Origin of the sequence: Sphingobium sp. UBA5915, from assembly GCF_002431195.1 — a bacterium.
Taxonomy (GTDB): Bacteria; Pseudomonadota; Alphaproteobacteria; order Sphingomonadales; family Sphingomonadaceae; genus Sphingobium; species Sphingobium soli.
Genome location: NZ_DJDV01000005.1, coordinates 1 through 56,681, shown reverse-complemented (window position 1 = coordinate 56,681; position 56,681 = coordinate 1). Strand labels below are relative to the sequence as shown.

Below are 56,681 nucleotides of genomic sequence, written 5' to 3'. Positions count from 1 at the left end.
CAGGCCGCTCGGAATGACATAATCCTCGGTCGTGGCAGCCAGATCCGCGCAGCCGGCGGGATCGGCGATGACTGCAAGATAGGGCGAGAAGCCGAGCGATTCCTCAGCGAGCGAGCGCTCGAGCTCACCCTTGATCGCGCCCTTGCCGGTCCATCCGTCGAGGAAGATCGAGGTTTCCGTACCGTGACGAGCCTTGATGTAGCGAAGGGCATTGAGGTCGATGCCGCGACCGCGAATGATGCTGATCGAATAATGATGGGCATCAATGCCGATACGGACCAGAGCGCGCTTCAAAAGGACGCCGATGGGCGTCCCTGCCCGCGCCAGAGAAATGACGACACATTCCTTGGCGGTTTCCGGGCGCGCCGCGATCTTGCGCGCGAGGAACTCGATATGTGCCCGCAGCGACCCGCCATTACGGCGAAGCGCGTCGGCATAGAGCGTCATATAGCGCTCGTCCGGCACCTTTTCGGGTGACAGCATTTCAGAATAGTGGCGCGTGCCCGACTGGATCAGGCGCTCCTTCTCCTCGACATCGACATGCTGGATTGCGGCCGGCTTAAGCAGGATCTGGACGTCAGACGGATCGTAAGAGCCGGAGAACAGGGCGGGTTTTTCAGCGAGGATCGTGCTCATTAGCGGGTCCAATCATTGCCGCTGCGCACAGCGTTCCAGAACTGAGAATTGGTGGGGGCCATGGCAAAGTCACACAGGTCCATGAAGCCGACGTCCGAGGTGCTGTCGCCGACGCCGATGATCGGGGCGTCGGGCGCGATGGAGCGGACTTTCTCGATGAGGTAGGTGACCGCGTGCCGCTTGTTCAGCCACGAGGGCATGTAGGCGAGATTGTTGCCGTTCTTGTGGCGACGCCAGCCGAGCGGCGTAATCTCGGCATGAACCTCAGTCAGCTCATCCAGGACTTCGCCATCATCGATGTTGCTCTTGATGACGATGTAGAGTGGCAGGCCGTGCTCGGAGACGACCCAGTGACGGAACTGCTCTGCTTCAAGCGGTCGGGTCATCTCCCCGTATATCTCATGGATGCTGGGCTCTTTGGCGGCCGAGGCGATGAGGTGGCTGTGCCACTCTTCGTCGACCGACCCCCCTTCAAGGGTGATGCAGCCACCGTTGGAGCAGATCGCTGGCGCCTGCTCAATATCGACCCGGGCCATCACTTCGGTGCTGCGGGCGGTCACGGGGATGACCTTGCCGGCGCGAAACCAGCCGAGCAGGTTTTCCTGGCGCTTAGTGGCATAGCCCGACGGCGAACCATCGACGAGCGTGCTCATCAGGCGGAGGCCATCCGCCTTCTTGTCAGGGCACTTCCGGGCAGTTTGGAACAGGGTGTCATCCAGATCGGTGAACACAACAGGCGCGGTCATTCTTATTTTTCCTCCGCAGAGTGATATGCGCAAAGGACCATCTCAATCGGTATGTCCTTGCCAAGAGCGGCGACGGCCGCCTTCGCCTGGCGGATCTGTTCACCCGCAATCTCCGCAGTGATGATGATGCGGTCGGGCTGATGGCCCAGGATGTTATAAAGGTGGCAGGGGGCGCCGCTGCCGTAAGCATCGTCGAAATGCGATACGGTTTCCATGGCATGGCCCAGCAGCGCGGGCGTCCGGGTGATGCATTGGACGGCGGCGATCCCGCCCTTGGCTTCGATTTCCTCGGCGATGAGCAAGGCTTCATAGCTGTGTTCGCCGTCGCCAAGCACAAGGATGCGCTCTCCGGCCTTGGGTTCCACCGGCGCTCGGAAGGCGCACTCCGGGTCGAGAAGACCCGAACGGCTGCCCATGCCAGTGGCCGGCGCCGTGCCCACACCATTGCTTGTGCTGGCCAACTGGGGCGGCACCTGGTCCGGGTTCTTCTCCCAGTTCATCGCGCCCCGCAGGATCGCGTGCCCGGTGGTGGGAAGCGGCATGGCCGTGCAATAGGCCTGGCCGCTCCAGTCGGTGAGACAGCAGGTTTCGATGCGCTCAAGGTTCGGCAAGGCCGCCATCATTGCTTCCGCGCCGCCGATGAAGGTGTGGCCCGTGCTGCATTCGTCATCGATGATGACGAGGGTTCGGGCGGAACGCGCGAGCGCGATCAGCTGCTCATCCGCGATCTGGACGAGATGCGAGGTTGCATGGCTGTGCCCCTCTTCAAAGGTTGCGATGATCGTTGATCCGTCGACGCGCTGGCGGGAGGTCTGCAGGTAGAGAGCAGAGACATCAGGATTGTTGCGCCGATAGGCGGCAAACACGCCTTGCCCAAGAGCTGTCGCCGTCTCTGCCATGCCGAGGAAGGCGACCGGCTGGGGTAAGTCGGCGGGCAGCATAGCCCCCAGCTGATCCATGGAACCGCGCATGGCGGCCGGAGCCGCCGGCAGGTGGCGTCCGAGAACCTTCGAGACGATCAGGAACCCACGCTTAGGATTGGCGCGAGCTGCAAAGCCGCACAATTCGTCGATCGAAGCGTCGTTCTGAATTTTGAGAGTGAGAGTGCCGCTTTCAAGCGTCACGACGCGCGTGTCGTCGACCATGATCGTCATGGATCAGAAATTTCCTCTTTATCTGTGAACCCGATAGCCGGGTATGCCCTGCATATATTTGATCATGTCAGAGGCGTCTGGACCAGCAGTATTCCTCTGCTGTTGGTTTCTATTTTTGCCCCGAGATGCCGGAGCAGATTTTGAGGCTCAATCTCCGCTAGGGAGGCAAGATTGACCTCGCCCCATGCAGGCCGATCGACCGACAAGGTGGCCACATATTCGTCTCGTTCCTGCCCAATTGCCCCGCTTCTCTGCGTGTAGGCGGACAGGGCGACGGTATGGATAGGTTCAGCGACCGCCATAGAATGCCCTACGAGCCGCACCAGCAGCGAACAGACATGGTCGAGGTAAAGAGCTGCGCGCTCCTTCTGGGTCAGCTCTTTCGGGCGGAATGCCAGCTGTGTGAAGTCAGCCGACCATTTGACCGAGGGCATGTCCTCGATTTCCGGGAGGTCCACGTCGAGTAGTAGCCTGCCGCCGCTGAAGGAAATCGCGATATTGGTTTCGCGGGGCCATTCCAGCCAGCCGAGACGTTGCAGCAAAGCGTCTTCGATCGCAGCGAGATCGGGCCCCGCGTTCGCTTGAGCGGCCCGCCAAGCCATGAGCGCCGCCATGTGTTCCTCGCCAGAAGCAAATTGCTCGCGGCTTGGCTTTCCCGCGCTGGAGCCGGAGATCTGGCCCACGGTTTGGGGAATGTCGAGATGGATGGTCGTTAGAGAGGTGGCAGCGCCATTACGCGCATCGACATTTTCCTGAAGGAATTCGCGCAATTCGTCCTTCATGGTTCGCTTGATGAGCGGGATCAGTGCGGGGTCAATGGACTGGCCTTCCCCATCGAGAAACACCAGCTGATCCTCGACAATCCGAGCTACGAGGCCGTTGGGGATCTGAGGCTCCGGGGGCGTTGGCACGGCTGGTGGCCGACTTGGAATGGAGCTGCGGCTGGGCTTGTCGAGCCGCTCGCGATAGCTCAGCCCGGTTCCAGGGATGCCGACATTGCCATAAACACCGCGCTTACCCATCGTAATCGAGGCGCCGCGCGGCCCGATCGATAGCGAAGCACCAGAGCCGCTGAGGTTGAGCCGGACGCCCGGCAAGATTGAAATACGTTTGCTGAATCGAAAACCCACGAGACCCCCTCAGGCGCTGACGATGATGCTGACGACGCTGGCGCGCAGCCGGTTGACGACCTCCCGGCGATTATTCTCCGAATGGTGGCCAAGGGTTGGCGCGGTGAAGCCGGCGGCCGCGATCATTTCGAAAACAAAGCTGCTGCGGATGCCAAAGTTCACATTCTCTGAGATCGAACCGCGCTCGCGCATATTTCCATGGGCAAGGGACGCCGAGGTGACGCCGACCAGGTTCCCATATTCATCGACGATGGCGCCGCCAGAGGAGCCTGACCCGATGGGGGCGGTGAACTGGAAGCGGGAGATGTCGCCGTGGTTTCCGGTGAGGCCTGAGATGTTGCCGGTAGTCACCTTCAGATCAGCGCCCAGCACATCCATCAGGGGAAAGCCGGCAGCCATCACGCTTTCGCCGAGCCAGATAGGCGCACCGATACGCATGGGCAGAGGCTGGCCATTGGTTGAGCCTTCGAGCAGCGCCAAATCATGCTTGGGATCTACTGCGACCGGTCGGAGGAGATTTTGCGTCCGTCCCTGACGAAAGCTCTCTCCATCCTCGATGACATGGGCATTGGTGATCACGAGATCAGGCGCAACGATGATACCGCTGCCGGTGCCGATGACCTGTCCTGGGGCTGCGGACGGGCGATGCCGGTCGGGTTCAAACGGCGAAGTTTGGTCTGGCTCTTCCGTCCGCGCCCGCTTTTGCTGCCGGAAGGGCATGGTCACAGAGGCGAGATTGCGGGCGCGGAGATAGGCGTCGATGCCGAAGGTATAGCCTTCGTTCGAGACCTTCATCCGCCGAGTGCCGGCCTTCACGTAGATTTCAGAGAGGATGATGGCGGCGAGTTGGCCGTCTGGAGCCGGCAGCGCATATTGCTCGCCTGAAATCTCCATCTGGATGGGATAGCTCTGATTGACGAAGCCTCCTGACCGATCATCAACGATGTAGGCGATGATCTCGAACTGATCACCCAACGGAGCGAAGGAGGAGAGATACCAGCTCCCCTCCTGACCTTCCTCGAACGGCAGAACTGCGCCCTGCGAGTTGATCGCTGCGACGCCCAATCGCTCAGCATCGCGCCCCAGAATCCGGATGTGGCATTCTGGATTATTGTTAAGCTGGATGCGTTGACCAGGTTGCGGAGTGATCACCAGAGGCCCTCGTGCTTAGCTGACTTCAAGAACGGTGTTTGAGATGGCGATCTCAGTGTCGATCGAGCGACGGTCGATGCTGTCCGGGGTGAGACGGCTGGTCAGCAGTCCCGCCCAATCCGCAATGATGCGCGCGCCGACTTTCTCGCCATAGACAACGCCGCCGGCGGGACGGCTGTTGATCTCAAGCGCCTTCCAGCTACCGTCCTTGGCCTTGCGGAACTGGACATTCACAACGCCATGCAGGTTGAACAGCTCGATCAGCCGGGCGGCCGCGTCCTTCAGCGGATGCTCGGACTGGATACGCTGGCGGCCGTTCTCCTGTTTCGTGCGCGCGACTGCCTTCAGCAGCCGGCCGTGGTGCGCGAGAATGTCGAACGAGATCTCTGGGCCCGGCAGGAATTCCATCAGCACGAGTTCATCGATCGGGCCGTCCACCTCCTGCGCGCGCATGGCATCGAGGTAGAGGTCCACTCGGATCTTCCGCTCGTCTGGGTTGAGGAGATGGCTGGTCGGATTGACCTTGGTCAGATGCCAGAACCCGAGGCCATTGACGCCCTTGCGCGGCTTTACGCAGGGTTCGGCGTCCTCGCCATGGACTTCTGGAAAGGTGAAGATGCTGCTCTCCAACTGCCACGTGGTTTCGACGGGCGTGGTCAGCAGGTGGAAGGGTTCGTCGCGGATCGCCTCCGCGAAATCATATTTGTCCTCGAGAAGAGCGAGCGTCTCGATCGAACCTGGCAATTCCACCCGGCAGGGCAGGTCTGCTTGCGAGAGGGCTTTGCGGTACCGTGTCGGGATGAGGATATCGATGCCCCGGGCGATCACTATCTCCCGCGCCCATTCGACATATTGAGCCACCGGCAAATTGGGTTCGACCCAGGTCTCCGTCGGCCCCTCATAGGCCGGCATGCCTTCGCCCACGCTCGCGTAGACCTCCAGCGTCGGATCGACTGCGATCATGGCAGCCGAGATAGGAGCAAGGGAGAAGCCGCGATTGAACCAGATACGCATGGGAAAGTCCTAGAGGAGAGATGGTGCTTTTGTGGTTAAGACAGGCGGTCAGGGCATGATCCGTGCGGCACGCGCAGCCTTCAGCCAAGCTGGGAATTCGGATAGAATGCGGTCGTAAAGCTGATCGTCGCTGATGCGCGAGAGATCATCGACGCTGAAGAAGCCCGCATTGTCGACAACCCGGCCGTCGATGGTATCGAGCTTTCGCAAAACCCCGTAGTTCGCGTTGCCGACGCCCACGAACTGCCAGAAAATCGGGCGGTTCGAGATCCGCTGGAGTATCGCGATGATCTCTTTCGAGGTCGAACCGTCGATTCCGCCGTCGGTCAGGAAAATGATCACCAGCGGCTTGGTGCGGTGGCTCGGCTCGGCGTCCAGAATGGCATTCATAACCACTGGCTCATTATTGCCGTAGCCGATGGAGTCCCCGCCTTCCTTGACCGCGCCGCCGAAGAAGCCCTTCTTGCCGGTCTCGCGGGCGCCGATTTTCGCGCCGGGAGAAGGAAGTGTACGTGCGACGAAGCCTTCGAGGTTTTTTGCGGTCAGATCCTCGACCTGCTTGCAACGCGAGGCATAAAACCAGGTCGACATGGTGCCATCATCGTCTAGCCGCAGGGCTACTGGCGCGATGCGTTCCACCGTCTCCTGGACAGTGCCATTGCTGTAGAGTTTGGCCATGGAGCCGCTGCCATCGATGACGAACAGGACTTCGGCCTTCTCATGCTCGATCCCCAGCTTCTTGAGCGAGACGCCGACTTGCTGCTTGCGCAGATCGACCTTGCTCAGCGAGACAGGCGCGGATGGCGCGGCGGACGGAATGGGCGCCGGCGCAGGGGTGCTCGGTGCGGGGGATGAAGCAGATCCGTCATCGACCTCTCCGCCGAAGTGTGTGACCAAGGCCGCAAGACCACCGGCAAAGCCCTGCACGACAGCGCCGAGGCGCCAGGCACCATTATGGCGGTAGAGATCCAGCAGCATAACTGCTTTTTCGTCGCCGAGATGCGGCTTGGCGTCGACGGTCACAGCGTTGTTGATGGTCGCCTTCAACACGGTGGCTCGTTGCAGCGGGAGCGTGTCATGGGTCGCGGTGATCGTGATGCGGTCGATATGCCCCGGGACCTTCTCAGGATAGATCGAGAAGAGCGTCCCGCTGTCCAACCGGGACATAGTGATGGATTTGTCCGGGCTAGCGTTGTTGCTGAAGAGGACCGTATAGCGGTCGTCGGCAATCTTTTTCGCCGCGTCGAGTCCGAAGGCGGCAATGTCGATGTCGGCCGGATCATGGGCAACGATCACGTTGATGACATTGCTGTCAGTGAAATCCGCGATGGCACGCTTTTCGCCGGGGTTCATCAGGTTCAAGGCTCGATATCCTATGGACAAAAAAGACAGTTGAACCGCCGAAGGCAAGCCCCGGCGGTTCGAGAGGTAGCGGCTAGATGACCGGCCGCTTCATGGATATCAGCCGAGGTTAACGCCCATACCGCCGGCCAGGCCCGCCAGGCCCGATTCCCAGCCTTCGCCGATCGCCTTCACCTTGATCTCGCCCTGGGCGCTGCGATACAGCTCGACGAAGATCATGGCGGCGTTGGTGCTGCTGTCTTCCGACAGGTCGAAACGCGCGAGCTCCTTGCCATCGGCATCGTTGATGACGCGTGCGTAGGCGTTCGAGACCGAACCGAAATTCTGCTTGCGCTCGGCGCCTTCGTGGATGGTGACCGCGATCACGACCTTCTTCACGTCGGCCGGCAGTTTGGCGAAATCGATCTTGATGGTTTCGTCGTCGCCTTCGCCGTCACCGGTGCGGTTGTCGCCGCCATAGACGACCGAGCCGTCGGGCGAGGTTTTGTTGTTGTAGAACACGAAGTGCGCGTCCGAGATGACCTTGTCGGTTTCCCCGATGATGAAAGCCGAGGCGTCGAGGTCGAAGGCCTGGCCATCGGTCTTGCGCACGTCCCAGCCGAGGCCGACCGTGACGGAGGTGAGCCCCGGAGCCTCCTTGGAGAGCGAAACGTTGCCGCCTTTGACGAGAGAAACAGCCATTGAACACTCCTACTGGTGCTGTGTTTTTGAAAGGTGTGAAGTCAGGCCGGGGGCGCGGCTGCGCCCCCGGAACAGATCAGCCAACGTTGACGCCGTAATTGGTGGCAAGCGGACCCAGGCCGCCCTTGAAGCCCTGGCCGACGGCGCGGAATTTCCAGTCGGTGCCGTGACGATAGACTTCGCCGAGGATCATCGCGGTTTCGACCGAGGCGTCTTCCGACAGGTCGTAGCGGACAACTTCGTTGTTCGACTGCTGGTTGACCAGGCGGATGAACGCGTTCGAGACCTGGCCGAAGCTCTGCCCCTTGGCCTCGCCTTCGTGGATGGTGACGACGATCGCGACCTTGTCGACGTCGGCCGGCAGCTTCGACAGCGTGACCTTGATCTGCTCGTCGTCACCTTCGCCGGCACCGGTGCGGTTGTCGCCCTGATGCTCAACGCCGGCCACGACCTTGTTGTTGTAGAAGACGAAGTCGCTGTCGCTGCGGACCTTGCCGCTGGCGGCCAGCAGGAAGGCCGAGGCGTCGAGGTCGAAGTCCGAGCCGTCGGTGGCGCGCGCGTCCCAGCCCAGGCCGATCATGATTTCGTCGAGAGTTGGATCTTCCTTCGACAGGCTGACATTGCCACCCTTGGAAAGCGAAATTGCCATGTTTCAAACGTCCTTTCATTTTGGCGTTGGTGGTTCCGCGCGGCGCCCGCCCAGCAGCACGCGAGAGATGATCAAGCTACTTGCGCTTGAATTCGATTGCCCCCTTGCTGATGTCCCAGGTGCCATCCGCATGAAGGCGGGGCGCCCGTTCAGCAGCAACAAAGGCGCGGCCGCTCTTCCCATATGTCTCGACATGCTGGATCACGATCTCGCGATCGATATCGAGATGGGTGATGGCGACCCAGTAGGAGGTCCGGTTCGGATTGAGCAGTGGCACGGTGACCTCGCTGCCATCCTGGCCGTAGAAGATGAGCTTGGGACGATAGCTCTCGAAAGAGCCGGCGCCGTTGCTGACGGCGCTGTAAGCACCAAACAGGGCGTAGCGAAGCTCGTCCGGGCGATGCAGGACTATTTCTTCTTCACCAGCTACCTGAGAATCTCCCGACAGGCTGATGTAGGGCAGCGCGTGAGAGCGCCCCATGTCCTTCCAATACACCTTGCCGCAGGTCCCGTCCTTGAGGACGTAGAAGCAATAGAGGTCGAGGTCGCCCTCTCCCTTTCCACGTCCTTCCCATTTGAGCTTGGCGCGAATGCTGCCCGTGGCTTTCGACAGACTCACACGCTCATTTTTGGCGAGCGTGACCTTCTTGAGGGAGACAGCGCTCACTGGTGTTGACGGGGCGGAGACTGGCGTTGGCGCTTGTTCATTGGCGCCTTCGACGTCGACGCCGAAATTGATAGCAAGCGGGGCCAAACCGCCGTTGAAGCCCTGACCGACGGCCCGCACCTTGAGGGTGCCGTTGCGCTTATAGACTTCACAGATGATGAGAGCCTGCTCGGACATGCCGGCTAGTGGGATCTCGAAGCTGTTCGATCCCATCTGCATTTTGAGAGCACCAACGTCGGCGAGGCGGCGCGACTGATCGTGGCTTGTGTCCAGTGCCACGCAGAAAGCGATGGTCTCGATGGTCGCAGGCAGTGTGGCTGGGTTGATCTCGAAAACCGCTGCGCGCTGTTCCTGATAGATCGTGAGGTTTGCACCCGGGACGCTGCGCTGGCCATAGAAAACCATGCCAGCATCACCTTCGACCTTGCGCTCGCCGGTCAAAAGATAGGCTGAGACGTCCACCTCGGCTTTGCCGGGCGTGGCGTGCCAGCTGATTTCCACGATATTGCTATCGATCTCGGCGTTTGCGCCTTTTTGAAGCTGCATGGCTCTTGCGTTTGTCTGATGGTGATATGAAGGGGCGCCGTCGGGCGCCCCGTTGCTCGATCAGGCCGTCTGCGGACCAGGATTGCCGGTCGGCGAAGCAGCCGGGCTGGTCGGTTCGACCGTGTCGGCGCCTGCCGTATGCGCACCGACGATGACCTGGCCGGTGGGCAGGATCGCTTCGGCTTCACCACCCTCTTCATATTCATGTGGAAAGCGCTTGCGGTGGCGGACCGATGCCCAGAGCGAGAGCGCTAGAATGGCCGCGCCCAGCAGGCCGGTGACGACTTCCGGGGTTTCGATCCGGATGCTCAGAAGCATGATCATGCCCAAGGCGATGATCGCATAGAAGGCACCAGGCTCGAGGAAGCGGAATTCCGCCAGGTGGCCACCCTTCACCAGCGCGATGGTCATCGAGCGGACGAAGAAGGCGCCGATGCCGAGGCCCAGAGCAATCAGGATGATGTTGTTGGTGATGGCAAAGGCGCCGATCACGCCGTCGAAGGAGAAGGAAGCGTCCAGAACCTCAAGGTAGAGGAACGCGCCTGCGCCTGAACGAACGACCGCACCGGTCGCATCTTCTTCGCCGCCGACCAGGTCCCCGAACCATTGCACGAGGAAGTAGACCACAACACCGGCGAGGCCGGCAATCAGGAAGGTCTGCTGTTCATGACCGTGGACGAGGAAGGACAGGCCAGCAACGATCGCGACGGTCGCGATGTAGGGAGAATAAGGGATCTTGGCGAAAGCCGACAGCGGGCCTTCGATGAAGCCGAGCCAGTGATGCTCGCGCTCGTCGTCGAAGAAGAAGCTGAGGCCGACCAGCATCAGGAACGCGCCGCCAAAGCCAGAAATGCCGACATGGGCACCGGTGACGATCTGCTCGTAGAGTTCATGGTCGGTGACCGCGATGCGCGCGGCTTCCCACGGCCAGACGAAGGCCGAGAAGGAGACGATCAGGATCGGGAAAATGATGCGCATGCCGAAGACGGCGATGAGCATGCCCCAGGTGAGAAAGCGGCGGCGCCAAACCTCGTCCATGTCCTTGAGGACGGTCGCGTTGACAACCGCATTGTCGAGGCTGAGCGAGGTTTCCATAACGCCGAGCACCAGCGCAAGGAAAGCCATGGAAAGGGCGCCGCTGAGCAACCCGGACTCACTGTAACCGACCAAACCGGCTGCAATGAGGGCAAAGACGGTGAACGCCAATGACCCTGTGAAATTCTTCATTTATACCCCCCTGTGGGCTGGCTGGAACAGGTCAATCCTGCCGCAAAAATGTGAAACGATGAGGTGGCCGGCTCAATCCTTCGAGCCGGCTGTCCAGCGCAGGCGGATGCCGATGTCGTCGGCGAACTGCTTCTGGTCGCGATAATATTTCATATGGCGCTTCATCTGCAGGTTCCCCCCCACGTTATCGATGAGGGCGATACCGCAGAGACGGCGGTTATCATCCCCTTCATTCATCTGAACCTCGATCTCGGGCTGCCCTGGGATGTTCATCCGGACGATACCGTCGGTCTGGCGCCAGTTGGGGACGCCGTCGTAGATCAGAGCGAACACCCCGATGCGCTTGATCTGGTCGAAGAAGCGTCCGTTGACCCGGATCGTCTCGCCGGTTGCGACCGAGCCGGTGCGGTCATCGCCGGAGAGCTCAATCCAGGGCGCATAGTCAAACGAGCCGAAGCTCTCGCCGAGAGCCTGGATGCAACCCTTGAAGCCATCATGCATCTCGAACATGACGCCGAGGTCAAGGTCGACCTTCTTGGACCCGCCGCCGAAGAAGCCGCGCTTCGCTTCGCCCTGGTTCCAGTTCAGGTTAAGGATGATCTCGCCGAACGTCGAACCGGTCTTTTTGAGGCTGACCGACGGATTGGATTTCTCCAATGTGATCTTCTTCAACGAGACAGGCGCTGCCGGAGGCGGCGGAGGCGGAGGTGGAGGTGGAGGCGGCGCTGCGGGACGCGGGGGCGGCGGAGGCGCGGCCGGCGTCGGCGTGGGGGCAGGCGAAGGGGTTTCAGCGATTTCCCCGCCGAAATGCTCGATGAGAGCGGCCAGCCCTGCTGCAAAGCCGGCCGCCATCGTGCCAACCTTCCAGCCGGAGCTGTGGCGATAAAGCTCGATCAGCATCACGGCCTTTTCGGACGAGAGATGCTCTGCGACGTTGAACATCGCCTTGGAACCGTCAATCGTGACAGTGAGCGGCCTAGATTCAGCGACCGGGCGTGTATCATGGGTCGCGGTAAATACGATCCGATCCATGGCCGCTGGCAGTTGGTCGAGGTCGATGTTGAAGACGGCACTGTCGGATGTCGGAATGAGCGTGACTGCTCCCTCCGGCGTACGCGTGTTGGAGAAGAGAACGACATAGCGGTCGTCCCCAATCTTTTTTTCCTTGTTGAGGCCGAAGGCTGCGATATCGACACCTTCGAGGCCAAAATCCACCTTGATCGTCAGACGATTGCCGACGCCAAGATCAGACAGGCCGCGCTTTTCCCCCCGCTGCAGCTGCATGCGTTACTCCAGAATGAAGGCGGGGAGCTTTTTTCTCCCCGCCAAAAGGCATTAGATGTGGCGAGCGGCTTCCGCCGTCAGGTCATGAGCCGTGCGGCCGGTTGCCCGGGCGCCGATGGCCTTGAACGTCCAATCGCCACCATTGCGCGTGACGCTCGCAAGAACCAGGCCGGTGTGCGGGCCGGAGTCGGAGATGTCGAAGCGCGCCAGTTCCGTGCCGTTCGAGTTCACGACGCGGCCATAGGCGTTCTGGATCTTATCGAAGGTCTGGCCCCGGAAGGAGTTCACGGTCAGCACCAGCGTTTCGACCAGATCTGGCAGCCGGGTCAGATCGATGGCGATCGATTCATCGTCACCGTCGCCCTCGCCGGTGAGGTTGTCGCCGCTGTGTCGGACCGAACCGTCTTTGCTGTTGAGCTGGCCGAAATAGACGATGTCGAGCGGCTTGCCGCTGCCGTCGAAGAGAATGCAGGAAGCGTCAAGATCGATGCTTTCCGGCTGGCCGCCACCGAACAGCTTGCCCATGAAACCGCTGCCGCTGGTGGCAACATCCCAGCCGACGCCCAAAGTAATACCTGTCAGGGTACTGCCGGCTTGCTTCTGAAGGCTGACGCTCGAGTTCTTCCGCAGGGTTACCGTCATCGTTATACTTTCCTCGTGCTAATTTTTGTAGAAATCGCCAATCTTTGCCGCGCAAGGCGACTGCCCTCCGTCCGAAGGGCCGCAGGATTGCCAGAACAGCTTAAAAATTCACGAATTCCCCCTTGCAATGCATCTTAATCTTTAAATGAACATGGGGAAGCCCCTATGAAAATTTCGATGGTCTCGCTCTCTCAGTCGAATGCATGGTGCAATCCGGAAAATTTCCGGGATGAAAATGCCGGTTAGCTGGTTCTTGGCTGGAAGTGATTACCGCCATAGGCAGAGCAGACTTCATCGGGAGGGCAAATGAAAAAGCTACACTCAACTGCTATTTTGCTGGTGTGCATGGGCGGGCTTCCCGCGTGCGGATCCTCGTCAGACGAGCGAGAGGCCGTGCGTGCAGCGAATGAGACAGTGCTCGCGGAAGCTGCGGCTGATGAGGCGCTGAATCATGCAGACGCCGCGCTTGGCAAAATGGACAAGCCGGGAGCCGTTGCCCCCAGAGAGCCAACTACGCTGTCACGTAAGGATCAAGTCCGTGCCTGCAAAGCTGGGATCGCTATTCTGATGGGGAAAAGCCCGTCCATTATGAAGGCTTCTGCGGACGGAGATATTGTACACAATCAGTATAAGCGTCCGGATGACGGGAAGCTGTGGAAGCAGGACTGTCGGATTGTAGGGAATAGGATTCACTGGCGCGGCGTGGACTCCTTTGCTGGATCAGGCACTGGAAGGTGGCGTGATGGTCCAGAGGACGAAATCCTCACATTCTCGTTTGAGGGCAACAAGGTGCGAGTGATCGAGGCATATTCAGATGGTTCAAAGACTGAAGAAGTTTACACCATCAAGAGTTAGGCCATACGTAGCACTGCAGGTCCGGTTTAGACAGGCTTGAATTGCTTTGCTAAGGCGGTGAATATCATGATCGGCTGCATAGATGATGCGGCCGATCATCCATTCGACGGGTGGCGGATATCGGCTCACTTGACCCAGTCATAGGTTGCGCCTGAACATGGCTCAGCAATCGAGCAGATAGGGATCGTGACCACAACCTCGCTCGCCGGGCGCCGCCGCCGGCCGGAGCCGGATGGCGAGAGCAACGGCAACTCCAGTGTGAAGCCGTAGCCCCTGCAAGATACAATGCAACCGAGTGAAGCTTCGGCCCAGGCAGATCAGCTTCGGTCCCGCCACTTTCCAGATCGCCGAACAGTTCCTCAATGACCAGTTTTGGGCGCAATACGGTGGTGATGATAAAGGTGGCGAATGTCTGCTTCCTTGGATGAACGTCCGAAAGTTGACTGTCGCGAATGTCCCAACGCCGGTCAAAAAGCCGCGCGCCGATTGGCCTCAGGCGCTCCCGATATGCCAACCCGATCGCCTCAAAACGTCCTAACCGATGATAAGCTGGGGAACTGCCGATAACGGGTTTCGGTTGTCGTGGTCAGGAGATGACCATGAAAGTCGATTTCGGTGCATTTGATGGCGTCATGGCGGGCAAGGTGCCGCCGGCATTTCTTGAGAGTCATGTTGTAAGCGAGACTGACCGGCTGACCGACGTCATCCTCTGCCCGCCGCTTCATTTGACGCCCGTGCCCTGCTGCGCCGTCACCCGTGAGGCCCTGGCTGCCGGCTTTAAGACCGATGCCGCTGAGGCTCTGCGGCAGCATAACATGCTTGTAGAGGCGCTAGAGCGGCATCGCGTGCGCTGTCATAGCCTCGCCCCACTTCGCGATCTGCCGGACATGTGCTTCACCCGCGACATCGGTGTCGCGACGCCATGGGGCATGACCGCCCTCAATCCAGCCATGCCGCACCGCCGAGGCGAAGTCGATGCGCTGCTGGAAACCTGTGCTGAGTGGAATATACCTGTGCGGCAGATCACGCGTGGCACGATCGAAGGCGGGGACGTCTGCGTTGTGCGAGAGGGTCTCCTCATAGTGGGTATGTCGGGCGAACGCAGTTGCGCCGCGGGGGCGGAAGAGTTCGCGGCGCCGTTTCGGGCTGCGGGTTGGGATGTGCTGCTATGCCCCTTTCATGCCGACCATCTGCACCTCGACACTATTTTCTGCATGGTAGAAAAGGACGAGGCGATCGGCTGCCTGGAGCTGCTGGACCCGACGTTCGTCGAGGCTCTATATGAGCGCGGTATCAAAATCATCCCCATGCCCACGGCGCTCTCGTCCTCGCTCGGCTGTAACATCCTTTCGCTAGGCGGGCGCCGAATCCTCACAAGCGCCACCGATACGGTTGTCACGACCGCGCTGCGCAAGGCGGGCTACGCTGTGGACGAGATCGACATTTCTCAGTTCGCTGCGTGCGGGGGAGGCATACACTGCCTCACTCAGCCGCTGCGCCGCATCCCAGCCTGATGCCTGTTCATTTACAAAAGAGGAGTAACGATGAGCCAGACAATCGAAGCGCGCTTCGCCACCCGCGCCGAAGCTGAAAACGCGGTTGAACTGCTGGTGCAGACTCACGGAATCGAGCGCAGCGACATTTTTGTCGCCGCTGATGGACCCGAAAACAGTGTCGGGGAGGAGATTAGTGGCGGAGACGCAGCCGCACCGCTGGAAGAGGAACGAGACGATGCTGCTTTGCATTCGCCCGTCCTCGTTTCGATTGACGTGAACGACGAAGCGCAGCTGGAGCTGATCAAACAGATTCTGGTAGAGGCAGGAGCTGATTAGGAAGCCCTTCTTCCCAAAACCGGAATGCAGGAACGCTTGATGAACGACATTGGCGGCGAGCCCTATGCCTATTTCCATGGGAGCAAGGCTCTGCTCGGCGAGCTTTTTCGGCCAAGGCTCCAGCCCAATGGCCGCGCCGTACTGGTCATCCACGAAGCGGACGGAATTGGTGGCAATGTCCGGCGCCATTGCCGCAAACTGGCCAATCTCGGATATACTGCTCTCGCAGCCGACATGCACGGAAATGGCGAGCCGTTAGAAGGCGAGGCGATGCGCGATGCGCTGGATGCGTTTCGCAGCAATCCTGATCTTGTGCGCGGACGAGTGAGGGCGGGTTTTGACGCGCTTCTGTCCGCGACCGGGGTCAATCCTGCCGCCAGTGCCGCGATCGGCTTTTGCTTCGGCGGATTTGCCGCTCTGGAATTGGCGCGGTCTGGTGCCGAGATAGCAGCGGTCGCCAGCTTCCACGGCCTGCTGACCACGGCTCGACCGGCGCAAGCTGGTGAGGTGAAGGCGCGCATAGCGGTGTTTACCGGCGCGCGAGATCCGCTCGTACCTCACGAAGATGTTGCGGCGTTCCAGAGGGAGATGATGCAGGCACAGGCGCATTGGCAGATCACGACCTATGGCGACGCCTGGCATAGCTTCACCAACGAGGATGTCGATCGGCTGGGCGACGCGCGCATGGCCTATGACGCTACCGCACATGGGCTGTCCTGGCGCGCGCTGATCGATTTTCTCGACCTCAACCTTGCCTCTCAGAGTGTCGTTTAGGTTCCAGAAGCGCCCCCTTCCATAATTGGCCCCTGCCATGCAATTCCCAGGCGCTGTCGTCCACCGCCGTGCATATCGAATGCCGGGCAAACCCATGATATGAATGCTATTCGCCGCAGCTTCCATCGTCTCGCCTCATTACGACCATCTCGACGGCGCGCCTGAAATGCCGGCAGACCCGCTCCTCGCTCATCCCGAAACGCCGGGCGATCTGCGAGACGCTCATTTTCTGACTGACCACCAGGGCGAGAATGCCGCGTGTGAGGGCATCCATCCGCGCCACCGCCTCGTTGATACCCGGATCCCTCTCGCCCGCCGCTTTACGGGGCGGCTGGCCCTCTTCGAGCGCCGCCGTTGCCAAGTAGCGTTCGATACGCGCGGCGCAGATGTCATCAGCGACGCGGTCACGCATCCGCGTCACGAACCTCGCGAGACAGCTGCTTACATTATGATGTTGGGCCATGGGGGAAGACTCCTTTCAGGATGGCAGCCAGCCAATCTGGCGACCTCCACCCACCACCTCCCCCCTTCCCTTCTGAGGACCTGAGGGATGGCGACCACGGCTGTTCAGGGTCGCCATGTTCCACATGATGCCCCTTCCCGCGCCCCATTTGTTCTTATTAAAGCATCCGTTCTTGCGGCAGCGATCGCAGCTCGAAGGGCCGGGATCGGCGCAGCCGAGGCCGGCCGGTGCGGCGGCACGCCGCTCCGGCAAGAGCGCGGTGTTCGCGCAGCGAGCAGCCGCCCTCCCCCCTTTCTTCTCTTCCAGCCTGCCTGCGCAAAAACGTCACAAAGCGCGCTCTTTGGGGTTGCGTTCACCCTTCATTCCGGCAAATTGGTCGCGCTTCCCGTGAAAGCCGGGAAGCGGGGCGTCGAAACTCCTTGGAAACCAGCTCGGTCACAGTTTCACTGGGGCCGGGTGGCATGCGCGCATGTCCAGCCGGCAACGGTAAAGGCGCATGCGCCTGCGGTTTCCACAGGTTTCGAACATCCGGCTCACGGCCGTCGCCCCGAGATGGACATAGGTGCGACAGATGAGCCATGGCAGAAGCGAGGATCGCGTACGCGGTCCCGTCAGACACACGGATTCCGAAGCCGAACCCTTTCGCTTTCCGGAATTCTACAACAGGGAGAAGCCTCGCCTCATGCGCTTCTTCACGCGCCAGCTCGGTAACCAGGCCGACGCAGATGAACTGGCCCAGGAGGCTTTTACACGCTTCGTGCGCGCAGCGCCCGCCCAGGCGCTGGAAAGCCCTCAAGCCTATCTGACGCGCATCGCAACCAATTTGCTACGCGATTTCATCGCGCGCGGCTCGACGCTTCTATCGCGCCGCTCGACATTGCTCGATGACGATCTCGACCTCATTGCCGCCAGCGATACGCATCGCGAGACGCAGGCACGTCAGGACCTCACCCGCTGGAAGCTGATCCTCGACCAGCTCAAGCCCGACACGCTCGACATCTTCCTGCGGAACCGCGTCGAAGGGCAGACCTATGTCGAGATCGCCAAGGAGCTGGATGTGCCGCTCTGGGTGGTTCAAAAGCATATGCTAAGGGCCATCAAGCATGTGGTTGCCCACCGCGAGGCCAATGATGACTGACACTGGCGCTGCCCGAGCGGCGCGCGACAATCAGGAGGCGATGGAGTGGGCAATGCTCATCCTCGCTGATCACCATGCCGTTCCCGATCCCACCGCCCTCGACAGGCTGGGGGAGCATCAGGCTGACTTTTCAGCCTGGGTGGCGGCAGATCCGTCCCGCGAGGCCCGCTATCTCGACGCCGTTCGCGAAATGCTTGAGGCAGGCGGCGCCGCTGCAGAGCTCCGCATGCGTTCACGCCGGCTGCATGCGCCCAAGAACAAGCGAAGCTTCCGACCGTTTGTGCCCCTTGCCGCATCGCTCGCGCTCGTGCTCGTCGTGGGAAGTATCTGGTGGCGATCGCAAGATGACGCGCCAAGGTTGATCGCGCAAAGCGAAGCCCGCACGCCGATCGAGACCCGGGTGGGAGAAAAGCGTACCGAGCGGCTAAGCGACGGCACATCGGTGCTTCTCGACACCGACACGCTTCTTCTCGTGGAGATTACCGCCACAAATCGCAATGTGGCAATCAAGCGCGGACGGGCGCGGTTCAGCGTCACGCGGGACGCTCAAAGACCATTCGTCGTCAGTGCCGCAGGCACGACCGTGGCGAGCCAGGGCGGCAGTTTCGATATAACTTTGAGAAATGGTGTCCGCGTCAATCCCATCGACACCCCCGTCATGGTAGCCTTTACGCATTCGATCCCGGCCGATCAGGCGACGCCGCTTCAGCTCCAGCCCGGGCAGCTGCTCAAGCTGAAGACTAGACTCGCCACCGAGATTTCTGTCATCCCTGTGCCTCTATCCGAACAACAATGGGTGAGCGGTGTGAAGAGCTTCGACAATGTTCCCATCAGCGAGATCATCGCCGAAGCCAACAGCTATAGCGAGACCAAGATTGAACTGGCGACGCCGGCGCTCGGCAATCGCGAGATATTCGCCGATATCGACATTCGCGACATCGAGCGTGTCGCGCAGGGGCTGGCCAGCTTTCTTGATGCCACCATCGACCGATCGAAACCCAATAAGCTGATTTTGACCGAGAAGAAATAATTCGGCCAATCGGCTTTAGAAAAACAGATTCCCGTCTTCCCTATTGAACCTCAAAAAAGAGGCAGCATGAAATAGGGGCACATAATGGGAATCGTAAAGATTGCGCTGATGACCAGCGCTGCACTTTGCATGGGCGCTATTTGCAGTCAGGCACATGCGCAGGACGCGCAAAAGACTTACAACCTGCCTGAACAGGATCTTGCCACAGCCTTGCGAAGCGTCGCGCGCGGCAGCGATTACCAGCTCGTCGCCGACCCCAAGAGCCTCAAGGGCGCGCGCGCCCCATCGCTAGCCGGCGCCTACACGGTCGAAGAAGCCGTGGCCGCCCTCCTCGCGCCGTCGGGCCTCACTGCCGAGATCAGGGATCGTACGATAACCCTGCGGGGGCGAGAGGCACCGTCGCGCGAGGAGGTAACCGGCGCGACGGATGTGCTGTTTTCAGTTACAGGCACACGCATCAGGGGAGCGAAGCCGACAGCCCCTGTCCTTTCATCCTCGCGCGAGAAGATCGCTGAGCTTGGATATAGCGATCTGGGTTCTTTCGCGCGCAGCATCCCGCAGAATTTTTCCGGCGGTCAGAACCCGGGTGTCATCTCCAGTGTCCAGACCGGTTCGGAAAATGTGAACTCGTCTTCCGCGCTCAATCTGCGCGGCCTTGGCCCTGACACGACCCTGACGCTCTTGAACGGTCACCGGCTCGCCTATGACGCTGCCAGCCAGGGCGTGGATATCTCCGCAATCCCACTTGCAGCCATCGATAGGATCGAAGTTGTCGCTGATGGCTCCTCGGCACTTTACGGCTCAGATGCCGTAGGGGGTGTCGCCAACATCATCCTGCGGCGGGAATATGACGGACTGCTCACCAGCGTTCGCCTCGGGGCCGCGACAGAGGGCGGCAACTTCCAGCAGCAATATAGTGCAGTGTCGGGCGCCCATTGGTCGGGCGGCGGGATGATGTTGGCCGGCGATTTCAGCCAGGCTTCCGATATCACAGCCGCGCAGCGTGATCTGACAGCCAATATGGAACCCGGAACGACGCTGTTGCCATCGCAGCGCCAGATCAGTGCGATCCTGGCCGGGCATCAACGCCTGGGGGACGGGGCAGAGTTTGAAATAGACGCTCATTATAATAATCACCGGTCACGCGCTGCGCTGCCCTTCAGCGCCACCGCGCCAGTCACGACCGGTGGAAATCTGACACGCTCGGCTGTCGAGAGCTATTCCGTCAGCCCCTCGGTCACCTTTCATCTACCAGCCGACTGGGATGTGACAGCGAGAGCTACACGAGCCGTCAGCGATACACAGATTGATGGTTCCATCTTTTCAGGAGGAGTGCGTTTTGCCGAGAACCTCATTCGCTATAAAAATGATCTATGGTCGGCTGAAATCAGCGGCGACGGTCCGCTCTTCGCCTTTCCGGGCGGCGATGTCCGCCTCGCGCTTGGTGCTGGTCTTCGATCCAATGGCCTCGCGGCTTCGGTCCGCAGCGTCCGCGCCGCTGGCACCTTCAATCTGGTAAACTATCTCGATTCCCAAACGGCGATCTATGGTTTTGGGGAAGTCGTCGTGCCGCTGGTGTCAGATCGGAATGCTTTACTGCTCATCCAGAAACTCCAGCTGTCCGGGGCCCTACGCTATGAGCGCTATGACCATCTTGGCGGGCTAGCCACACCAAAAATCGGTATCCTGTACCAGCCAGTCGATGCGCTCATGTTCAAGGGCAGCTGGGGCAAGTCCTTCAAGGCGCCCACGCTCAGCCAGCGCAACACCGTGCAACAGGGCTATACCCTCGCTTCGAGCGAATTCACGCCTAGTCCCGCGACAGCCGGAGCCGTCCTTGTTCTCGCCGGCGGCAGCCGAAACCTCGCCCCCGAGCGGGCGACGACGTTGACCCTTACTGCCGAATTTGCGCCGAGAGCAGTCGAGGGGCTCAGCCTGCAGGCAAGCTATTTCCATGTCCGCTACAAGGGGCGGGTCGTCAGCCCGATCGCCGACGACTATCAATCTTTCCGCAGTGAATATGCAGACCTCGTCCTGCTCAATCCGAGCCTCACCGAGGTTTTGGCCGCCACCACCGACCTGCCGCTTGGCGTCAGCAATCAGACCGATGGCCCGTATGACCCGGCCGGCATTGTCGCAATCGTCCACAACCAGCTACAAAATGCTGCTCGGCAGAAAATCCAGGGCGTTGACGTCACGGCTTCCTACGCCTTCCGCAACGGCGCCAATGCGTTCAGTGTCGAGACGAACGCCAGCTATCTCAAGAGCGACCAACGCTTGTCAGCGAGCCAGCCCAGCATCGAGAGGGCTGGCACAATTTTCAACCCACCGCATTGGCGCGCGCGAACAAGCGCGGGCTGGCAACGGGGCAATATCGGGCTGACAGCGAGCTATAACTATATCGGCGGCACGACCGACGGAAGAACAACGCAGGTCTACAAGGTCGACAGTTTCCAATCGGTCGACCTCAGCGCCAATATCAAGTTCGACGGACCCGGGCTTCTCGGGGGCTGGTCGTTCCTTCTGTCAGCGCAGAATTTGTTCAATGAAATGCCTTCGCTCATCCGAACCTCTGGGGCGAACAGCCCGCCATATGACGCGACCAACTATTCAAGCGTCGGCCGCTTCGTCAGCCTAACGATTTCCAAGGCCTGGTAATGCTCCCGCTCCTTGCCCTAGCGCTGGCAGCAGCGGCGAGCAGTCCGACCCCTGCGTCGGATTGCAAGGCCGCGCTACAAATCAAAAGCCCAGGTCCAAGCCATTCACTTTCGGCCGGCGATCTCATTGAAACCCTGAACATGGGATCCATCCCCGATCTTGATGTAGATCCCATGTTTTCAGTCTCTCCCGATGGACAGGCCATTGCCGTCAGCGTTGCGAGAGCCAACATCGCCAGCAATGATTTTTGTTCGGGCATTTATGTCATCGCGCTGGGGAGCAGTCCGCGCCTTATCGACAGCGGCGCTGGCGCAGCCTTCTGGCGTTTTGACGATTATTACGGGATGACGGGGTTCCCGAGCGGCTTTCCCAAGGTCATCACACCCCGCTGGTCGCCCGATGGTAAACATCTTGCCTATCTCAAATATGTCGATGGCCGCCTCCAACTCTGGAGTTGGGACGGAAGTAGGAGCAAAATGACGGCGACATTCGACGATGATATCGTCGATTTCCGGTTCGACGGCGGTGGGTTATCGGTCATCGCGAAAGTACGGGACGACGCAAGCGCCAGCGATGCGCTCGATCAAGAGAGCTTGTCAGGATATCATTTTGATGAACGCTGGTTTCCTTACGGAAGAAACCGGCCGTTTCCGCGGGGGCCGGCCCATTACAGTTTTGTATCAATCAACATCTTAACTGGTGAACATCGCCTGGCCGCGCCCACACAGGCGCTGATCTTCTCAGCGTCCGACGCTCCATCCCGAGCACATCGAAAAGCGGCGACGCTGGCAGTCGACGTCGATGGCGTCAGCCGCCTCGCCCTTACAGATGGGACAGCGCAAATAATCTGCGCCGACAGTCGCTGCACGGATGTCGAGGGACAACCATGGATGGCCGGCGACGCTATCCGTTATGTCCGGCGTGAAGGCTGGGGCCGAAGCCTGACGGGAATTTATGAATGGCAACCGGCTCGCAAATCCGTTCGCAAAATCATGCAGACATCGAACCTGCTTATGAATTGTGGCGCTCTTGGCACGGACATTATCTGTGCCCGGGAGCAATCGGTAGCACCGAGATATCTCGATCGGATTGATCCCGAAAGCGGTCGGTCGCAGGTGATTTTCAATCCCAATCCCGAATTCGGCTCTCTCGCTCTCGGGCATGCGGAGCGGCTGCAATGGAAAAATGATCGCGATCTCGAATGCTATGGCGACCTCGTTTATCCACCAGATTACCGGGTCGGGCAGCGCTATCCTTTGATAGTCGTCCAATATCAAAGCCGAGGGTTTCTGCGCGGCGGTACGGGAGACGAATATCCTATCCAGTTGCTTGCGAAGGCCGGATATCTGGTTCTCTCGATCCAGCGGCCACCCGCGCCACTGCGCGATCAAAAGATCGACCCACATGAACGAGAGCGGCGCCAGCTCGACGGCTTCATGGAACGGCGCAGCATCCTGTCAGCCATCGAGACGAAGGTTCAGCAGCTCATTAGCGCCGGCCTCGTCGATCCAGCACGCATCGGCATCACAGGCCTGAGTGATGGCGTATCGACCGTGCAATTCGCTGCTCTTCACAGCACGCTTTTCAAAGCGGCTGCGATCAGCAGTTGCTGCTGGGAAGGGTCGCAAACCTGGCTCCTTGGGCCTGCTATTCAGGCGGAATATGAAAAGCTGGGCTGGCCCGCCTCCCCTTCCGACAATCCGTCCCTTTGGGAGGGCCTATCCTGGGCGCGAAATGCAAATCGCATTCCCTTCCCGGTCCTGGCCCAGATGTCGGACGATGAATATCTTTCAGGCCTCGAAGCCCTCACAGCCCTTCGCCGCGCCGGCAAGCCCGTGGATCTTTATGTCTTCCCGGATGAGCATCATGTGAAACGACAACCTGCTCATAGGGTTGCGATCTATCGACGGGCTATCGACTGGTTCAATTTCTGGTTGCTCGACAAGTTGCCTGTTGGGGGAAGCCAAGCAGCCCAAGAGGCTGAGCGGTGGCAACAGATGCGAAGAAGCTGGAATCAGAGAGAGGCAAAACCGGGTGGATGACCCTGACCATTCGGGATTGCTTGCCAGCGCGTAATCCACGCCTCCATGTCGAGAAGCGCCATGAGGCGGACATAGTGACGATCAATGGCCGGCCCATGGACAAGCGCCTCGTCCAAGGCTGACCGACTGACAAGCCGGTGACGAACAAGTTCACCATCCATCAGCCGCTCGCGTATCTCGTCGAGGCGCTGGTTGACCAGGTCTACCGCGAAGCTGCTCGGACTTCCTTTGCGCCGACGGTCGCGGATGAGTGGCGGGAGAAGGTCGGCGTAGGCCCGACGCGCTATGGCCCGATTTCTCCCGCCCTCTATCATCTTCCAGGTCGGGATGGCCAAAGCCAACTCGACAATCGGTTGCGACATGAGCGGATCGATCATGGGCAAACCGAAGCCACGCAGATAGCCTTCGACATGGTTTTGAACGCGCAGGAGGAGCGCGATATGGCCCAGTTTTCCGGGCCGTGTGAGTGGTGCCTTCTCTAGCCAATCGTGCTGCGGCGGGTCTGCTTGCAACGCCTCAGCGGCGTCCGCCTCCATCAAATCAATGTCGAGATGCCATCGATAGGGCCGACGCATAGTGCGAGCGGCTTTGACGATCTGGCGACATACCTCCCATCGAGGGACCTGGGTCACCCTCCCGATATCGGCTATCGACTGAGCGGTTTCACGGTGGAAACCTCTGGCTTTCCACGCGTCGAAAAATGGCCGAACAGAACTACTATTGTAAAAGACGTTATCGCCGCCATTTCCGGTAAAGACGGCGTCTGCGCCAGCCTCGCCAACCGCGCGTAACAAGGCCGAATGATAGGCGAGTTCGTGAACGAATCCGATCGGCTTTGGGAATTGTTCTGCCACTGATCTGGACATATCCACATCCGCCAGATCATAAGTGGCCTCTATAAGGTTCATACCCGATGCCTGCGCCATTACGCGGGCATAGTCCCGCTCATCGCCATCACGGCTCAGGGTCGAAATCGTCACGCTGCTCGCACGCCTGCCTACTCTGGAAAGCGCCGCCGCGACGATCGAGGAATCGAGCCCTCCTGATAATGTGAGGATGGGAGCCAGCGAGGTAGATGCCCAGGACGCAACGCAATGATCAACTGTGCGGCGCAGGCGCTCGGCAACCTCCTCGCTATCCCAGAAAAGCGGCTCGGAAACAAAATCCCAAGGGTTCCAGAACTGCCACGCCCGAGCTTCTCGCTCGACCAGTTCCACCGCAGTACCAGGAAGCAATTCCGTAACGCCATCGAGTGCCGTCCTGGCCTGTGGCAGGTCCTTGGCGCCCAGATAGCGTGGAATTTCCGCCCAACTCACCGACGGTCGAACCAGACCTGCTTCGACGAGAAGCATGATGTCTGACGAGATTGCCCATCCTCTTGGAAGCATCGTGAAATAACTTGGCAGCGCGCCGCCGGGGGAACGCGCGACCAGCATCCTATTCTCAGGCGTGAGCAAGGCAACATAGCCGCCCCAATAGCGCTCAGCTAAAGTCGCGACTGGATCACCATGGAGCATATCATCGGGAAAGATCCTGTCGCTCGGCAATATGCGCGCGGCAGGACCATGGCGCGGAAACACCGGGCCGATCACCGCGCCTCGGTCGGCCGGGAGCGTGAGCAATTGCGCGGCACAGCCGGTCAAAAGCGCGCAGCTTTTTCCGGGTAGAACGCTTTGGAACCCGGAGGCCGCTAGGAATTCGGAGGAGAGCCTCTCAAGCGGCGCACCGCTATAATCAATGATTGCGAGGTAGCGTTCCAGCATCTCAGATCGCCAGGATCGGCTCAAACGCCGAAATATTCTCGAGGCGGTCGTTTAAGACCGTATCACCTGCCTGAACCCAGCAATGGGCGGAAAAGGGCGATGCGCTGACGCCCAGGATCAGTTTGGCTGGCAACCGCGCCGACAAAGCCATGTCCATGAAGGCGATCGAATTGGTCAGACAGTGGGTATTGCGGGGACGCAGCGGCGCGGAGGCCGCAAAGGCGCCCACAATTGGTCCCCACTCGCGCAAATCAGGACAATTCCAACCGACGACACCGAGTCCTCGCGACCGATCGGCAATCCCAGATACGATCCTGTCAAAGCGGCGTAACCGCAGGTCCAGCATCGCCCTGAACTGGGCAAGAATGAACAACAAGCTCCTGCCGCTCAGGCGATGGCCGAACTCAGCCAAGACCTCCCGGCGAGCCGGCGGGATCACAGCCTGCTGACTAAATGGTTCACATTCATCTGCCATGACGAGAATCTGACCACGCAGCAAGGGCTCGATCCCGGGACCGTCCTCCTTGTCTTCAAGATATCTCCTGAAAGCTGCATCCCATTCCGGCCGCAGGCCGAAATAGCGATCAGCCGCGACGTCCAGGAAGATCGTTCTTCCGCCAGTGACGCAGAAGGCCAGGCCATTCCTCAGCTTGTACCGCATGGGTCCGCCCCTCTTTCGAAGACGCGATTACGGCGCGCGCCCTTCAAAAGGACGCGCGCCTCATCGATCAGTCGTCAGCGATGCCCATCTGGTTCAGCTGACCACCGGTGAGGTCGAGGACGCCACGGATGGCGCCCTGGGTTTCGACGGAAGCGGCACCCAGATCGACGATATCTTCGTCATGTTCGATATTGGACATGTTCATCTCCATCATTGCGCCGCAGGAATTTGCGGCAACGCTGATGGTATGAAAGAAAAGCCATATATCCGATCATATATGCTCTCATTTTGAGAGCATATATGATCGCCGTCATAATCGAATGAAATATGGCAACGCCTTGGCAGGCAGCGAAGCGAGGCTTTCAAGGCTTTTCAGGATTTACCTCATTCGTGTCGCCGCTGAAGAAATTTGATCAGCTCGTAACAAACGTCGACGGTGATATTGCCACATAGCGATCCGTGTTGCGTTTCTGTTTCCCGAACGGGTTACATTCCATAGCGTCGCGAGTTCCTCGCCTTGCCTACCGATAGGGCCTTCGTGCAGTCGGAGAATAGCGAGCCGCTCGCCCGCCTGTACGATCGCATCTAAATGTTCGGGGTTAGGGGAGCAGGATGCCAGCAGCGAAAAAAACTCCGCGGTCGCATAAGCCAAAGCCAGGCCGTGCGCTGATCTGTTGACGACGAAAGCAGGTGGCGAACCCATTTCCTCCAGTCGAACCATCACCTTCACGATCGTCCGGACAAGGTCGGCATGGTAGCTGTAGAGATGGTAAACGTTACGCTTGGTGATTTCCGGCAAAGCAAACCCACCGCCGCCCTGCGTTTCAACGAGACGCTCGCCCACCAGCCGATTGAGTGCATCTCGCACAGGAGACGTACTCGTCCCAAATTCGTCGGCGAGCGACTGGACGGTCAGCGGCAAGCCGGGCGTGAATTTGCCGGCCATGATCAGCTTCTTTATCTCGCGGTGAATGCGATCGGCGGTGAAGGCGTCGGGCGACATAAGTCCGCTCTACCTTGCCGAGCCGGCGCCGCCCGGCCCCTTGTGTCCATTACCGGCCTGAAGGAATGTCTTGAGGCTGAGATTTGAGATGAATTCGACCAGCAGCGTTTCCAGCTTCTGCATGTCGTCGAGAAAGAAATGGCGAGGAAAGTGCATGTTATGCTCCAGAAACAGCATTGGAATGATAAGGTGCGCTGAGGAGAGCCCAAGGGCATGAGCGCAAGCGATATGATCATCGACACGGGACTTCGGGTTGCCCGCCTCGATTTCACGAAGCCACCGCACGCCGATCCCGACATCGGCAGCAAGTTGCTTTTGCGTAATGCGATGGCGTTTGCGCCGTTCTTCTATGCGGCGACCTGAGATCGTCTTGACCTCGGCCAGTATCGACGCCCCCTCTTCAAAGGCGCCGCCTTGAGATGAGATCATCAGGGCCTCCCTGATCGCGTCTCAAAGCTCCCATGCACATTCCGACTCGATCAGGGTCGTGTGAAATGTGCCGTGGGTCAAATTTTTTGACTCCCATTTTGAGAGTGAGCGAGATTTACCTATCCTGCGTGATTCAGCAGGAAAATCAGGCGCGCGGCCTCAACTTCAGGTGCAACAGATATTATGACGGAACGACGCCAGGAGACCCAACCAAAATGAGGTCAATATTCACGCGTGCAGGAAGTTTAATGGGCGTACGCGTGGTGAGTGCGGCGCGCGTTTCAGGCGGCGACCTCAGCAACGTGTTGCGTCTCAGCCTTGCGGACGGACGATCGATAATCGCCAAGCGCGGACCGCTGGTGGAAGAGGAAGCCATCATGCTTGCCGCTATTCATGCAACGCAGGCCCCGGTCCCGTCGGTATTGGCAGTCGAGAAGGGACTGATGCTCCTTGAGGATTTGCCTGGCTCGGGCCAGATCGCGCGCTCCTGGGCGCAGCTGGCCGAAGTCCTCGATCATCTTCACCGACCCACTCGGCAGCAATCGGGCTGGGACAGGGATCATGGTTTCGGGCCGGTCGCCATCCCCAACGGCAGAACTGATAATTGGGTCGAATTCTGGGCGGAGAGGCGCCTGTGCTGCCATCTTCCCCATATCGAGCCACATCTGGCGGATAGGGTCAGTCGGCTCGCCGACCGCCTGGCCGACCATATCCCAACTGGGCCTCAGGTTGCGCTGCTCCATGGAGATCTCTGGGGCGGGAATATCCTTATAGAGAAAGATCGGGTCTCGGGGCTGATCGATCCGGCTTGCTATTTTGGTGACCGCGAGGTCGACCTCGCGATGCTCAGCCTGTTCGATCAACCCCCGGCAGCTTTTTACGATGCCTGCGGCCTTGAACAGGGATGGCAAGAGCGACAGCCCGTCTATCGGCTCTGGCCGCTCCTGGTCCATGTTCGCCTCTTTGGTGGGGCCTATCATCAACAGGCCAGCGCCTGCCTGGATATGCTCGGCCTTTAGAAAATCGCGCTTTATTCGGGCTTACCCGCCAGGATTATCCGCGCAGAACGGAGATAATGGGCAAGTTCGGCATCGTTCGCCATGAGCCGATCGGCGAGATCCTTCATGTCGGCGGCATCGGAATCAGGGCGGAACGGACCGTCAGGCTGCTGTTCAATCACAGCGATGCTCAGGCACAGTGCTTTCTTTACCAGGTGAAGATCGCGGTCGGTGATCTGTGCCATTGCCAGTTCCCCCAAAAGGTCCGCGCTGCGCTATGCGCCGGAACGATCGGTGATGCCACCGACTGTCGATGAACAACATCCCGGCTCAACCGGGCGTCTCAGGGCTCGGTGGCGCGAACGCCGTCCCGATGCGGCGATAGGCTCGCTCAATTTCGCTGTCTTCACTTGCGGACATGAGCGCGATGGCGGTCATGAAAAGCCGGGCGGCCGTGACGGAGGGCCCGCCACCCGGTGCAATCTCGATGTGGTCGAGCATCTTTGCCGCTGCTTGGGCGAGACAGGGCGAAGCACCGACAAAATGTTCGATCCGTCCGGCCAGGCGGTTCACTACCGGGGCGCAAAGCTCATCGGACAGTTCCGGACCTTCTAGCGCCTCGAGGAGCAGCGTGGCGACGGTCAGCGTGGTTCCATAAGGAATGAACCGCCTGGCAATGCGTGCCAACCGGGAATGGCATTCGAGAAACGTGTCGGTCCCCTCCTCCGATAGATGCAGCCGGTAGGTCCGAGACTTGGGTGTCACCATCGATAGCCTTTCTGATTCGCAAAATCCGCTTGTCTCCTGACGACCGAATTCGATTTTGAAGCTGTCCATGCGCATAAAAGCGGCACTGAAATGCCGATTTCGGCACCTCAGTGCCGCTTACGGCATCTCAGTGCCCTCCCCATTGCCGAGTGTGCAGCATTGGATGCATCGCTTGTCCCACCCGATCAGAGGTCGAGACGCCGCTCGAAGAGAACGCAACGACTCAGCCCAGACCGGACCGCAAGGCCAGAGCGCGAATGCGCCCGGCAATAGGGAGACCTATCCAATGTCAGCGTCACGCCTGGCTATCATGGCCGGATTGCTCACACTCGTCCTCGCTCCGGGTTCTGCGTCCGCAGCCCGGAAGATACGCCCCATTGGGCCGCCGCTGGCTCCACAAAAACTGGCGATTGCCCAAATCGGCGCCGATTTCTTCATCGGCGAGCCTCGCACTGCGTTGCCTGCAGAGGAAACCATGGATCTGGGAAGCACGGTGAGGATCGATCAGCGCCTCCTCTTGAGGAAAACACGTCCGGACGCAGGAAGCGATCAATGACCCGGCATCTCGACAGACCGAGCCTGATTGCAGCGGTTCTGATGCTCGGCATCGCAGCACCAGCGCTCAGTCAGGGGCCAGTCGACCCGGACCTTTCCCAAGTCGCAAAATCTGCAGAGGCCCAGCTGCGCCAAAGCTTCGCCAATCTTCAGTTCGAGGATTTTGCGCCATCTCCCATCCATGGCCCGCTTTTCCAGGCCAGCGCCGGCGGCCGCATCCTCTATTACGCGCCGGAAAGCGATCATCTCCTGTTCGCGACCATCTACGACAAGAATGGCGTCAACCTCACGGCCCTGTCCCAGGATGCCGCGGCTCGAGCCAAACTCAAGACCCTTGATCAAAGCCAGGCGCTCCTGATCGGACCGCCCGGCGCCCCAATGGTGATCGAGTTTACCGACCCCGACTGCCCCTATTGCCGCGCGCTCGATCGCTTCTGGGCTACCAAGGCGGCCGAAGGCAAACCGGTGCGCCGCCAGATCTACTTCGTGTCCGGCATCCATCCAGAGGCAGCCTCGAAGGCCGAGCATATTCTCTGCGCGAAGGACCGCGAGGCAGCGTTCCGCGCGACCTATGCCGGTGAGCCACCAAAGCCCCTCAACCGGTGCACAGATGGCGCCGCCCAGGTTCAGGCCCATCGCCAAGCGGTCAAATCCATGGGCATATCGGGCACGCCGACGCTTATTCTCGATGGGCAACTCATATCCGGCTTCCAACAGGCCGAGATTGAAGCCTGGCTCGCCAAGCAGCGGCCGTCAGCTAAGCCGCCGACCTGACCCTAATTCTGGCGGGCCTCAAGGCTGCATGGCAGCCCAAGGCCTCGAGATGCCGACGACGGCGCCCGATCTTCGAGGAGCCACCCAGCCTGTCGTCGGCCGACAGCGAACACCCAGTCGGTGCCGGCAGGCATGTCTTGGGGCGGCTCCTCTCGTTTCTGGAGACCTAAACAAATGATCAAGCTTGCACATCTGCCGCGCCTGCGCCGCCCGTCTTTTTCGTCGGCCGATGCCGTGGGAACATTCGTCGCTGCCCTCGCCCTCGCATCGGCCGCCCACGCTTTCCAGGCACCGACCGCGGGCGACCTTGGCTACGACATTTACGATATCGTGGTGAACCAGGGCGTGAAGGGACCGCTGGGCTTTGTGGGCGGTGTCGCCGCCTTCCTGTTCGGCGTCTCGCGTCTCTTCTCGAATATCATGATCGGCATTCCCACGATCGTGGCCGCCGTCTGCCTCATCCGCGCGGACTCCATCCTCCAGACCTTCGGCATGATCGTCTGAAGAACCGGCCAAAAGACCAGCGCGGGGCTTCATCGGCCCCGCGCCGGGCGGAGAGCGAACCGCGCTCTTCGTAACCCTCACATCTGTTCAGATGTGGGTGAAGCAAGGGAGAAGGACGTGGACGAGAGACTTCCACAATTTCTGCACAAGCCGGTCCAGATCCTCTGGTTCGACGCGCAGGAGTTCATCCTCGTGGTCTCCACCATCTTCGTCGCCGTCATCGTCGGCGGGCTGGTGGGCTGGTCGCTCCTCGGCGTCCTTCTCCTTTTCATTCCCTGGAAGCGGACGAAGCCCCGCGGTTTCGTGCCCCATCTGGCCTGGCGCTGGGGGTTGCTCCGCCTCCCCCATTATCCCGGGCCAACCCAGACCCGCTTTTGCGAGTGAGGCATATCATGTTTCGTCAGAAATCACCCCAGGAGGCGCCCGACCCGCTGCTCGGCAAACCGGCAAGCTTCGGCATTCACCGCTACCTCCAGGGATCGTCCAATCTGTTCGAGGAGAACAGGCTGCTCAAATTCTCGATTGTCGGCTTGTTCGGCGTGACCGCAGTGCTGGGCATTACGCTCTACTCGACGTCCCAGAACCAACGCACGATCGTCATTCCCTTCGGCGCCGGCGGCGATCTCTACGTGACCGGCGGCAAGCCATCTTCTGCCTATCTGCGCGCCATGACGCGCAATATCGTCGCGCTCTCGGGTACCTATTCTGCTCTGTCTGCCGACCGGCAGTTTCAGGAGCTGCTCAGCATCGTCCACCCGACCGCCTATAATGGCCTGCGGGACAGCCTGAATGGCGTGCTCGATGAGCTCGCCAACAATCCCACGCTCTCGATCGCCACCTATATTCGGCCCGATCAGCCCGTCACCTGGACCGATCGCCAGATCATCGTGCCGGTCGAGAAGGTCCGCGTCATCGGCGGCGTCATCCGCAAATTCCGGGGAAACTTGCGCATCCGATACACGATCGATGCCGGTCGCTTCTGGATCCTGTCTCTCACCGAGGAGAAATTCGATGCCGAGCTTGGGTAACCGAGCGCGCGCGCCTCGCGCCGCCCTGCCACTTTTGCCTCTCATCGCCTTAGCGTCGCCGGGACAGGCGCAATCGATCCAGGCATTGCCCGATCAGACCAGTATGATCCGGCTCTCGAACCGGGACGTCAATCATCTCATCTGTCAGGGCGGGGAGATAGAGGATGTCAAATTCTCCGCCGAGAAGGGCCTCGCGGTCGAGAAAGGCGGCGGTGACGCCTGGGTCAAATTCCTTGTCCGCGAAAGCGACGACAGCGGCCAGATCACCCGTAGCTATGTGACGACGCCGTCCGAGTTCTTCGTCACCTGTAACGGGGCAATCTACCCGCTCTACGCCGAGCCCTCCGAAATCCCGGCGCAGACGATCATACTGGTGCCCGGCGCCCGGCAGCGCGCCCGTGCCAATGAGGATCTGCTCGCCCCGCTTGCGCAGGAAGATCGTGCGGTCTCGATCACCCTGTCCCTTTTACAGGATCGGGTGCCGGCCAGCTTCACCGAGGTGGCGACCGCCAGCCGGCAAATCACCCTCCCCGCCGCACCCGCGCTGCACATCACCGAACACCGCCGCGTCACCGTCGAGGGCGCAGGCCTCAACGCATCGGAATATCGGGTCGACGCCATAAGCGACATGGAGGTCGACGAGCGCCTCTTCCTCGATACAGCGCTTGGCGCCCGCATCTTCAGCGCGACGCTTGATAGGCTCTCTCTCCGCACCGGGGAGACCGCTCGCCTCATAATCCTGCGCCGGGGAGACGGGCTATGAGCGATGAGCGACAGGATATGCCCCAAAGCCCAGACGAACCCGGTTCGCCCGCGCAGGGCAGCGGCGCCAGGGGCCATTCGCGGCCGAACCGCCCGTCGTCGGCAACGAGTGACATGGGCAACAGCGTCCTTCACCTGCGCGGCCCGGCCCTTCTCGATCTGAAGGAACGCTGGGCGACGCTCAGCCCCCACCAGCAATTGCGCGCACGCCAGGCCGCCATCGGTGTGCTGGTCGCCCTCTTTGGCTATGGCCTCTACTCGGCCTCGAACAGCGCGGAGAAGGTCACGCCCCAGGCGCCGGCGGCTTCGAAGCTCGACATGGGCGCGGGCCTTCGTGGCGACAGTCTTGAAACGAAGGTGCGCGGCGACCTCAAGAAAATCCTCGATGGGCAGAACCTGCTTGGCGACAGAGTCACGGCGATCGAGGAGGGCCGGATAGGCACCGCCGGTCCAGCATCGAGCGACGCACCAGACGACGACCTCCCAAACGCCATGCCAAGCGACATCCCGGCCTTTCCGCCCAGCCCTTCCCAAAGCGAACTTGAACGCGCTGACGGGAGCCTGCCTGCACCGCCCATGCCTAGCGCGCCGGCAGCGCCACCTGCCCCGCCGGTCGAGCGCCAGGTCGGCGCGATAGGTGCCGCGACCAGCGCAATCGTCGCGGAAGGATCCGCTGCTCCAAATGGCGCTAAAAAAAAGACCAGGACGATCTATTTGCCGCCTGGTTTCATGAAGGCGCGCCTATTGACCGGGATCGACGCGCTCGCCAGCCGGGACGCGACGAGCAATCCCGAGCCCCTCATCGCCCGCGTCCAGGCGCCCGTCGTGCTGCCCAATGATGTGAAGGCCAACCTTGCTGGATGCTTTGTCATCGGCAATGCCACGGGCAGCCTTGCCAAGGAACGGGTCGAGGTCCAGCTCATCTCGCTCTCCTGCGTGGACTTTGACGAACGCTCGGTCATCGATCAGCCGATCAAGGGCTTCTTCGTCGATACCGACGGCAAGAAGGGACTGTCGGGCAAGGTCGTTACCCGCGCCGGCGCTGCGCTCGCCCGCACCTTCATCGCCGGCACCATCGCCGGGGTCAGCCAGAGCGTCGAGAATACGTTTGGCAACACCTCGACCTCGGCGCTCGGCACCGTCCGATCCCTGGACGCGGGCGATGCGCTCAAGACCGGCATTGCAGGCGGCCTGTCCAAATCTTCCGACAAGCTCACCGACTTCTACCTCGATCTCGCGCGCCAGGCCGGCCCGATCGTGGAGGTCGGCGCCGCCAAGGATGTGGTGGTCGTGATCCAGGAGGGGCTGGCTCTGGAAATCAAACCCACCACGGCCACCAAATTCTGATGCCCACTTGTCGCCCCCAGGGAGAGTATCCCATGCCCACCCAGCACCCTCGCAACGCGGCACGACTGTCCAGCGCCGCTCTGCTCCTCCTGCTTGGCATCTTGCCAGGCTGCGCGGCGATCGGCTCGGCCATGTCGCCCTATCCTGAGAAGTTCAGCTGCAAGAACAGCGATCATGGCCAGTGCATCCATCCTGAGAAGGCCTATGCCGACGCCGTGGCCGGACGGGCATCGAAATCCGATCCCAAGGTCACGAATGGCAGCCGGGCCGACGAAACTCTCGGGCGCACCGGTGCGCAACGGAGCAGCCGAAATGCCGCCGCGGATGGCTATGTCGGCTACCGCAGCAGCGTCTATCGCGAACTTCAGGGCCTCGTCGAGGCGCCGGTCACGCCTATGCTCCGGCCCGGCCGCACGGTCCGCACGCTGATCCTGCCTTATGCCGATCGCGAGCGGCCCGACCGGCTCTACATGCCGCGCTACGTCTATTCGATCCTCGACAAGCCGCAGTGGGTGGTCGGCGACTATCTCGTCAATCCGACCGAACCGGCCGCGCGCGCGCCGATCCTTGAACAGACCAAGGCCAGGCCCACGCTGCCCGATAGCGATATCCCGGCGCCGCCACAGGAGCAGGATCAATGAGGGGGCTCGGCACACGCCATGGCGGCGGCATGACCATCAAGCGGCTGCAACAAAGCGTGTCGCGCGACGCTTATTCAGACTTTTTGCCCATGGTGAGCTGGGTCGAGGAAGAGGAAGCCTTCCTCACCATCGACGATGGCTGGGGTCAGGCCTGGGAGCTGGTGCCGTCGGCCTATCTCTTCGCCCATGTGCATCAGGCGCTGCTCGGCCTTCTCAACATCCAGTTCGGCACCGGCACCGTGGTCCAGCTCCACTGCTTTGCCGATCCGCTGATCGACCAGGCGCTCGATGCCTATCTCGATCTTAAATCCCGGCCCGATCCACTCGTCCAGGCATCGGCCCGGCGCACGGCACAATATCTGCGCCATGGAACCGAAGGACTCCCAGCCCTTCATGGCATTCCCGTCCGTAACTTCCGCGTGCTGCTCGCAATCAAATCGCGCACCCCGCTGGGCGCGGACCTGCGCCGCCAGATCGAGGAGCAGCTCTCCAAGCTCGGGATCGTGCGCATGGCGCCTGAAGCGCTAGTGAGTTTCTATCGCCGCATCTTCAACGGCGCCTTCGATCCGGCTCCGGGCGTCTTTGCCACGGGCGCCCCTGACCATCCCGCGCGCCCGGTGCGCAAACAGATCATCGATGCAGGCCCGGACCTGCTGTTCGATGGCCCGGAGCTTTATTTTGGCAATCAGGTGGCTCGCTGCCTGACGCCCAAATCACCAGCTCGCCGGGTTACGGCCGAGCGCTGCAACCGGCTGCTCGGAGGCATGCGCGGCGCGGCCGAGGATAGCGACCAGATTGGCGGCCCCTTCCTCTATACGCTCAACATCCTCTTCGATCACTCGGCTTTCGAGATCCACAAGCGCGCGCAGATCCTTTCCGCGCAAAAGGCGGCCGGAAGCTTTGCCGTCGAGGTCGGAAAGCAGATCGAGGAGATTGGCTGGGTGCTCGATGAAGCGGGCAACAGCCGCTTCGTCTCGGTCATCCCAACCGTCTGGGTCTTCGGCCGCGACAGCGCACAGGCCCGTGAAATGGCCGCCCGCGCCAAGCGCCTTTGGGAAAGCGAGCCGCTGCCATGGATGATGCAGGAGGAGAGCTATCTCAATCCCATCCTGCTGCCTATGAGCCTGCCCTTCGGCTTCTACCCTGAGCGCCGGACGCTGCGGATGCTGGAGCGCGATCTTCCCATGCCGGCCAAGGCGGCCGCATTGCTGGCGCCTGTCCAGACCGACTTTCGTGGCGGCGGGCGGCCTGCCCTTCTCTATGTCGGGCGCAAGGGCCAGCTCATCACGCTCGATCTCTTCGACCCGCGTATCAACAATTATAACTTCATCGTCTCGGCCGAGAGCGGCGCGGGCAAGAGCTTCCTCCTCAACAATCTCTGCCTGCAATATTATGCGCAGGGCGCGCTCATCCGCATCATCGATATCGGCGGCAGCTACCGGAAGCTCTGCACCCTTTGCTCGGGCCGCTATATCGACATTGGCGAGGAAGCGCTGGTCCTCAATCCCTTCGACATGGGCTTTGCGCTCGATGGCGATGATCGCCAGTCAGCCATCTCCATGGCCGTTGCGATCGTCGCTGAAATGGCCAATGCCGCGACCCGCAAGGGCGTCACGACGTCCGAATGGAATTTGCTCAAATCCGCCGTCCAGTGGACGATCGACAGCGGGCGCGCGGAAGCGGGGATCGATGCGGTGCGGGATTGGCTCGGTGCCTATCCAGCCGATGCCATAAGCGATCTCGACAAGGTCGACCATCTCGTCCCCGTTGCGCGTGAGCTCGCCTTCAACCTGCGCGATTTCGGCAGTTCGGGCGCCTATGGCCATTTCTTCAACGGGCCCTCCACCTTCGACATCTCGGCCGACGAATTTGTCGTGCTTGAACTCGAACGCCTGAAAGCCATGCCGGACCTCTTCAACGTCATCGTCATGGTGGTCGTGAATGCGGTGAGCCAGGAGCTTTACCTCTCCGCCCGGGACCGACCGAGATTTGTCCTGTGCGATGAAGCCGCCCAGTTCATGACCCGAACCGATGGCCAGGATCTCTCCCGCCTCGCCGAAGTGTTCGGCCAGGGCTACAGGCGCGCGCGCAAATATCAGGGGAGCTTCGGGGTCGTCCTCCAGTCGATGAACGATCTGCTGCTGTTCGGCGGCACAGGGCAGGTGATCCTGGAAAATGCCGCTACCCGCTTCCTGCTTCAGGGCTCCACCTATGAACGCGCGGTCGAGAACAAGATCCTGGATTACTCAGGCTTCGTCCTCGATCTCCTGAAGTCGGTCCGGAACAACAAGCCGCATTATTCCGAGGTTTTCATCGACTCGCCGCTCGGCCTCGGCATCGCCCGTCTGGTCGTCGATCCCTTTTCTTACTGGATCAACACCTCAGCACCCCAGGAGGTAGCCGCGTTCGAAGCGCGCCTGCGCGCCGGCCTCTCGCCGCTCGAAGCGGTCTGCGATCTCGCCGGCGTCGACCCCGCGGAGCTGCTCGGCGCGCCAAGATCCTACCCGTCGCAGGAGCTCTCATGATGCGAAATCCTCCCGCCCAGCAACCGCACACTAAGCCTACAGGCCCACAGCTGGACCTCGATCTCGATCCGACGATCGAAGCTTTGATCGAAGCGCGCGCCGCGAGCCTCGCCCAGCACCAGGCCCTGTTCTGGCGCTTCCGGCTCGTGACGATCGAAACCTTGATGATGGGCGCGCTCATCCTCTGCGCCGGCCTCGCCCTCCACCAACCTGCCGCCATGGTCCTGCGCGCCGCCATCATGGTGTCGGCCGGCTGCTTTGCGAGCGGCATGCTGCTCATCGGCCTCACCGGTGCCTTCGATCGCGGCCTCGATCATTTCACCCGCTGGCGGCGCGGCCAATGAGCGGGATCCTCACCTCTTCCCCCGCCCATGGTCCGGTCCGCCTGCTGCTCGGCACCCATCTCCTGTTGCTGATCCAGACGGTGCTGGTGCTGCAGGCATCGGATCCACTGCCCACATCCCTCCGCCTGTTCCTCGGTGTGACAGGTGTGCTCGGTCTCGCCGCGCTGATCGTCGCTGTGCGCGGGGAGCGTGATGACGAGGGCAAGCCATGGTGGGCGAAGCGTCATGTCCACTGAAACCCGCTTCCCCGCTCGCGCGCGCCACGCGCTTCTCGGTGCCCTCATGCTGGGCCTCGCCTGCCAGCAGGCACAGGGCGCGACCTCGACGATTGGCCGCACCTGGCCGATCGCTGAGCCTGACGCGATGAGCGAGATCGAGGCACGGGTCGCCAATGCGCCTCACATGGCGGCGAAGTTCGGCCCTCGCGCCAAATGGTCGGCGCTCAAGGCTGCGTCGCTGGGACCAGCTCCGGCCGATCGGACCCGGACCATCATTCCCTTCTACACGGTCGATGAGGATATCCGTCTGCCTGACGGCCGTGTCCTTTATCCCAAGGGCTTCACCTTCAATCCCCTCGAATATGTCTCGCTGCTCCAGCGCCTCATCATTGTCCATCCGCGCGATCTTGCCTGGGCGCTGAAGGCCGCGCGCTTCACCGATTTCATCCTGCTGACCGCTGGCGATGCGCTTGAACTCTCCGAACGCACCGGCCGCCCGCTTTTCATCCTGGAGGAGCGCGTAAAGGAAAGGCTCGGGCTTACCGTCGCGCCGGTCATCGTCGCGCAGGAAGGGAAGAAGCTCGTCCTTTACGAATATGCGCCGGAGCGTCCCGCAGCTCGGAGCGCCCGGCCATGAAGTGCCAGCCCCTCCTACGTGCCGCCGCCCTCTCTCTCGCGCTTGCGCTCGGCTCTGCCAGTGCGCCCGCGCGGGCCTCCAAATGCGAGGCCGGCACCATCTTCAATCCGCTGACCAAAGTGCGCTGGACCTGCATCTTCCCGATCACCATCGGCGGCGTTCGGGTCGGAAGTTTCGACAAGCTCGACAAGGAACTGGACGCCCAGTCAGCCTCCAAGCCGCTATGCGCCTGCCGCAAGGGCGCCACCTTCTGGTTCGGCGTGAAGGTCAGCTTCTGGTCGCCCAATCGCATGATCGATGTGGTGACCGAGCCCGGCTGCATGATGGCGCTCGGCGCAGATCTCCTGCCAACCGGCGGCAAGCTCCAGGGCAGTCAGTCGTCGATCGCCGATGGCACAAACAGCCAGAAAATGTTCGCGCAGATGCATTATTATATCTCGCCGGTCTGGAAGATGCTCGACATGTTCACCGACCTGCCCTGCATCGAGGACGACGGGTTCGATGTGGCGATGATCACCGAGGTGCTGCCGACCTGGCAGTCGGGGACGCTGGGCGCGATCATCCAGCCCGAGGGCATTCTCTTCGGCAACCCCGCAGCCGGCCTTGCCTGCATGGCCGACAGCGCCGCGGCGGCGGCCGGCAAAGTGCTCGATCCGCTTTTCTGGTGCATGGGCAGCTGGGGCGCCACCTATCCGGTCGCGGGCGACATCCATTTTGGTGACAGCGTCGAGGCCTGGGCAGGGCTTGCCGCGCGCGGGACTTATCTGATGGGCCGTCTTGGCGCGCTCACTATCAGTTCGGCTGACGGCTGCTCCTTCAAGGCGCAGCCCATCTGGACCAAGAGCCGTTACAAGCTCCAGATCATGGAGCCGGTCAAAGGCGGCAAATGCGTCAATATCGGGCGTCCCGGCGCCCTCTGGTCGAGCGGCAAACATGCGCCCGGCAAGGACAATGCCCAGTTCATGTCTTTTGAAAAAGTGATCTGCTGCGCGGGAGTATCCACCCCGTGAGCCAGATACCTCCCCCATCCCCCGTAGCGATCAACGAGCATTCCGGATGGTCTGCCCGCCTAGGCCATGCCGGCACGTTCGATCGCGGCGAGGGCGGGGCGACGCCGTTCTTCCACAGCGTCGCTCCAACCCCCATTTCCCTCGCGCGCCCGATAACCGCCAGATCGGGCCCAAGCGTGGGAAAGGTCAGCACGGTCGGTGAGCCCCCTGCTCGGATCGGGTGCCCCCCCTCTCTAGCGCCTGATCCGACATCGGCCGTGCTGACCACCTTTAAAAGGCCGTGCCTGCGCCCGCGTGAAAGCCAGCGGACAGGCCTTTCGTCTGCCCCCTGCGGAAATTTCGAGTTCGCCCGGAGGCTTCCGATGAAGAACATGATCCTCATCTTCATGGGCAGCGTGGCGCTCGCGCCGCAAGGTACCCAAGCGCAGGATATGGAGGCCCGCGCGCGCGCCGCGACGGCTGCATCGCGGACGAAGTCGAGCGACAGCGACGCGATCACCAGCAATTACGTCAATCCAGGTCTGTCAGGTGAGGCGATCAGCACCGTCGACAACAGCCGCACCTTCACTACCAGCCTGGCCTGCCAGAAGAGCGCGACGATGCTGGAGCTGCTGGTCCAGCCCGGCACGACCGGCGACATCACCCATTTGAGCATAGCGCGCGACAGCGATCTCGACGGCAGCTTCGATCAAAATTTGACCCTTCCCGTCCCGGTCTCGGGTATCTGCGCGAACGGCATCGTCTCCTGCGACCCTGGCAGCTGGAACAACTGCACCCCCTTCCAATGGGATGTCGCGTCGTCCGGCAACCTCAAGCTTACCCAGGTGCCGCTGACCGACCTCTCCGCCTGCTATTGCGTCAATGCGAGTTGCGGCAGCAACCTGGTGCTCGGCAACCTCAATTCTGTCCTCAAGGATTTGGGCGGGGGCATCATCGGCGCGCTCACCACGGCCGATCCCCGGATCGGGGTGGCGCAGGCAAGCATCGAAGGGCCTGTCATCCGTTATGTCGGCGCCCAGACGACGGCCTGTACCGCGTCGCCTTCTCTATCTTCGACCAGCTATCGCGCCGATCCAACCGCGATCAGCGGGGACGCCAGTGCGAGCGCGCAGGCAAGCAGCGTCTTTCAGGCGCTGGCCGGTTCGGCGTCGGCGACCGGCAAGGCCGAGGTCACGCGGAGCTGCTCGATCGATCGGGAGATCAGCGTCAAATCCTGGGACTATGACGACATATTGGGCGTTGCCGGAACGGTGACCTCCACCGCCTGCGGCACCGGCTGCCGTCGCTATCAGATCCGCGGTTCCGGCACCTGCGGCAGCGTTCCGCCCATTCATACAGCCACCTTCGACCCAATCGCGCCGGCACGCATCGTCTCCGCCCGGATCGTGGAAATGGGCGCGGACGACTGGGTCCAGGCACGGGTCAACGGCCAGATCGTCGGCTATGCCGGGAAGCGCCCCTGGACCGGTGAGGCCCTGCCATCTGGTGACTGCCGGATCAGCGGCGATCCCTATTATAATCGCACCGCCATCGACATCACGCCCCAGCTGCGCGCCGGCGCCATGACGGTCGGCGCGCGGGTGCGAGCCGGGGGCGATGGCAATTGGGGCTATGTCACTGTCGAGGTTCAGGTCGATACGGCCTGCGAGGTTTCCGAACGGCTGGTGGATCTCTGCGCAGGCTATGCCCAGGACGCGGCGTGCAGGCTGGACAGCGAGAGCGTCGACGGCGTCACGACCTTCGCCAATGGCGTGAATACAGGTCTCAAACCCCTCGCCCAGACCCGTCTAATCGGTACGGGCCATTGCACGTTCCAGTATAGCCGCGACTTTTTCGAGCGGGACCGCCGCTATAAATGCCTGATTGATAGCGGTGAGCTCAGCGCGCCCGATCTGTCGCGCAGCGCCTATATCATTGACCATTCGACCGAAACCCTGCTCGCTGATCGCACCCTGTCGAGCGACGGAACGATCTCGACCTCGACGCGGGCATTTTCCCTGCCCGATCGCGGGACGGTTCCGGCCTGCGAGCCGATCTGCAAGACCCGTGCGCCCAGGGCGAACAGCGACGTCGCTATCTCCGGTGTGGTCGGGGCTAGCCAAAATGATCCGGCCGGCTGGAACAGTTTCTATCATAGCTGCACCGCGGACAATGTCTGCCCCTTGGGCGAAGGGGAGGAACTGGTCACCGCCTGCGGCTGCCTCGACGATTTCCCTGAAGCCGCCGTCATGATGCAGACCGTGCGCCTCGCCGGCTCCGACCTTGCCTGCACTGCGGGGACGCCATGAGACAACGGATCATATTCGGACTGCTGAGCGCCGCGCTCGTTGCAGTCACCATTCCTGGGCCGGCATCGGCGGCCCAGCTCTGCGCCGCTGATTTGAACGGCAATGGCGATGCGGCTGACGAAGGCGAGATGGCGAGCTGCGTCACCATGGCTGGCGGCGCGACGCAGTGCCCGATCCAGCAAATACCCTGCGTGGTCGACGCCGCAGGCGCCTATAGCTGCCCGCTGGGGGCCGATCATCAATGCCTGGTGCCAGCAGCAGGCGGAACACCGACCTGCTCGCCCGTCGCCTGCATCGACACCGCGCTCAATCCGGTCGAGGATGAGCTTCTGGTCGATGACGCGGGACCGGACAATGACGGCCCGGTCGACGCCGATGGCAACTGCCTCGGCACGATCGAGATATTTGGCGGCCGGGCGCTGCGCTGCCGTCCGCCTGGCGCCAGCGTCACCTTCCAGAATTGCTGCAAGGATCGGGACAAGATCGTCAAGGACGGCATGGGCGGTTCGATCAGCTCGATCACGACCAAGATCGCGATCGCTAAGGGCGTGTTCACCGGCGCCAAGGCCGCCTATCTCGCCTTCAAGGCGGGCGCGACGGCGGGCCAGGCGGCCAGTGCCGGCGCCAACGCGATCATCGTCGGGCTCGATCCCACCTCGATCGCAATCAGCCTTGCCATCAACTTCATGATGGAGGTGCTGCTCCAGGGCTGTGACCAACAGGATATGGAAACCGGCATGCTGCGTGGTTCGGGGATGTGCCACGAGGTCGGCACTTATTGCTCCTCCTCGATCCTTGGCATCTGCATCCAGAAGGCCCGCGGCCATTGCTGCTTCAACACCAAGCTTGGCCGCATCATCCAGGAGCAGGGCCGACCGCAGCTCAGCGCCTTCAACGCCATGGGATGGGGAACACCCAAGCAGCCCTATTGCCGGGGCTTTACCGCTGAAGAATTCCAGGCGCTCGATTTCAGCCGAATGGATCTCTCGCAATATTATGCGGAGATCGAGGCGCGCGCCCAGTCCGACATCCGACAAGATATGGAGGAGAAGGTCGATGCCTATCTGCGCACCGTCAATCCCTGACAGCCATATGGCCCCGCTCATGCTTGCGTTCGCGCTTATGGGCGCAGCGCCAGGGCAGGCACGGGAGGCTCAACCGGCAGACCAAGGGACGTCCGCCATGGAACAGCTTCGGCAAGCCAAGGCCAGCGCTAATCCAGCGATACACGCCGGGCCTGACACGCTCCCTGCCCCCTCTTCGGATCTCAAACGACGTGCCTTCGAGGCCATGGGCAAACGGCGGGTCGATCCGCGGATGGAGGCGCAGGCACGCGCAGCGCAAATCCAGGCAGCCAATGCGCTCGCGACGGAGCAACAGGCCATGAGTGCCCGGCTTCATCAGGCGCTGGGCCTGGCACCGCCTGATGGCGCTCCGACGCCAGCACCCCCCGCTTCGAACGCATCGGCCAAGGCCTGGGTGCCGCTGCTGTTCGCTTCCTCGTCCATGCCAATCGAGACGTTGCGAACCTACGCAGGACAGCTCGAACGGGTCGGCGGGGTCATCGCCTTTCGCGGCGTACCCGGAGGTCTCACGAAGATTGGTCCGATGGCAGAGCTTACGGCAAGGATGCTGCGCGTCGATCCCGGATGCGAGGGGCCGGCCTGCACGATGCGCAACGTCCAGGTGGTGATCGATCCGATCCTCTTCCGTCAGCATGGCATAGCCCGTGTGCCCGCCCTCGCCATGGTGCCGGGCGATCCGACCCAGCCCTATTGCGAACGGGAGGACGAAACCGCGCCTCGTGCCGCCCATCTCGTGCTCGGCGACGCCGCGCTTTCTGGCTTGCTGGATGAATATGCCCGCCTCGGCGGCAAGGAGGAGGTGCGCGATGCTTCGGCTCGTCTGGCTGGCCGCTAACCGGCTTTCCCACGGATTGAAGACGCTCCCGCGCGAAGCCGCTCTGGCGCTGGGCGGCGCGGTCGGCGATCACAAGGCACGTCCCAGACGCTTCTGGCTCGCGCTGGGTATCACCGTGCCGCTGGCGACGATCACCTGGCAGGCGATCCCAGCCTTGACCATCGTGATGAGCCCGTCGATCGACGCCTGGGCCGTGCGCGCGGCGCCGGGGGCAATCCACAAGGGCGACCTTGTCATGTTCGCGCTGTCCCATCCGATAGCCGGCCCCCAGCCCGTCAGCGTCACCAAGCGGGCGATGTGCATGCCGGGCGAGCGCCTGCGCGAGGTCGAGCGCCATTCGGTCTTCGATGGCAAGGTGACGAACAGCAGCTATTATTGCGGTGACCGCCTGCTGGGAATCAGCCGCCCTATGGGCCGCAATGGCCAGCGCCTCGATCATCTGCGCTGGGGAAATCGGAACATTCCAGCCGGCTTTGTTTATGTGGGCTCCGACCATCCCGAAGGCTTTGACAGCCGGTACTTTGGCCCAGTGCGGATCGAACGCCTGACCCGCATGGAGCGGGTGCTGTGAGGCGGGGCATCGCCGCTGCCGCGATCGCGCTTGCGGCCGCCACCGCATCGGCAGACGCGCAACCCGACAGCGGCTCCAAGCTCGGCTATTGGTGGTATGCCCCCAAGCCCGCGGACCCCGGCGAAGCGGGCGAGGATCAATTGCCGCCCGCGCCCGTCATCCCGCCGATGACAGAGCTCGCCAGATGGAGCCCGCCCCGGATCGCCAAGCTCATCACCGAGCAGCGCGACTATGCCGCGACTGTGCTGACGGTCGATGCTGTCGCCGATTTCTGGCGGCTCCAGGATTTCGCCAGGCGCAAGGCCCGCGCTTTTGCCGGGGTTACCCAGCTCGCCATGCTCACCCAACCAGAACTGAGCGCCCGCTCCGCCTATCCGGTGGTGGGCGACGCGCGCGACGCCATGGGAGCGCAGAAAGACGCCACCCGCCGTGCCTATCTCCGGTCCAAGGGGGGCGAGTTCGCGCTCATCATGTTCTCACGAGCCAGCTGTGGCTATTGCCGCGTACAATGGCCGATCCTCCAGCGCTTCCAGGAGGAGATGGGCTGGCAGGTCAGTAGTCAGGATCTCGATCGCAAACCTGAGCTTTCCAGCCGCTTTGGGGTCGAGGTCACGCCAACCACCATGGTGATCCGCCGCGGTTCGTCCCAGCGCATGGTGATCGCCAATGGCGTCGAGGCCTATCCCAATCTCATCCAGACTGCCTATCAGGCCGTGAAACTGCTCTCCGGCGACATTCGTCCCGAGCAATTTCTGACCGGGGCAGGCGAAGAGAATGGCTTCTTCGATGCGCTCGCCAACGGTCCGGTCGCGGCCAGTGACCCGGCCGTCAGCCAGGGCGCCAAGCCATGAGATCAGCCATCATGACATTGGCAGCTGCGATGCCTGCGGTCGCTAACCCAGTGAGTGCCGCGGGGCCGCCGAGCCGAGCCGAAGCCGCGCGCGCTGCAGTCCATCCGGTCAACACCGAGCAGGCCATGAAAGGCTGGCTCGATCGCGTTCCGCGCACCAGCGTCTATCCTCCGGACTTCGAAGCGACTCTGCGAGGCCAGGCCGCCGCCTATGTGGTCGAAATGAGCACGGCACCCGGCTGCCTCCCCTGCAGCGATCTCTGGACCAAGCTTGGCTCGATGAAGGTCCGCCATGGCTGGACCATCCGGACGATTTCGACAGACGAGGCAATGATCCGCTCGGGCCGCCTCGGTCTCCCCTGGATCGGGCACCCGGTTGCATGGGTCCGACCACTGGCAGACCCCAATCGCATCATCCCGGTCGCGATCGGCACCGATCATGCGGTCAACATCAGCCGCAATCTCTACCTAGCGGCAAAGATGCAGACGGGCGTGCGAGTGGCCGTAGGGGTCCGCGCCATGTCCAAGTTCACCGGGATCGTCGGTGTGCCGGCGTCCTCCCCATCCACCCATCGTCGGAAAGGCTGAGCAATGGCGGGCGCAGTCGATCCTGATCCGTCACCCTATTGGAGCCCGCCATGCACCACGCCCCCACCCCCTGTCGTTCGCGCCTGAAGACCAAGGCGCTCTTTCGCCGGTTCGCCGCCTTTCTCACGCTCTGCGCTGCCAGCTGCGGCATGACGCCCGCCCCCGCGCAAGCCCAGAGCTGGGCGGAGCATTGGTTCGACAATGTCACCTATACCAGCCCGGGCAGCTTTGAGGATCAAACGCGCGGCTATGTCACCGCCGGCGGCATGTCGGGCCGGATCGACGTCCATAACGACTATCTGATGAGCCTGACGCTCCCCAAGGTGAAGGCAGGCTGCGGCGGCATCGACATGTTTCTTGGCGGCATGTCCTTTCTCGATCCCGACTATCTCGTCGAGAAGCTCGAGACTATTCTTCAGGCAGCGCCTGCCGTCGCCTTCCAATATCTTCTCGAAACGCTCGATGAGAAGATGGGAAACATCATTTCAAAGATGGAGGCGGCCACCAATTACCTGAACTCAATTCAAGTGAATGATTGCCGCCTCGCCAACCGCATGGTCCAGATCGCCAAGGGCGACGACAATATGTCCGGCATCATCGAGGAGATGACCGGCTACAAATCGGTCAAGGAAGGCTATGCCAAAAGCTATCAGCAAAGTCGCGAGAAAATCCAGTCGAATGGCAATAATCCGACCGAGGATCTGCGCGATGCGCTCGCCAACTGCCCGGCTGAGGTGACGGAGATATTCAGGACCGGATCGCTCATCTCTCACGCCGCAAACCGGGTCGGCGCGGCGGACTGGGCCGCCGTCATGCGCGCGCGGGTGGGCGACGTCTATATGCGCTGGGACGCGACCGACAAGGTGCCGCTTTTCTCTGCCATTCCGGCCTGCGCCGGCCAAGATAGCGAATCCTCCGACGACTTCCTGAGCGGCCGCGTCATGCGGCGTGCGCTTGGCATCCCTGCCACCAGCGCCGACTGCACGCGCGACGGAGCCAAGGGCGCGCTTACCCTTACGCGGGAACGCATGACAGCGATCGCCGAGAAAATCCGGACACGCGCCGCGCTGACGGCCGAAGAACGCCAGTTTGTCGCCAACGTCCGGACCCTCCCTGTCTATCGCATGTTGGAGTGGGGCGTCCGCCAGGATGTGGTGGACTCGGTCATCGCGGACACCGACGAACTGGTAGCGCTGACTCTTGCCTATCAGATGCTGAATGACCTCACGCGAAGCATCGATTTCGCGCTGACCAACGCCGAGCGCGGCACCAATGCGGCGGGCGCGGCGGACAGCAGCAACGCCAATATCTGCCAGACGCGGATCCTCACCAAAGGGATAGAGCAGCTTCGCGATCTGCGCGAAGAAGTGCTGCGGCAGCGCTCGCAGATGCGCCAATCCTATATAGCCGCCCTCAACCAAGCCAATCTCTCAACCAACTATGCCGGTCTCGTCCGCCAGCGCGACCGGGACGCCCGCGACGCCGCCGGCACCGCCACAAACCGCAATCGCTAAAGGGGAGCCTTTCCCATGCGCCTTGTCGTTCGCCTCTTTGCGATCCTGACCAGCCTTGCCCTCGCTGAGCCGGCCCTTGCTCTGGAAGCCAGTTTCCACAGCTATGACGGCTTTGCCGAGACGGTCGATGCCTTTCGCCTCGTCTCGATGATCTTTGCCGACCCGCGCTACGAGACGCTGGTACTGATCGTGGCGGTGGTCGGCATGGCACTGGGCGCGGTGCTCGCCATGGTCCGCGGCACGGGCATGGGTCTTGTCGCCTTCGGCTTCCAGATGCTGGTGGGGATCGGCCTCTTCGTCGGCCTGGTCGCAACCACCGGCACGGTCCATGTCTATGACCGCGTCCGCAACGCCTACCAGCCGGTGGGAGACGTTCCCAACCTCATCGTGTTGGTTGCCGGCGTCACCAACATGATGGAACGGGCGCTGGCCGAGACGATCGACGACAATACGCTCGATCCTCATGCCAAGCTCGAGTTCGGCGCGGGCGGCCATGCCTTCGATCTGTTCCTGAACGCCGTCTCGCCGCGCGGCCCCATGACCGACAGCTTCCTCGATGCAACGGTCAAGGACTATGTCCGCCAATGCTACCCAGTTGCGCGCGTGTCGCCGGCCTATGGCGTTGACGATGACCAGCTCTTCCGCGCCAGCACCGCCCTCCCTACCGCCTTTGCTGCCATGGCCGGGCTATCGACGTTCAGCACTGTCTTCACAGCCTCGGACAAGGGCGGCACGACGGTCAGCTGTCAGGAGGCCTGGGAGCACATCGCCGATCGCCTGTCCGATCCCGCCATCTTTGAAAGCTATTCGGCCCAAGTCTGCGCCCGCACCGGCTACGATATTGCAAAAGCGGATCAACTCGCGCGCTGCCGCGGCAATCTGGGCGAAATGGGCGACATGATGATGGGCGCCCCGCTCACCGCCCAGGCCTTCCTCACTAACATCCTGCTTGGGCATAGCGTGGGCGATGTTCTCTTCGAGGACAGCCCGGCGACGGCCTCGCGCGTGATGGCCAACCGGGCTGTCGTATCGAGCGGGCTTGCGACCATGTCGACCGCGAATGAATGGTTCCCGACGATCCGCGCCGTTGTCTTCGGGATCATGCTCTTCATGGTGCCGGTCGCGCTTCTCTTCATCCTCACGCCAATCAATCTGCGGGTCGCGAGCTTTGCGCTGGGACTTTTCGTCTTCGTAGCGCTGTGGGGCGTGATCGACGCCGGCATCTACCAGCTGACCCTTGGGCGGGCCACCGCGACGCTGGCGGAGATGCGGGCCAATCATCTGGCCGCCAATGCCTGGATGCTAGCCCCTTTCTCCGCCATGAAAGCGCTCGCCATATTCGGCAGCTTCCGCACCGCTGGCGCCGGGCTCGCAGGCGCCTTCGTGTTCACGGTGTTCCGCTTCTCGGGCAATGTTTTCTCGTCCTTCACGAGCGGATCGCTGGGCGTAACGGCGCAGGCATCCACCGCAGCGGCGACGGTCTCCACATCGGAAGGCTACGCATCGGCACTCGAGGCCCAGGCGTCTGCCGCCGGCACGGGCACCCGCCGCAGCGCCTCATCCTCATTCGGGGATTTCGGCGCGCGGTCCAGCTTTGGCGCCACGCGCAGCTTCGGCGCCGCCGGCGCCGTCGAAGGCGCGCATGGGGGCGTTCCAGGTCAGGCCGCGCTAGGGCTCGGCGGGATCGACGCCGGCCGAGAACTTGGCGGGCTCGCACCAGCGCTCGCCGGCCGCGACCTCGCCGATCCATCGGTCAAAGGCGCGGTCCAGGCGGCAGCCGCCACGGGCGCCATCCACAATTTCGCGGAAAAGGACGCGCTGAGGAAGCTGGGCACAGGCTATTTCGGATCGGGTCAGGGCGGCGAGAAGGCCTTTGCCGCCTTCACCCAGAACCTCGTCCAGTGGCGCGCCTTCGGCGACACCCGCGCCTACGACATGATGATGCAGGGCGCGAGCCGGCATTTCGAGCGCGCAGGCTATTCCCCTGAAGATGCGGCGCTCAAGGCCAGCGGACTGATCTCACAGGCCCATGCCGATCCGACCTTTGCCAAGCTCATCGCCAACAGTTTCTCCCAAGAGGAGATGCTCCGGAATGAGCTTACCGGCGCGCAAACGCAGGTCGGCGCGATGGAAGGCCGCCGCGACTATGCGGGCGATCAGGTTTCCGCCGTCGAGCGGGGCAATGTCGCGACCGAACAGGCTCGGCGGACTGGCGGGAACGAGGGACAGCGGTTCGCAGCAAGGATGCTTGGCGTGCCGGTGGATGAAATGAACCGCCGCATCTCCTTCATCAACGCCCTCTCCGGCGAGGCGCGCTCAACCGCCATTTCCCAACTCTCCCGCGCAACTAGACGCAGCGAAGCGCAGGTCATGCATGCCCTTGAAACCTACCGGGCGGCGAGCGAGGTCGGCACCGCCGACGGGGCGACGGCTGAAGCGGCCCGCGAAGGCACGAGCGTCTACGGGCGCACGCGCGAGGCCGCCGGTTATGATTTTGCCGAACGCTCAGGCAAGCTCGATGCGCAACGCGAGGTCGGCCATGATGGCACACGTGGCGCAGCCCGGATCGGCGAGCAACGACGCCAATCTGAGAATTTCGGCTTTGCGGAAGGTGCTGGCGCCGCCGGCATGTCGACGCGTGAGGCAGCCCGCCTCGACAGCTTCATCCGAGCTCTGTCAGACGGTGCCGGAAACCAGGTCGACATGGCTGAGGGCGGCGCCGAAGGCGTGGCTGATCGCGCGCGCAATGCCAGAATGACCAGCATTGTCGACAAGGAACGCCTGTCACGCGTGCAATCGATGCTCAAGGACAACGGCATTGAGATGACCAAGCGGCAGATAGCGATGGATCAAAATGGTGATTTCAGCCTCAACCTGACACCGGCGACGGCGGCCCAGATGTGGAAGGCTGGACTTCTCAACGAGAGTCAGCTTGGCGCTGTCGCCAATGGCGGCCATGCACGCTTCAGTCTCGCGCATAATGATCTTCTCGTCTCCAGCAGCGCAGGGTTCGAGAAATCGGCACGGAACGACAGCAGCACGAGGTTCGAGGCCGGCAAACAGGCCGGCCCCGACACGATCGAACATTTCATGGGCGGCGGCGACGAGGGCAAGGCGGCGATGGCCAACTGGCTGCGCGGCGGGTTCGAGATGGACCGCAAGGGCAACTGGCGCCTGAAACCCCAGGTGGCGGACACACTTCAGCGAGATGTGCAAGCTGTTATGGCTCAGACTGGGTGGGAACGTGCAATCGCAAGGACAGCGCAGGATCAGAACGCATTTCAAATATCTGTGAACGGAGAAGTGTCAGGAGGGACAAGTGCAAAAGCAGGCCGGACCAACAGGTCGAGACAAGGTGGAGCAGCGTTCGGTCAAGCTGGCGGGTCGCTGGGTATTTCGAGTCAGGAGGCAGGATCGACTAGCGAAATCGCAAGTGCCCAGCTCAACGTTGTGAACTTTGACGTACGACAAGCTCTGGCGAATGCCGAGCGATCAGCCGCCAGATCAGCTAATCCAGCTGAAGCATTCTCCCACCGCCTGGCGACAGAAATCCTTGGGCCGAATGGGCTGCGGAACAGGTATCTCGGCGACGCGGACAGCGCTCGGGGAACAGCCGATTTAATGGCTCCTGTAACGTCTAATGAGCAAAGCTCACTTCTCAACAGCGGCAGGTTCTCGACCGATCTGATGAATGGCCCCTTCGACGGAAATCCGTCATTCAAGAAGAATGACGGGGCCGAATAACATAAAATGGGTGCGACGGATTCAACGGACTCCCAATCCAGTTAGAGCCTGAGGCGGGGTCTAGCGGATCGAACTCACGCAGCATGCCAGAAGGGCTATTGCGCATTGGACTACGTTCCCAATACTCTTCTGTTTCATCATCCATTTCAAAATGTCCTGCCGCCAGCCATGCTTTAAAAAAGCCGTACGACAGAACTATAGCTACGATCGGCGGGAAGAAAAAAACATTAATGAATCCCGCGAGAGCCGAACCGTAAAAATCAGCAAGGAATTCTACGCGCGAGGACGCAAATAAACCGCCCCAGTACAGCGGGACCGCACTCCACCAAAAGCGCGCATACATCGGGCGCCACAGCCATTCACGAATTTTCAGTTGGCGGGCCATCACGCTTGTTCATCTCGATTTCGATGCTATTCAATTTCATTGGCAATAGTACCATCTTCTGCAGACACGGAAAAACATATAAACGCAGTCCACTCTCACTTTCTCGCCTTTCAGATATCCCCCCTTCCTCGTTCAAGACTTTAGTTCCTCGCTGGTTAAATATCGGCTCTGAAACGAACCCCGCGTAACGTCTTACATACAGCGTTACCCAATGGGTCACCGCTAGAGCCGAAATCCCGGCAACGCCCCCCCCCCCGCGACAACCTTCTCTTCATAGCACCTTCAATCGTTGCACTGCCTTCCGACAGGGGGGAGGCAGCTTCGACGTCAAGGCACAGAGGAAAGTCAAAGTATCACCTCGCCACCCGAAAGGCATCGACGCTCCCGCCTGCTCAATCACTCCCCCAAACTTAGAAACATCACTTTATCAAGTTGATCGACAGCATGCGCGCATTCGCCATATGCTCCTCCTTCGCGCACCACGGTGGTGCCACTCCGCATCATTAAATGCCAAGCGAAGTGAGGCATCTACCACAACAGTTCAACGTTCGACGGCAGGGTCAAATTAACCAAGACCTACTAAACTATCCGAAATCCTTCTTGTAGGTCGCCGAATAGCGTTCGCGCATATGCCCTTCCACCGTGATCGGGGCATATTGGGGCGCTCCGCCGGCGGGCAGGCAGGATGGGATGCACGCGATCCGATGTTCGGGGTTGCCGGAAAAGAAGAAGGGCACCGAATAGCGTTCCCGGCCGGACCGGTTGATGACGCGGTGGATGGTGGAGCGATAGCGGCCGTTGGTCCAGCGCGCCATCATGTCGCCCAGGTTGATGATGAAGGATCCGTCCAGCGGCCGGGCCGCCAGCCAGCGCGCGCCGTCATGGTCCCACACTTCCAGCCCGCCGACCCCGTCCTGCATCAGCACCGTGATGGCGCCGAAATCGGTATGCGCGCCGCAGCCCTTTTCATCGGGATGCGGATTGGCTTCCTGCGCGGGATAATGGAGCAGCCGCAGCGTCGCGATGGGTGAGGTCTGGAAATCCGCGAAATAGTCCGCATCCAGCCCCAGCGACAGCGCCAGCCCTTCCAGCAGCACCGCTATCAGGCTGCGCATCGCCGCATAATATTCCTCCATCGTGGCGCGGAAGTCGGGCAGGTCTTCGGGCCAGACATTGGGGCCGGTGTTGAAGAATTTCTGCGCCCGTTCATCGTCCGCCGCCACTTCCGCGCCGATATAATAGCCTTCCTTGAGGTCGGGCGGCGAATCCGGTTCCAGCGTCTGGCCGCGCAGCGGCTCATAGCCGCGATTGGCCTTCGAAAGCGCCATCGCCCGTTCCATCTTGCGGTCCATCGGCTGGGCAAAGAAGGCCGCGCTCTGCGCGAAGACCCGCGCCAGCAGCGCCGGGTCGATGCCATGGCCGACGCAATAGAAGAAGCCCTTGTCCAAACAGGCGGTGCGGATCGCCTGTACCACGGCGGCGCGGGCGCCTTCGTCCGAACCGGGCAGGCTGGAAATATCGACCGTCGGCAGGGTCAGCGCATCGCCCCGTTCAATCGTATCCCCTGTTGCTGTCAGCGTCATTTCATATCCTCGCTCGGCCTCTATATCGGCGCCCATTCTTCCTGTCTGCCCGCTCGAAAAAAAGCATCGATTATAGCCCACCCCGATGCCGAAAAGAGGACGTTGACCGAATCGGGATTATGGCCCAGGAGCGGCTATGTCCAACCGCGCCCACCGTTTCCATGCCCCCATGATCGTCTATTTCGACGCCATCCGCCGGGCGGGTTCGGTGCGGGAGGCGGCACGGCGGCTGAACGTCGCATCCTCCGCCGTGAACCGGCAATTGCTGAAGCTGGAGGAGGAACTGGGCACGCCGCTGTTCGACCGGTTGCCCGGCGGGCTGAAGCTGACCCATGCCGGGGCGACATTCGCCCGCCATGCGATAGAGGTGTTGCAGGACGCCGAACGGGTGCGGTCGGAGCTGGAGGCGATGCAGGGCCTGCGGTCGGGCCATGTCGAGATCGCGGCGGTGGAGGCGCTGACGTCGGGCCTGCTGCCCGATGTGCTGGCGCAACTGCGCGAACGCCACCCCCGCATCACCGTGGGCGTCAGCGTGCTGGGATCGGCCGCCATTTCCGCCGCGGTCATCGGCGGCGACGCGGACATGGGCATCGCCTTCGGTGTCGAGCGGACGTCCGACCTGCGCCAGCTGTCCCACAGCCGCCATCCGCTGGGCGCGACGATGCGGCCCGACCATCCGCTGGCGCGCAGCAGCAGCCTGACGCTGGCGACCTGCCTGTCCCATTCGCTGATCCTGCCCAAGGCGGATCTGTCCATCCGCCAGCAATTGCAGCGCGCGCTTGGCAAGCTGCCCCAGGGCGCGGTAGAGACCAGCTCGGTCGAACTGGCCAAGCAGCTGACGATGCGCGGGCTGGGCATTTCCTTTCAGACGCGGATCGGCATAGAGGATGAGATCGAGCGGGGCGAACTGGTCCATATTCCCATCGCCGGGCCCACCTATCTTCAGGCCGACCTGGGCATCTATGTCCGGTCCGCGCGCAATCCCGCCATTGCGGTCCATGCGCTGGTAGAGTTGCTGAACGCAGCGCTCGCCCGTTGCGCGAACGCCGCGAGCGAGGCCGAACCGGCCGCACCCCCATCATCCACCTGAAGGCCCATCATGACGCAGACGCAAGATATCCAGTTTTCCGAAATGTCCTATGACCAGTTTCTGGCCGATGTCGAAACCATCGCCAGCGCGGTCGAACAGGATCCGTGGGTGCCCGACTATATCGTCGGCATCGGCCGGGGCGGGCTGGTCCCCGCGACATTCCTGTCGCACCGCATGGGCATTGCCATGCTGTCCATCGACCATAGTTCGAAGGTGCATGCCTTTTCGGATTCGCTGCTGGTGCATCTGGCCGCCTGCACCCAGCTGGGCGAAAAATATCTGTTCGTCGACGATATCAACGACAGCGGCAAGACCATTGCCAGATTCCGGTCGCTGCTGATCGACAATGGCGGGTTGGCCGCCAATGTGCGTTTTGCCGTGCTGATCAACAATGTCAGTTCGCGCGAGACGGTGGACCATGCGTCGCGCAATATCGACCGGCAGGTCGACAAGCGATGGTTCATCTTCCCCTGGGGGTCGGTGGCGACCCGCGCCATGCAGGAACAGGATGCGCGCGAGGATCCAGAGCGGCTGAGCCTGTAGGGCGGGCCGTGCGCGATTGGGCGGCTATGCGCCGGCCAGTGTCCCCTGCGCGGTGTCGGATGCGGCATAGCGGCGGGCCAGCACGGCGCAGACCATCAGCTGGATCTGGTGGAAGAACATCAGCGGCAGGATGATCGCGCCCACCTGCGACGCGGAAAACAGCACGCCAGCCATCGGCACGCCCGACGCCAGGCTCTTTTTCGAGCCGCAAAACTGCAGCACGATACTGTCTTCCCGATTGAAGCCCAGCCATTTGCCCAGCGCATGGCTGAGCAGCAGCACGACCGACAGCAACAGCACGGAAAGCCCCGCAATCCGGGCAAGATCGTCCGGCGTGACGCGGTTCCACAGCCCCTCCACCACCGCCGCGCTGAAGGCGGTATAGACCACCAGCAGGATCGATCCGCGATCCACCATGGTCAGCAGCTTCTTTTGCCGGGCGATCCAGGCGCCGATCCACGGCCGCAGGAAATGGCCCGCCAGAAAGGGCAGCAGCAACTGGACCGCGATGGTCACGACCGCGTCGCCGGAAAAGCCGCCCTGCCGCCCGGTGATGAGGAAGGCGACCAGCAGCGGGGTGATGAAAATGCCCGCCAGGTTGGAAAAGGAGGCGCTGCACACCGCCGCCGCGACATTGCCCCGCGCCATGGCGGTGAAGGCGATGGACGATTGCACGGTGGAGGGCAGCAGGGTGAGGAACAGCATACCCGTGCCCAGCGCGGGATCGATGCCGGGGATCGCCCGGACGGCCAGGCCCAGCAGCGGGAACACCGCAAAGGTCATCAGCGCCACCGTCAGGTGCAGCCGCCAGTGGCGCGCGCCGTCGATCACCGCCTGCCGCGACAGGCGCGCGCCATGCATGAAGAAGAGGATGACGATGCCGATGTCGGCGCAGCCCCCCGCGACCGTCGCCGCCATCCCGCGCACCGGCAGGAAGGACGCCAGCAGCACCATGCCGACCAGCAGCAGGATATAGCTGTCGATGTTCAGCCGTGCCAGCAGCGCCTTCACGAGGCGCTGCCTTCGATGGAGACATGGGCGGACACGATCTTCCACCCGTCGGGGAAGCGGATCCAGGTCTGGCTCTGGCGGCCGCGCCGGTCGGACCCTTCGCGGAAAAATTCGATATTGGCGGTGGCGGCGTCGGGGCCGAAGGCAGCGACCGCGATCCGGCCGACGCGGCGCTGGGGGGAACCGCCGCGCCCTTTGCGAAAGTCGCGAATTTCTTCCATGCCGTACAGCACCTCGCCCACGCCATAGCGCACGGTGGTCGGCGCGTCGTGGAACAGCGCGTCCATCTCTGCCAGATCGTCCGCCATCAGCGCGCGTTCATAGCGTTCCAGCTGCGCCGTCACTTCGGCCACAACCCCTGCATCGTTCACGGTCATCGTCCTTCCCCTTTTGCCGCTATCAGGCCCCTGCCCTCCAGCATGGTCGCATAATCGATCAGGGCGCTGTCGCGACCCTTCGCCGCGATCAGCTGCACCCCCATGGGCAGCCCCGCCACCGGCAGGGGTGCGGCCACCACGGGCAGGCCCAGAAAGCTGATCGGCTGGGTGTAGAGGCCCAGATTGGCGCGGGCCGGTTGCGGCGCGCCATCGATGGGGATGGTGGGATCGTCGATGCGCGGCGCCGGGCCGAAGGTGGCCGGCGCGATCAGCACGTCATGGTCGGCCAGCGCGCGCTCCACATGGGCGGCAAAGACGCTGCGAAAGGCCATGGCCTGCGCATATATGGCATCCGGCAGCGCCGCTCCCGCGATCAGCCGGTCGCGGGTCGCCGGATCGTAGGACAGCGGATCGGCCGCCAGCGCGTCGCGATGCAGCCGCCCGCCCTCATAGGCGGTGAGCAGAAAGGCGGCCGATCGCGCCCTCGCCACATCGGGCAGGTCGACCACCGGCAGCCCGCCCAGCCCGGCGGAAAGGCGGTCCAGCGCCGCCGCCATGTCCGGCGCCA

Annotated in this window: 57 protein-coding genes and 1 pseudogene (1 of these 58 running past the window's edge); 31 read left to right on the top strand and 27 right to left on the bottom strand. The window is 61.8% G+C overall.

The window, feature by feature from the left end:
- The 13 genes from B2V90_RS00815 to B2V90_RS00755 form a co-directional block, all read right to left on the bottom strand.
- Positions 1-636: the 5' portion of a cysteine protease StiP family protein gene (locus B2V90_RS00815; protein ID WP_017500773.1), read on the bottom strand. The gene continues 468 nt to the left of window position 1, outside the view; only the first 636 of its 1,104 coding nucleotides appear in the window; its start codon is at positions 634-636; the stop codon falls past the left edge of the window.
- Positions 636-1,382, bottom strand: a complete 747-nt coding sequence (locus B2V90_RS00810) for a hypothetical protein (RefSeq protein WP_017500772.1) — start codon at positions 1,380-1,382, stop codon at positions 636-638. Before B2V90_RS00810 ends, B2V90_RS00815 begins: the two co-directional genes overlap by 1 nt.
- A 2-nt stretch (positions 1,383-1,384) precedes the next feature.
- Positions 1,385-2,536, bottom strand: a complete 1,152-nt coding sequence (locus B2V90_RS00805; protein ID WP_017500771.1) for a phosphoribosyltransferase domain-containing protein — start codon at positions 2,534-2,536, stop codon at positions 1,385-1,387.
- 62 nt (positions 2,537-2,598) lie between these two features.
- Positions 2,599-3,666, bottom strand: a complete 1,068-nt coding sequence (locus B2V90_RS00800) for a DUF4236 domain-containing protein (protein WP_086027942.1) — start codon at positions 3,664-3,666, stop codon at positions 2,599-2,601.
- Between the two features lie 9 nt (positions 3,667-3,675).
- The gene (locus tag B2V90_RS00795; RefSeq protein WP_293919433.1) at positions 3,676-4,818 is read right to left on the bottom strand and encodes a S1C family serine protease; all 1,143 of its coding nucleotides are present in this window, start codon (positions 4,816-4,818) and stop codon (positions 3,676-3,678) included.
- Positions 4,819-4,833: 15 nt separating this feature from the next.
- Positions 4,834-5,832: an ATP-grasp domain-containing protein gene (locus B2V90_RS00790; RefSeq protein WP_017500768.1), complete on the bottom strand. Its 999-nt coding sequence runs from the start codon at positions 5,830-5,832 to the stop codon at positions 4,834-4,836.
- 48 nt (positions 5,833-5,880) lie between these two features.
- On the bottom strand, positions 5,881-7,185 hold the full coding sequence (locus B2V90_RS00785) for a VWA domain-containing protein (RefSeq protein WP_017500767.1): 1,305 nt from the start codon (positions 7,183-7,185) through the stop codon (positions 5,881-5,883).
- A 108-nt stretch (positions 7,186-7,293) separates the two neighbouring features.
- Positions 7,294-7,875, bottom strand: coding sequence for a TerD family protein (locus tag B2V90_RS00780; protein WP_017500766.1), 582 nt, complete (start codon positions 7,873-7,875; stop codon positions 7,294-7,296).
- Positions 7,876-7,951: 76 nt separating this feature from the next.
- On the bottom strand, positions 7,952-8,524 hold the full coding sequence (locus tag B2V90_RS00775) for a TerD family protein (protein WP_017500765.1): 573 nt from the start codon (positions 8,522-8,524) through the stop codon (positions 7,952-7,954).
- A 76-nt stretch (positions 8,525-8,600) separates the two neighbouring features.
- Positions 8,601-9,737 (bottom strand): TerD family protein, encoded by a 1,137-nt coding sequence (locus tag B2V90_RS00770; RefSeq protein ID WP_017500764.1) that lies wholly within the window; start codon positions 9,735-9,737, stop codon positions 8,601-8,603.
- A 60-nt stretch (positions 9,738-9,797) separates the two neighbouring features.
- Positions 9,798-10,964: a DUF475 domain-containing protein gene (locus B2V90_RS00765; protein WP_081261042.1), complete on the bottom strand. Its 1,167-nt coding sequence runs from the start codon at positions 10,962-10,964 to the stop codon at positions 9,798-9,800.
- 72 nt (positions 10,965-11,036) lie between these two features.
- Positions 11,037-12,248: a TerD family protein gene (locus tag B2V90_RS00760; protein WP_017500762.1), complete on the bottom strand. Its 1,212-nt coding sequence runs from the start codon at positions 12,246-12,248 to the stop codon at positions 11,037-11,039.
- A gap of 51 nt (positions 12,249-12,299) precedes the next feature.
- Positions 12,300-12,890: a TerD family protein gene (locus B2V90_RS00755; protein WP_026109100.1), complete on the bottom strand. Its 591-nt coding sequence runs from the start codon at positions 12,888-12,890 to the stop codon at positions 12,300-12,302.
- Positions 12,891-13,196: 306 nt separating this feature from the next.
- On the opposite strand from B2V90_RS00755, the gene B2V90_RS00750 reads away from it, so the two are divergent.
- From B2V90_RS00750 to B2V90_RS00735, 4 genes are all read left to right on the top strand, one after another.
- Positions 13,197-13,745 (top strand): hypothetical protein, encoded by a 549-nt coding sequence (locus B2V90_RS00750; RefSeq protein WP_017500760.1) that lies wholly within the window; start codon positions 13,197-13,199, stop codon positions 13,743-13,745.
- A gap of 599 nt (positions 13,746-14,344) precedes the next feature.
- Entirely contained in the window at positions 14,345-15,259 is a 915-nt protein-coding gene (locus tag B2V90_RS00745) for a dimethylarginine dimethylaminohydrolase family protein (protein ID WP_157228481.1), read from the top strand.
- A gap of 30 nt (positions 15,260-15,289) precedes the next feature.
- Positions 15,290-15,577, top strand: a complete 288-nt coding sequence (locus B2V90_RS00740; protein ID WP_017500758.1) for a hypothetical protein — start codon at positions 15,290-15,292, stop codon at positions 15,575-15,577.
- Between the two features lie 39 nt (positions 15,578-15,616).
- Complete coding sequence (locus B2V90_RS00735) at positions 15,617-16,351, top strand: dienelactone hydrolase family protein (protein ID WP_157228480.1); 735 nt, start codon at positions 15,617-15,619, stop codon at positions 16,349-16,351.
- A gap of 106 nt (positions 16,352-16,457) precedes the next feature.
- Here B2V90_RS00735 and B2V90_RS00730 read toward each other — a convergent pair whose 3' ends face one another.
- Positions 16,458-16,763 (bottom strand): sigma factor-like helix-turn-helix DNA-binding protein, encoded by a 306-nt coding sequence (locus B2V90_RS00730; RefSeq protein ID WP_157228489.1) that lies wholly within the window; start codon positions 16,761-16,763, stop codon positions 16,458-16,460.
- 622 nt (positions 16,764-17,385) lie between these two features.
- On the opposite strand from B2V90_RS00730, the gene B2V90_RS00725 reads away from it, so the two are divergent.
- From B2V90_RS00725 to B2V90_RS00710, 4 genes are all read left to right on the top strand, one after another.
- The gene (locus tag B2V90_RS00725; RefSeq protein WP_026109097.1) at positions 17,386-17,952 is read left to right on the top strand and encodes an RNA polymerase sigma factor; all 567 of its coding nucleotides are present in this window, start codon (positions 17,386-17,388) and stop codon (positions 17,950-17,952) included.
- Positions 17,942-18,982, top strand: a complete 1,041-nt coding sequence (locus tag B2V90_RS00720; RefSeq protein WP_017500754.1) for a FecR family protein — start codon at positions 17,942-17,944, stop codon at positions 18,980-18,982. The genes B2V90_RS00725 and B2V90_RS00720 overlap by 11 nt, the downstream gene beginning before the upstream one ends.
- A 108-nt stretch (positions 18,983-19,090) precedes the next feature.
- Entirely contained in the window at positions 19,091-21,640 is a 2,550-nt protein-coding gene (locus B2V90_RS00715) for a TonB-dependent receptor domain-containing protein (RefSeq protein ID WP_293919432.1), read from the top strand.
- Positions 21,640-23,682, top strand: a complete 2,043-nt coding sequence (locus tag B2V90_RS00710) for an Atxe2 family lasso peptide isopeptidase (protein WP_081600907.1) — start codon at positions 21,640-21,642, stop codon at positions 23,680-23,682. Before B2V90_RS00715 ends, B2V90_RS00710 begins: the two co-directional genes overlap by 1 nt.
- Here B2V90_RS00710 and B2V90_RS00705 read toward each other — a convergent pair.
- The 6 genes and pseudogenes from B2V90_RS00705 to B2V90_RS00680 form a co-directional block, all read right to left on the bottom strand.
- A complete protein-coding gene (locus tag B2V90_RS00705) occupies positions 23,655-24,899 on the bottom strand; it encodes an asparagine synthase C-terminal domain-containing protein (RefSeq protein WP_293919431.1) in 1,245 nt (414 codons plus the stop codon). The genes B2V90_RS00710 and B2V90_RS00705 overlap by 28 nt on opposite strands.
- Before the next feature lie 547 nt (positions 24,900-25,446).
- The gene (locus B2V90_RS00700) at positions 25,447-26,106 is read right to left on the bottom strand and encodes a lasso peptide biosynthesis B2 protein (RefSeq protein ID WP_017500749.1); all 660 of its coding nucleotides are present in this window, start codon (positions 26,104-26,106) and stop codon (positions 25,447-25,449) included.
- 67 nt (positions 26,107-26,173) lie between these two features.
- Entirely contained in the window at positions 26,174-26,305 is a 132-nt protein-coding gene (locus tag B2V90_RS00695; RefSeq protein ID WP_232015888.1) for a benenodin family lasso peptide, read from the bottom strand.
- A gap of 180 nt (positions 26,306-26,485) precedes the next feature.
- Positions 26,486-27,109, bottom strand: coding sequence for a GntR family transcriptional regulator (locus tag B2V90_RS00690; RefSeq protein ID WP_017500747.1), 624 nt, complete (start codon positions 27,107-27,109; stop codon positions 26,486-26,488).
- A 9-nt stretch (positions 27,110-27,118) separates the two neighbouring features.
- A complete protein-coding gene (locus tag B2V90_RS00685; RefSeq protein WP_293919439.1) occupies positions 27,119-27,265 on the bottom strand; it encodes a hypothetical protein in 147 nt (48 codons plus the stop codon).
- Positions 27,266-27,364: 99 nt separating this feature from the next.
- Positions 27,365-27,538, bottom strand: a pseudogene (locus B2V90_RS00680) (transcriptional regulator); the annotation flags it as partial.
- 32 nt (positions 27,539-27,570) lie between these two features.
- Here B2V90_RS00680 and B2V90_RS00675 point away from each other — a divergent pair.
- On the top strand, positions 27,571-28,557 hold the full coding sequence (locus tag B2V90_RS00675) for a fructosamine kinase family protein (protein WP_349681201.1): 987 nt from the start codon (positions 27,571-27,573) through the stop codon (positions 28,555-28,557).
- An 11-nt stretch (positions 28,558-28,568) separates the two neighbouring features.
- On the opposite strand, the gene B2V90_RS00670 is transcribed toward B2V90_RS00675, so the two are convergent.
- Both B2V90_RS00670 and B2V90_RS00665 read right to left on the bottom strand, forming a co-directional pair.
- On the bottom strand, positions 28,569-28,781 hold the full coding sequence (locus B2V90_RS00670; protein WP_081600906.1) for a hypothetical protein: 213 nt from the start codon (positions 28,779-28,781) through the stop codon (positions 28,569-28,571).
- A gap of 85 nt (positions 28,782-28,866) precedes the next feature.
- Positions 28,867-29,379: a hypothetical protein gene (locus B2V90_RS00665; RefSeq protein ID WP_017500742.1), complete on the bottom strand. Its 513-nt coding sequence runs from the start codon at positions 29,377-29,379 to the stop codon at positions 28,867-28,869.
- A 477-nt stretch (positions 29,380-29,856) separates the two neighbouring features.
- On the opposite strand from B2V90_RS00665, the gene B2V90_RS00660 reads away from it, so the two are divergent.
- The 20 genes from B2V90_RS00660 (at position 29,857) to B2V90_RS00565 (ending at position 51,124) form a co-directional block, all read left to right on the top strand.
- Positions 29,857-30,633 carry a DsbC family protein gene (locus tag B2V90_RS00660; protein ID WP_017500740.1) on the top strand — a complete coding sequence of 259 codons (777 nt, stop codon included), beginning with the start codon at positions 29,857-29,859 and terminating at the stop codon, positions 30,631-30,633.
- Between the two features lie 174 nt (positions 30,634-30,807).
- Entirely contained in the window at positions 30,808-31,137 is a 330-nt protein-coding gene (locus tag B2V90_RS00655; RefSeq protein ID WP_017500739.1) for a hypothetical protein, read from the top strand.
- Positions 31,138-31,254: 117 nt separating this feature from the next.
- A complete protein-coding gene (locus tag B2V90_RS00650; RefSeq protein ID WP_026109091.1) occupies positions 31,255-31,521 on the top strand; it encodes a type IV conjugative transfer system protein TraL in 267 nt (88 codons plus the stop codon).
- 8 nt (positions 31,522-31,529) lie between these two features.
- Positions 31,530-32,165 carry a TraE/TraK family type IV conjugative transfer system protein gene (locus B2V90_RS00645; RefSeq protein WP_017500737.1) on the top strand — a complete coding sequence of 212 codons (636 nt, stop codon included), beginning with the start codon at positions 31,530-31,532 and terminating at the stop codon, positions 32,163-32,165.
- Positions 32,149-32,928 (top strand): type-F conjugative transfer system secretin TraK, encoded by a 780-nt coding sequence (locus tag B2V90_RS00640; RefSeq protein ID WP_026109090.1) that lies wholly within the window; start codon positions 32,149-32,151, stop codon positions 32,926-32,928. The genes B2V90_RS00645 and B2V90_RS00640 overlap by 17 nt, the downstream gene beginning before the upstream one ends.
- Positions 32,925-34,274 (top strand): TraB/VirB10 family protein, encoded by a 1,350-nt coding sequence (locus B2V90_RS00635; protein WP_293919430.1) that lies wholly within the window; start codon positions 32,925-32,927, stop codon positions 34,272-34,274. The genes B2V90_RS00640 and B2V90_RS00635 overlap by 4 nt, the downstream gene beginning before the upstream one ends.
- A gap of 32 nt (positions 34,275-34,306) precedes the next feature.
- On the top strand, positions 34,307-34,915 hold the full coding sequence (locus tag B2V90_RS00630; RefSeq protein ID WP_017500734.1) for a TraV family lipoprotein: 609 nt from the start codon (positions 34,307-34,309) through the stop codon (positions 34,913-34,915).
- Positions 34,912-37,440, top strand: a complete 2,529-nt coding sequence (locus tag B2V90_RS00625) for a TraC family protein (protein WP_017500733.1) — start codon at positions 34,912-34,914, stop codon at positions 37,438-37,440. Before B2V90_RS00630 ends, B2V90_RS00625 begins: the two co-directional genes overlap by 4 nt.
- Positions 37,437-37,784, top strand: a complete 348-nt coding sequence (locus tag B2V90_RS00620; RefSeq protein ID WP_038292639.1) for a hypothetical protein — start codon at positions 37,437-37,439, stop codon at positions 37,782-37,784. The genes B2V90_RS00625 and B2V90_RS00620 overlap by 4 nt, the downstream gene beginning before the upstream one ends.
- Positions 37,781-38,020 carry a hypothetical protein gene (locus tag B2V90_RS00615; RefSeq protein ID WP_017500731.1) on the top strand — a complete coding sequence of 80 codons (240 nt, stop codon included), beginning with the start codon at positions 37,781-37,783 and terminating at the stop codon, positions 38,018-38,020. Before B2V90_RS00620 ends, B2V90_RS00615 begins: the two co-directional genes overlap by 4 nt.
- Before the next feature lie 46 nt (positions 38,021-38,066).
- Positions 38,067-38,639 (top strand): hypothetical protein, encoded by a 573-nt coding sequence (locus B2V90_RS00610; RefSeq protein WP_017500730.1) that lies wholly within the window; start codon positions 38,067-38,069, stop codon positions 38,637-38,639.
- Complete coding sequence (locus B2V90_RS00605) at positions 38,636-39,649, top strand: TraU family protein (protein ID WP_017500729.1); 1,014 nt, start codon at positions 38,636-38,638, stop codon at positions 39,647-39,649. The genes B2V90_RS00610 and B2V90_RS00605 overlap by 4 nt, the downstream gene beginning before the upstream one ends.
- A gap of 362 nt (positions 39,650-40,011) precedes the next feature.
- The gene (locus B2V90_RS00600; protein ID WP_159366124.1) at positions 40,012-41,937 is read left to right on the top strand and encodes a hypothetical protein; all 1,926 of its coding nucleotides are present in this window, start codon (positions 40,012-40,014) and stop codon (positions 41,935-41,937) included.
- Positions 41,934-43,022, top strand: a complete 1,089-nt coding sequence (gene traN, locus B2V90_RS00595) for a conjugal transfer protein TraN (RefSeq protein WP_017502987.1) — start codon at positions 41,934-41,936, stop codon at positions 43,020-43,022. Before B2V90_RS00600 ends, traN begins: the two co-directional genes overlap by 4 nt.
- Positions 43,023-43,119: 97 nt before the next feature.
- Positions 43,120-43,857 carry a type-F conjugative transfer system pilin assembly protein TrbC gene (locus B2V90_RS00590; protein WP_038293045.1) on the top strand — a complete coding sequence of 246 codons (738 nt, stop codon included), beginning with the start codon at positions 43,120-43,122 and terminating at the stop codon, positions 43,855-43,857.
- Entirely contained in the window at positions 43,829-44,428 is a 600-nt protein-coding gene (locus B2V90_RS00585; RefSeq protein ID WP_026109567.1) for a S26 family signal peptidase, read from the top strand. Before B2V90_RS00590 ends, B2V90_RS00585 begins: the two co-directional genes overlap by 29 nt.
- Complete coding sequence (locus B2V90_RS00580) at positions 44,425-45,279, top strand: conjugal transfer protein TraF (RefSeq protein WP_414711563.1); 855 nt, start codon at positions 44,425-44,427, stop codon at positions 45,277-45,279. The genes B2V90_RS00585 and B2V90_RS00580 overlap by 4 nt, the downstream gene beginning before the upstream one ends.
- Positions 45,280-45,290: 11 nt before the next feature.
- Positions 45,291-45,866, top strand: a complete 576-nt coding sequence (locus B2V90_RS00575; protein ID WP_293919429.1) for a hypothetical protein — start codon at positions 45,291-45,293, stop codon at positions 45,864-45,866.
- Between the two features lie 149 nt (positions 45,867-46,015).
- Positions 46,016-47,380, top strand: a complete 1,365-nt coding sequence (locus B2V90_RS00570; protein WP_234893287.1) for a conjugal transfer protein TraH — start codon at positions 46,016-46,018, stop codon at positions 47,378-47,380.
- A 15-nt stretch (positions 47,381-47,395) separates the two neighbouring features.
- Positions 47,396-51,124, top strand: a complete 3,729-nt coding sequence (locus tag B2V90_RS00565; protein ID WP_017502981.1) for a conjugal transfer protein TraG N-terminal domain-containing protein — start codon at positions 47,396-47,398, stop codon at positions 51,122-51,124.
- Here B2V90_RS00565 and B2V90_RS00560 read toward each other — a convergent pair.
- Together B2V90_RS00560 and B2V90_RS00555 are read right to left on the bottom strand one after the other, a co-directional pair.
- On the bottom strand, positions 51,099-51,509 hold the full coding sequence (locus B2V90_RS00560; RefSeq protein ID WP_080993653.1) for a hypothetical protein: 411 nt from the start codon (positions 51,507-51,509) through the stop codon (positions 51,099-51,101). The two genes, B2V90_RS00565 and B2V90_RS00560, sit on opposite strands and share 26 nt — an antisense overlap.
- Positions 51,510-52,093: 584 nt before the next feature.
- The gene (locus B2V90_RS00555; protein ID WP_048938654.1) at positions 52,094-53,092 is read right to left on the bottom strand and encodes an isopenicillin N synthase family dioxygenase; all 999 of its coding nucleotides are present in this window, start codon (positions 53,090-53,092) and stop codon (positions 52,094-52,096) included.
- A gap of 136 nt (positions 53,093-53,228) precedes the next feature.
- Between B2V90_RS00555 and B2V90_RS00550 the strand changes: the two genes are divergently transcribed.
- Together B2V90_RS00550 and B2V90_RS00545 are read left to right on the top strand one after the other, a co-directional pair.
- A complete protein-coding gene (locus B2V90_RS00550; protein WP_017502979.1) occupies positions 53,229-54,182 on the top strand; it encodes a LysR family transcriptional regulator in 954 nt (317 codons plus the stop codon).
- Between the two features lie 9 nt (positions 54,183-54,191).
- Positions 54,192-54,725 (top strand): phosphoribosyltransferase, encoded by a 534-nt coding sequence (locus B2V90_RS00545; protein WP_017502978.1) that lies wholly within the window; start codon positions 54,192-54,194, stop codon positions 54,723-54,725.
- 24 nt (positions 54,726-54,749) lie between these two features.
- Here B2V90_RS00545 and B2V90_RS00540 read toward each other — a convergent pair whose 3' ends face one another.
- From B2V90_RS00540 to B2V90_RS00530, 3 genes are all read right to left on the bottom strand, one after another.
- Entirely contained in the window at positions 54,750-55,736 is a 987-nt protein-coding gene (locus tag B2V90_RS00540) for a bile acid:sodium symporter family protein (protein ID WP_017502977.1), read from the bottom strand.
- Complete coding sequence (gene hpxZ / locus B2V90_RS00535) at positions 55,733-56,113, bottom strand: oxalurate catabolism protein HpxZ (RefSeq protein ID WP_048938630.1); 381 nt, start codon at positions 56,111-56,113, stop codon at positions 55,733-55,735. Before hpxZ ends, B2V90_RS00540 begins: the two co-directional genes overlap by 4 nt.
- Positions 56,110-56,681, bottom strand: a 572-nt coding sequence (locus tag B2V90_RS00530) for an amidase family protein (protein ID WP_293919428.1), incomplete at its 5' end; no start/stop codon positions are given. The genes hpxZ and B2V90_RS00530, both read right to left, overlap by 4 nt.

Coding starts and splice junctions, on each gene's coding strand:
- B2V90_RS00695 (WP_232015888.1), bottom strand. CDS start 26,305: ATGTCCAATATCGAACATGACGAAGATATCGTCGATCTGGGTGCCGCT.
- B2V90_RS00730 (WP_157228489.1), bottom strand. CDS start 16,763: ATGCGTGACCGCGTCGCTGATGACATCTGCGCCGCGCGTATCGAACGC.
- B2V90_RS00560 (WP_080993653.1), bottom strand. CDS start 51,509: ATGGCCCGCCAACTGAAAATTCGTGAATGGCTGTGGCGCCCGATGTAT.
- B2V90_RS00675 (WP_349681201.1), top strand. CDS start 27,571: ATGCACATTCCGACTCGATCAGGGTCGTGTGAAATGTGCCGTGGGTCA.
- B2V90_RS00775 (WP_017500765.1), bottom strand. CDS start 8,524: ATGGCAATTTCGCTTTCCAAGGGTGGCAATGTCAGCCTGTCGAAGGAA.
- B2V90_RS00780 (WP_017500766.1), bottom strand. CDS start 7,875: ATGGCTGTTTCTCTCGTCAAAGGCGGCAACGTTTCGCTCTCCAAGGAG.
- B2V90_RS00600 (WP_159366124.1), top strand. CDS start 40,012: ATGAAGAACATGATCCTCATCTTCATGGGCAGCGTGGCGCTCGCGCCG.
- B2V90_RS00735 (WP_157228480.1), top strand. CDS start 15,617: ATGAACGACATTGGCGGCGAGCCCTATGCCTATTTCCATGGGAGCAAG.
- B2V90_RS00785 (WP_017500767.1), bottom strand. CDS start 7,185: ATGAACCCCGGCGAAAAGCGTGCCATCGCGGATTTCACTGACAGCAAT.
- B2V90_RS00605 (WP_017500729.1), top strand. CDS start 38,636: ATGAAGTGCCAGCCCCTCCTACGTGCCGCCGCCCTCTCTCTCGCGCTT.
- B2V90_RS00590 (WP_038293045.1), top strand. CDS start 43,120: ATGGAACAGCTTCGGCAAGCCAAGGCCAGCGCTAATCCAGCGATACAC.
- B2V90_RS00740 (WP_017500758.1), top strand. CDS start 15,290: ATGAGCCAGACAATCGAAGCGCGCTTCGCCACCCGCGCCGAAGCTGAA.
- B2V90_RS00765 (WP_081261042.1), bottom strand. CDS start 10,964: ATGAAGAATTTCACAGGGTCATTGGCGTTCACCGTCTTTGCCCTCATT.
- B2V90_RS00660 (WP_017500740.1), top strand. CDS start 29,857: ATGACCCGGCATCTCGACAGACCGAGCCTGATTGCAGCGGTTCTGATG.
- B2V90_RS00630 (WP_017500734.1), top strand. CDS start 34,307: ATGCCCACCCAGCACCCTCGCAACGCGGCACGACTGTCCAGCGCCGCT.
- B2V90_RS00585 (WP_026109567.1), top strand. CDS start 43,829: ATGCTTCGGCTCGTCTGGCTGGCCGCTAACCGGCTTTCCCACGGATTG.
- traN (WP_017502987.1), top strand. CDS start 41,934: ATGAGACAACGGATCATATTCGGACTGCTGAGCGCCGCGCTCGTTGCA.
- B2V90_RS00570 (WP_234893287.1), top strand. CDS start 46,016: ATGACGCCCGCCCCCGCGCAAGCCCAGAGCTGGGCGGAGCATTGGTTC.
- B2V90_RS00610 (WP_017500730.1), top strand. CDS start 38,067: ATGCTGGGCCTCGCCTGCCAGCAGGCACAGGGCGCGACCTCGACGATT.
- hpxZ (WP_048938630.1), bottom strand. CDS start 56,113: ATGACCGTGAACGATGCAGGGGTTGTGGCCGAAGTGACGGCGCAGCTG.
- B2V90_RS00770 (WP_017500764.1), bottom strand. CDS start 9,737: ATGCAGCTTCAAAAAGGCGCAAACGCCGAGATCGATAGCAATATCGTG.
- B2V90_RS00555 (WP_048938654.1), bottom strand. CDS start 53,092: ATGACGCTGACAGCAACAGGGGATACGATTGAACGGGGCGATGCGCTG.
- B2V90_RS00725 (WP_026109097.1), top strand. CDS start 17,386: ATGAGCCATGGCAGAAGCGAGGATCGCGTACGCGGTCCCGTCAGACAC.
- B2V90_RS00710 (WP_081600907.1), top strand. CDS start 21,640: ATGCTCCCGCTCCTTGCCCTAGCGCTGGCAGCAGCGGCGAGCAGTCCG.
- B2V90_RS00545 (WP_017502978.1), top strand. CDS start 54,192: ATGACGCAGACGCAAGATATCCAGTTTTCCGAAATGTCCTATGACCAG.
- B2V90_RS00690 (WP_017500747.1), bottom strand. CDS start 27,109: ATGTCGCCCGACGCCTTCACCGCCGATCGCATTCACCGCGAGATAAAG.
- B2V90_RS00745 (WP_157228481.1), top strand. CDS start 14,345: ATGAAAGTCGATTTCGGTGCATTTGATGGCGTCATGGCGGGCAAGGTG.
- B2V90_RS00750 (WP_017500760.1), top strand. CDS start 13,197: ATGAAAAAGCTACACTCAACTGCTATTTTGCTGGTGTGCATGGGCGGG.
- B2V90_RS00715 (WP_293919432.1), top strand. CDS start 19,091: ATGACCAGCGCTGCACTTTGCATGGGCGCTATTTGCAGTCAGGCACAT.
- B2V90_RS00615 (WP_017500731.1), top strand. CDS start 37,781: ATGAGCGGGATCCTCACCTCTTCCCCCGCCCATGGTCCGGTCCGCCTG.
- B2V90_RS00620 (WP_038292639.1), top strand. CDS start 37,437: ATGATGCGAAATCCTCCCGCCCAGCAACCGCACACTAAGCCTACAGGC.
- B2V90_RS00685 (WP_293919439.1), bottom strand. CDS start 27,265: ATGCACTTTCCTCGCCATTTCTTTCTCGACGACATGCAGAAGCTGGAA.
- B2V90_RS00700 (WP_017500749.1), bottom strand. CDS start 26,106: ATGCGGTACAAGCTGAGGAATGGCCTGGCCTTCTGCGTCACTGGCGGA.
- B2V90_RS00670 (WP_081600906.1), bottom strand. CDS start 28,781: ATGGCACAGATCACCGACCGCGATCTTCACCTGGTAAAGAAAGCACTG.
- B2V90_RS00645 (WP_017500737.1), top strand. CDS start 31,530: ATGTTTCGTCAGAAATCACCCCAGGAGGCGCCCGACCCGCTGCTCGGC.
- B2V90_RS00755 (WP_026109100.1), bottom strand. CDS start 12,890: ATGACGGTAACCCTGCGGAAGAACTCGAGCGTCAGCCTTCAGAAGCAA.
- B2V90_RS00790 (WP_017500768.1), bottom strand. CDS start 5,832: ATGCGTATCTGGTTCAATCGCGGCTTCTCCCTTGCTCCTATCTCGGCT.
- B2V90_RS00760 (WP_017500762.1), bottom strand. CDS start 12,248: ATGCAGCTGCAGCGGGGGGAAAAGCGCGGCCTGTCTGATCTTGGCGTC.
- B2V90_RS00720 (WP_017500754.1), top strand. CDS start 17,942: ATGATGACTGACACTGGCGCTGCCCGAGCGGCGCGCGACAATCAGGAG.
- B2V90_RS00655 (WP_017500739.1), top strand. CDS start 30,808: ATGATCAAGCTTGCACATCTGCCGCGCCTGCGCCGCCCGTCTTTTTCG.
- B2V90_RS00565 (WP_017502981.1), top strand. CDS start 47,396: ATGCGCCTTGTCGTTCGCCTCTTTGCGATCCTGACCAGCCTTGCCCTC.
- B2V90_RS00640 (WP_026109090.1), top strand. CDS start 32,149: ATGCCGAGCTTGGGTAACCGAGCGCGCGCGCCTCGCGCCGCCCTGCCA.
- B2V90_RS00635 (WP_293919430.1), top strand. CDS start 32,925: ATGAGCGATGAGCGACAGGATATGCCCCAAAGCCCAGACGAACCCGGT.
- B2V90_RS00665 (WP_017500742.1), bottom strand. CDS start 29,379: ATGCGCATGGACAGCTTCAAAATCGAATTCGGTCGTCAGGAGACAAGC.
- B2V90_RS00575 (WP_293919429.1), top strand. CDS start 45,291: ATGACATTGGCAGCTGCGATGCCTGCGGTCGCTAACCCAGTGAGTGCC.
- B2V90_RS00625 (WP_017500733.1), top strand. CDS start 34,912: ATGAGGGGGCTCGGCACACGCCATGGCGGCGGCATGACCATCAAGCGG.
- B2V90_RS00550 (WP_017502979.1), top strand. CDS start 53,229: ATGTCCAACCGCGCCCACCGTTTCCATGCCCCCATGATCGTCTATTTC.
- B2V90_RS00810 (WP_017500772.1), bottom strand. CDS start 1,382: ATGACCGCGCCTGTTGTGTTCACCGATCTGGATGACACCCTGTTCCAA.
- B2V90_RS00805 (WP_017500771.1), bottom strand. CDS start 2,536: ATGACGATCATGGTCGACGACACGCGCGTCGTGACGCTTGAAAGCGGC.